The following is a 57,671-nucleotide window of genomic DNA, read 5'->3' on the forward strand; positions in this document are numbered from 1 at the left end:
CGTCAGGGGCGTCGAACATATGCAAAAAATATATGCTAAATAAGTTATGTGTAAGGGTATGGCCTTTGCCCCGGAAGTTCTCGGCGATTCTGGCTTGAATTTCCGGATTGGCAATATGTCGACAATTCCAAGTCAGCAAATAGTCGGAGAAATGAACCGTGGCTATCGAGATATGTAATGCGTCCTCACTCGCCTTTGCGGGAACGATACCGGCTATTACGAGATCCTTGGCAAGTTCGATGCTGTAGGATGTGATGTCAAGCAACTTTATGCCACGCAAAGCGGCAAGGCGTTTGGTTGCAGCTTCAGGATCGCCAGCGGCACATTCTGTAAGGACAAGTTCAGAGGCGAACAGATCAAACTCATCCCGCCTATCCCAGAATTGATATGTACTTTGCTGATGGCCAGCCTCAATCACATTCTTGCTCGGACGAGCTGCCAGGTAACTGATGACCGAGGTTTCAAGGTATACCTTGCGCTTCATTGGAATACTTGTAATTTTTCTCTTAACAGTACATTAAAAACGCGATGCCTGGGAATGTTGGGTAGCGATAGATCTGCAACCCAATCTACGCTGCTTTATGCAGCCGGTCGCCTGGAGCGTAGAGTTGGCCTGTCTTTGACGACTTCTGTGATATCAGGTGGCTACTTCTTGTATGGTTTGCCATTGATTATCTAAGGGAATGTATCTTTGTTTCATTTCGAACTTGTATTGTTTCCCGCCGGATAGTGCTGAGTATCTTATGAGGACATCTCTTCTGAGAAGGCCTATATTTTCTCTGTTCATCAAGTTCATAAAGGTCGCTTCGTCCATGCCAAATTGCCATTCGGATTGACTGTCGGGGAAGCGAACCTGGCGCTCTTCTTTGCTATGAAATAGTCGATCATTGCTATGAAATATACTAATCTCTATCGCTGCGATCGTTGCTGGTGAATTGCTGATGCGAAAGGCTACTCGATATGGAATGGGTTGAATAATCTTGGCCTCCTTGTCGATATATCCGTAACTAGCTGCCCAGACAAAAGGCCTACGCGAGTAGATGGCCGACTTACGAGTATGGTAGGCGGTGAATACTGAGAGCAATAGTGAAGTGACTGCTATAAATATTGGTACACACGTCGCCCAATAGCTTGGAGTTGGCCAGTTTTCGACAATGACATTTAGTGCTTGCATAGAAGATAGACGTCTAAGTTCGGGTTGGTCTGGAGTGACGGCTTAACGTTCGACATGAGCGGTCTTTGGAACGTCCGCTCGATGGAGGGGGTTCAGGTGACTGCCGCATAGATGACCAGGACAAGTGGCACGCTGATGAGTACCAGTGCAGTGCCGAGGCAGCCGCTTGGCGCCCGAACTCTCGAGGGCGACGGGCTCGAGTGACTTGCGCCACTTTGCGAATGCGATTCCGCGGCGTAAGTGCAACCCCTGACCTCGCGTAATGAGCGTTCTTCGACGGCGACAGGGCGTTGCTCGCGAGGACGGTCGGATACCCACTTGCCGTGGCAAGCATTGCAAAACAAACGCGTTGTGCCGCGCTCAAATGCGCCGACCGTTCGCTTGGTGTGCGGAAAGCGCTGCGAGCAGCCCGCGCATACGAACTGAAGATCCCTTGGTGCTCGCAACCGAGCCGATGGCAGCCGCTGATTGCTACGACCGCGGCGCCGAGCCAACGCCAGCACGCCGACGAGAAGCAACGCCGCGACAAGCGCGATAGCTGCGATTGAAACGTTTTCGAGAACCACAAGTCACCTAACTTTGTTATCGGAAGACAGTTTTGCGCCCGAACTCCGACGCCCGCTCCCTAACTCGGCGTTGTCCAAAACGCTTAAAGGCGCCCGTAGTCTGGTTTTCGGACCGCCATGCTGTTTTTTGCATACAGTACTCTAAAGGTCCGTCAAAAGCGGCACGGCGACGGCCCCGCCTCTGATGTTCGCGAAGGCGCTCGGCAAGAGCGCCAGGACATCCACTACCGGCCGCAAGCTTACCGACAGAGGTGGCGCATGTCCATTGGTTGCGATCTTTCGCCTCGCAGGATGTGCTGACTAGAAGCCCATCGCTCGCGACCGATGCGCTTCCCTTCGGTCAGCACATCCTACGGCCATACGGCCCGGCAAGACACGGCCATATCATTGATCATCCGACTACCAGCCGCCGCGCAGGCGCCCGTGTCGGGCCAGGCCGGCAAGGGGCCTTCACGTCCCTGAATCCGCGACTCGCCCGGCCAGAGACCTCGCCGGCGTGATAGAATCACGGGCTTGACCACGACGCCGACATTCTCCCGAAGTCGCGTCACCAGCGGATAGAAGATGGAAGCTTTCGCCAAAGAAACACTGCCCGTCAGCCTCGAAGACGAGATGCGACGTTCGTATCTCGATTATGCGATGAGCGTCATTGTCGGCCGCGCCCTGCCGGATGCTCGCGACGGTCTGAAGCCGGTACATCGCCGCGTCCTCTTCGCCATGCACGAATTGTCGAACGACTGGAACAAGCCGTACAAGAAGTCGGCGCGTATCGTCGGTGATGTCATCGGTAAGTACCACCCGCACGGCGATACGGCGGTGTACGACACCATCGTGCGCATGGCGCAGCATTTTTCGCTGCGCTACATGCTGGTCGATGGGCAGGGCAACTTCGGTTCGGTCGACGGCGACAACGCGGCGGCGATGCGTTACACCGAAGTGCGCATGGCGCGCATTGGCCACGAATTGCTGGCCGACATCGACAAGGAAACGGTCGATTTCGGGCCCAACTACGACGGCTCGGAGCAGGAACCGCTGGTCATGCCGGCGCGCATTCCAAACCTCTTGATCAACGGCTCGGCCGGTATCGCGGTCGGCATGGCGACCAACATCCCGCCGCACAACCTCGGTGAAATCATCGATGCCTGCCTGGCGCTGCTGAACAACGCCGAGGTGACCATCGACGAGTTGATCGACCTGGTGCCGGGCCCCGACTTTCCGACGGCGGGAATCATCTACGGCGTCGCAGGGGTGCGCGAGGGTTACCGCACCGGCCGCGGGCGGGTGATCATGCGCGGGCGGACGCATTTCGAGGACATGGACAAGGGCAACAACCGTCAGGCGATCATCATCGACGAGCTGCCCTACCAGGTGAACAAGCGGACGCTGCTCGAAAAGATCGGCGAGCTGGTCAACGAGAAGAAGATCGAGGGCATTTCCGATCTGCGCGACGAATCCGACAAGTCGGGAATGCGCGTGGTGATCGAACTGAAGCGCGGCGAAGTCGCCGAAGTGGTGCTCAACTGCCTGTACAAGCAGACGCAGCTCCAGGATACTTTCGGCATGAACATGGTGGCGCTGGTCGATGGTCAGCCGCGCCTCCTGAACCTGAAGCAGATGCTCGAGTGCTTTCTCTGGCACCGGCGCGAAGTGCTCACCCGACGGACGGTTTTCGAACTGCGCAAGGCGCGCGAGCGGGCGCACATCCAGGAAGGACTGGCGGTGGCACTCGACAACGTCGATGAGATCATCGCGCTGATCAAGGCGTCGCCGACGCCGGCCGATGCGCGCCGGGGGTTGATGGCGCGGCGATGGGCGTCATCGACGGTGGGCGAGATGCTGCGCCGTGCGGCGCTCGATGCGACGCGTCCGGAAGGGCTGGCCCTCGAATACGGTTTGTCGGCGAACGGCTATCTGCTTTCGGAAGTGCAGGCGCAGGCGATTCTCGAACTGCGCCTGCAGCGCTTGACCGGCCTCGAGCGCGACAAGATCGTCGCCGACTACGGCGAACTGCTGGCCAGGATCGCCGACCTGATGGATATCCTGGCACGTCCAGAGCGGATCACCGAGATGATCGTCGAGGAATTGACCGCCATCCGGGCGCAGTTCGGCGACAAGCGGCGTTCGGAAATCGTCATCAGCACCCAGGACCTTAGCATAGAGGACTTCATCACGCCGGTCGACATGGTCGTCACGCTGTCGCACACCGGCTACATCAAGTCGCAGCCGCTGGCCGATTATCGCGCGCAGCGGCGCGGCGGGCGCGGCAAACAGGCGGCGGCGATGAAGACCGACGATTTCGTCGATCGCCTGTTCGTCGCCAACACGCATGATTTCATCCTCTGCTTCACCAACCGTGGCCGCGTGTACTGGCTCAAGGTCTACGAAGTACCGCAGGGGACGCGCACCAGTCGCGGCAAGCCGATCGTCAATGTCTTCCCGTTCGAGGAGGGCGAGAAGATCGGCGCCATCCTGCCGATCAAGGAATTTGCCGACGATCGCTACATCTTCATGTGCACGGCGCAGGGAATCGTCAAGAAGACACCGCTGTCGGATTTCTCGAACCCGCGCAAGGCGGGCATCATCGCCGTCGCGCTCGACGACGATGACGTCCTGATCGGTGCCGAGATCACCAACGGGATGCAGGACGTGGTCCTCGTCTCCGACGCCGGCAAGGCGGTGTGGTTCGACGAGGAGGATGTTCGCCCGATGGGACGCACGGCACGCGGGGTGCGCGGGATGCGGCTGGCGGACGGGCAGCAGGTGCTGTCGTTGCTGGTTGCCGACAACGATCAGCAGACCGTCCTGGTGGCCACCGAGAAGGGTTTTGGCAAGCGCACGACGCTGGCCGATTTCCGCCATACCGGTCGCGGCACGCAGGGCGTCATCGCCATCGCGGCCAGCGAGCGCAACGGCAAGGTCGTTGCCGCGCGACTGGTGCGCGACGAAGACGAGATCATGCTGATCACCACCGGCGGCGTGCTGATCCGCACGCGCGTGCGCGAGATTCGCGGCATGGGCCGCGCTACCCAGGGCGTCACGCTGATCGCGCTCGACACCGGCGAAAAGCTCGCCGGTCTGGAGAAGATCGTCGAGACCGAAGACGACGTTGATCTTGCCGAGGCGCTGGACGACCATGACGCACTTGTCGAAGCACCGAGTGAGCCAGCCGCCGGGGACCAGGACGCTGATCCGGAGCAGGGGTGAAGCGGGTGTATTTCATCGCGACGATCGCTGCCCGATGGCAGACAGGGTTGATGGCGTGAGCGATGATCTGCAACGCGAGCTGGGCGTCGTCCGGCAGCAGATCGACCTCCTCGACGGGCAACTGCTCGGTCTGCTGAACCAGCGCGCCAGGTATGCGCAGCAGGTCGGCGAGATCAAGGCGCGCCATGGTGAGGCCGGTTTCATTTACCGCCCCGAGCGCGAAGCGCAGGTGCTGCAGCGAGTCCAGGAAATGAACTCCGGTCCGCTGAGCAACGAAACGCTGACCTGGTTCTTCCGCGAAGTGATGTCGGCGTGTCTGTCGCTCGAACAGCCGCTGGGCATCGCTTTCCTCGGGCCGCTCGGCACTTTCTCGGAGAGCGCGGCGACCAGGCACTTCGGCCACGCTGCCCGCCTGATGCCACAGCTCTCGATCGACGATGTCTTCCGCGAAGTCGAGGCTGCGCATGGCGACTACGCGGTGGTGCCGATCGAGAACTCGACCGAGGGCGCGATCGGACGGACGCTCGACCTCTTGCTGACCACGCCGCTGAAGATCTGTGGCGAGGTCGTGTTGCGCATCCATCAGCATCTGCTGTCGAACGAGCGCTCACTGACCGAGGTCAAGAAGGTCTATTCGCACGCCCAGTCGCTGGCGCAATGCCACGAGTGGTTGAATCGCTCGCTGGCCGAGGCGCAGCGCATTCCGGTCGGCAGCAATGCGCAGGCAGCGCAACTGGCGGCCGCTGAGGCGGGCGCGGCGGCGATCGCCGGGCAGGCGGCTGCTGACCGCTATCAGTTGCCACAGTTGGCCAGCAACATCGAGGACGAGCCGAACAACACGACCCGTTTCGTCGTCCTCGGCCGCCACGATGCCGGTCCTTCGGGACGCGACAAGACCTCGTTGATCATGTCGGCGGCCAACCAGACCGGCGCCTTGAGCCAGTTGCTGTCGCCTTTTTCCGATGCCGGCGTTTCGCTGAGCCGACTCGAGTCGCGTCCGGCGCGACACACGCTATGGGAGTATGTCTTCTTCGTCGATCTCGAAGGCCACCGCGACGACGCGCCGGTACGCTCAGCGCTGGCCGAACTCGCCAGGCGTGCTCCCTATCTGAAGCTTCTCGGTTCCTACCCGATGGCCGCCTACTAGATCCACTTTTTGCGAGCACCGCCGATGGCACTCCACGAGCAGTCATTACCGTACGTCCGGGCCATTTCGCCGTACCAGCCGGGCAAGCCGATGACCCAACTGGCACGCGAGATGGGTATTGCCGTCGAGCAGATCGTCAAGCTGGCCTCCAACGAGAATCCGCTCGGCATGAGCCCGAAAGCGCGCGCGGCGGCCGAACAGGCGATGGCCACGCTGGCGCGCTATCCGGATGATTTCGTTCTCAAGCAGGCGCTCGCCGAACGGACCGGGATCGGCATCGAGCGCATGGTCCTCGGCAACGGCTCGAACGATGTCCTGGATCTGATCGCGCGCGTCTTTCTCGCACCCGGACGCTCGGCGATCTTTGCCCAGTACGCTTTCGCCGTCTATCCGCTGGCGACGCTGTCGACCGGCGCTGAAGCGATTGCCGTCGCGGCCAGCGATTACGGTCATCACCTCGCCGCGATGCGGGCGGCGATCAGGCCAGATACGCGGCTGATCTGGATTGCCAACCCGAACAACCCGACAGGAACCTTCGTCCCGTATCCTGATCTGCGAGACTTTCTCGCGTCCGTTCCTCCGGAGGTGGTCGTCGTGCTCGACGAAGCCTACAACGAATACCTGTCGCCCAGCGAGCGGGTGGACACGACGGACTGGCTGGCGGATCTGCCGAATTTGGTCATCACGCGCACCTTCTCGAAGATCTACGGTCTGGCAGGCCTGCGCGTCGGCTATGCGCTGACTTCGGCCGAGCTCGCCGACCTGATGAATCGCGTTCGCCAGCCTTTCAACTGCAACAACATCGCGCTGGCGGCGGCGGCCGCGGCGCTCGACGACGACGAGTTCGTCGCTCGCAGCTATGCGCTGAACCGGACCGGAATGGAGCAGATCGTCGGCGGCCTGAAGCGCCTCGGCTGCCGGCGCCTGCCGTCGCATGGCAACTTCGTGACCTTCCGGGTAGCCGACGCGGCGCTGGTCAATCAGAGGCTGCTCAAACAGGGAGTCATCGTTCGTCCGCTCGCCGCTTACGCGATGCCGGAGTGGCTGCGCGTGACGATCGGCACGGAAGGCGAAAACGCTCGTTTTCTCGCTGCGTTGGCGGGGTCGCTGTGAGCAGTCACTGTGTGGACACCCCGGCGGTGAACGACACGCCTGTTCACCAGCACACTCCGCGGTTTGGCAAGGTCGTCGTCTTTGGCGTCGGTCTGATCGGCGGTTCGTTCGCGCTGGCGCTGAAGGCGGCCGGCGAGGTCGGCGAGGTCGTCGGTTTCGGGCGACGGCTGGGTTCTCTGACGCAGGCGCTCGAACTGGGCATCCTGGACCGCGCTGGTTTCAACGTCGGCCAGGAGGTGTCGAACGCCGACCTGGTTCTGATCGCCACGCCGGTCGGCAAGACCGCCGAGATCATGGCCCGCATTGCCCCCTGCCTGGGCGCGCAGACCGTCGTCACTGACGCCGGCAGCACCAAGGGCGACGTCGTGGCGGCGGCGCGCGCCCACTTCGGCGACCGCCTCGGACAGTTCGTTCCGGCACATCCGATTGCTGGCGCCGAAAACAGCGGCGCGCTGGCTGCGCGCGCCGACCTCTATCGCCAGAAGCAGGTGGTGCTGACGCCGCTGCCCGAAAACACGCTGGCCAACATCGCCCGCGTGCGTGCGGCGTGGGAGTGCTGCGGAGCTCTGATCAAGGAGTTGGCTCCGGCCGAGCACGACCGCATCTTCGCCGCGGTCAGCCATCTGCCGCATCTCCTGTCGTTTGCCCTGGTCCATGAGTTGGCCCGACGCGAAGACCAGGCGCTGTTTTTCAGTTTTGCCGCCAGTGGCTTTCGCGACTTCACGCGCATTGCCGCCAGTCATCCGGTGATGTGGCGCGATATCTGCTTGGCCAATCAGGCGGCGCTGATCGATGAACTCGACCGCTATCGGGAGCAGCTCGACGAACTGCGCGCAGTACTGCAACGCGGCGACGGTGCCCGCCTCGAAGCGACTTTCGAAGCGGCGCGAGCGGCGCGTCGCGCCTGGGCCGAGAGCCGGGCGCCCGAATGAGCGCCGACTACCTCGATCTGCCGCAACTGCTCGCCGCCCGCGGTACGGTACGCTTGCCCGGCTCGAAGAGCATCTCCAACCGGGTCCTGCTGCTGGCGGCGCTGGCCGCCGGGGAGACCGAAGTGCGCGACCTACTGCTCTCCGACGACACGGCGCACATGCTCGCAGCGCTGCGCACGCTGGGCGTTGGCGTCGAGCAGGTGGCGGACAAGGCTTTTCGCGTCGTCGGCGTGGCTGGGGTTTTCCCGCTGCGCGAAGCCGATCTTTTTCTCGGCAATGCGGGCACCGCTTTTCGTCCGCTGACCGCGGTGCTGGCGCTGACCGGCGGCGATTACCGGCTGTCGGGTGTGGCGCGCATGCATGAACGGCCGATTGCCGACCTGGTCGATGGCCTGCGTCAGTTGGGTGCCGACATCAGTTATCTGGGGCAGGAGGGTTTTCCACCGCTGGCCATCCGGCCGCCGATGCCTGGCGTGGTGGAGGGCGATGGCCTCGGCGAAAACAAAGTGGTCAGGGCCATCAGAGTGATCACGCTTCGCGGCGACGTGTCGAGCCAGTTTCTGACCGGTATCCTGATGGCGCTGCCTCTGCTTGGCAGCGAAACGACGGTGGAAGTCGTCGGTGAGCTGATCTCCAGGCCCTACGTCGAGCTCACGCTGGCCACCATGGCGCTTTTCGGCGTGCAGGTCGTTCGCGAGGGCTGGCGGCGCTTCACGGTGCCTGCCGACAGCGCCTATCGTTCGCCGGGCGTGGTGTACGTCGAAGGCGATGCCTCGTCGGCATCTTACTTCCTGGCCCTCGGCGCCATCGGCGGCGGCCCGCTTCGCGTCGAGGGGGTTGGCCGAGACTCGATTCAGGGTGACGTCCGTTTTGCCGATGCGCTGGCGCAGATGGGGGCGAAAATCACTTCCGGCGCCAACTGGATCGAGGCGTCGGCTCCGGGCGGCACAAGACTGCAAGGCCTGCAGATCGACTGCAACCACATTCCGGATGCGGCGATGACGCTGGCTACCACTGCCCTGTTTGCCGAAGGGCCAACGGTCTTGCGCAATATCGCCAGTTGGCGAGTCAAGGAAACCGACCGCATTGCGGCGATGGCCACCGAGTTGCGCAAGCTGGGAGCGATCGTCGACGAGGGTGACGATTTCATCGCTGTTGCTCCGCCCGCCAGCGGTGCCAGTCTGCATCCGGCAGCGATCGACACCTACGACGACCACCGCATGGCCATGTGTTTCTCGCTGGCCGCGCTGGCCACGCCCTTGCGGATCAACGACCCGCAGACCGTGGCCAAGACCTTCCCCGACTATTTCGAACGTTTTGCCGAGGTCACCGAGCCGGTGCCGGTGGTGGCCATCGACGGCACCTCGGCTTCGGGCAAGGGGACGATCGCCTCGCGCGTCGCCGCGGCACTCGGCTGGCACTACCTGGACTCCGGTGCCCTGTATCGACTGACCGCACTGGCCGCTCGTCGCGCCGGCGTCGGCTGGGACGATGAAGCACGCGTCGCGGCGATCGCCGGCGATCTGGCGGTCGACTTCGCTGGCTCGGCGATCACGCTGTCCGGCGAGGAAGTGGGTGATGCCATCCGCAGCGAGGAGATTTCTGCCGGGGCTTCCAGGGTGGCCGCGCTGCCGGCCGTGCGCGACGCACTCCTGTTCCGGCAACGGGCATTTCGCCGCCCGCCGGGACTGGTGGCCGACGGGCGCGACATGGCCTCGGTAGTCTTTCCCGATTCGGCGAGCAAGGTCTTTCTCACCGCCAGTGTCGAGGTGCGCGCGAAGAGACGCCATAAGCAGTTGATCGACAAAGGGAACGCTGCTAGTATTGCAGCCCTCTCGCTGGATCTGCGCGAACGTGATGAACGTGATAGCCAACGTAGCGTCGCGCCGCTGCAGCAGAGTGCGGATGCCCACTTGCTCGACACGACGAACCTGACCATTGAAACGGCGGTGGCACAGGTGCTGGACTGGGTGCACAAGGTTCCGCAGAAAGGGTAAAACGGCGCCGCCGTTTGCCACAGGGGTCACCTTTTCAACGCGTCGTCGGCCTGGCACTGCCCGCTTGTCGGGTCTGCCGGTTCGGTGTCCTTCAGCGTCCTTGCCTCGCGGCGAGTTCGCCGAAGTCGCCAGAACGGGTGATCGTTTTTTAACGCACCCCGCAGCTTTGCGGATAGGTAACTCAACTCATATGTCAGCCAATCCCACCATGTTAGAAAGCTTTGCCGAACTCTTCGAAGAGAGCCTCGGGCGCCAGGAAATGCGTCCCGGAGAGGTGATCACCGCGGAAGTCGTGCGCATTGACCAGAACTTCGTTGTCGTCAATGCCGGCCTCAAGTCGGAAAGCTATATTGAACTCGAAGAGTTCCGCAATGATCAGGGCGAACTCGAAGTCGCGGTCGGTGATTTCGTCCAGGTCGCCATCGAGCAGCTCGAGAACGGTTTCGGTGAAACCCGTTTGTCGCGTGACCGTGCCAAGCGCGTCGCTGCGTGGAATGCGCTCGAACAGGCGCTGAACGACGGTACCCTGGTCATCGGCACGATCACCGGCAAGGTCAAGGGCGGGCTGACGGTGATGACCAACAGCGTCCGCGCTTTCCTGCCCGGCTCGCTGGTCGACATGCGTCCGGTCAAGGACACCACGCCATACGAAGGCAAGACCTACGAATTCAAGGTCATCAAGCTCGACCGCAAGCGCAACAACGTGGTGGTTTCTCGCCGCGCCGTTCTCGAAGCGAGCGTTGGCGAAGAGCGCGATGCACTGCTCGCCGCCCTCAAGGAAGGCAGCATCGTCAAAGGCGTGGTCAAGAACATCACCGATTACGGCGCTTTCGTCGATCTGGGTGGTATCGATGGCTTGCTGCATATCACCGACCTGGCCTGGCGTCGTGTTCGCCACCCGTCCGAAGTTCTCGCCGTTGGCGACGAAGTCCAGGCCAAGATCCTCAAGTTCGACCAGGAAAAGAACCGTGTTTCGCTCGGCCTCAAGCAACTCGGCGAAGATCCATGGGTCGGCATCTCGCGTCGCTACCCGCCGACCACCCGCCTCTTCGGCAAGGTCACCAACCTGACCGATTACGGTGCTTTTGTCGAGATCGAGCAGGGCATCGAAGGTCTGGTGCATGTCTCGGAGATGGACTGGACGAACAAGAACGTTCACCCGTCCAAGGTCGTGCAACTGGGCGACGAAGTGGAGGTGATGATCCTCGAAATCGACGAAGATCGCCGGCGTATTTCGCTGGGCATGAAGCAGTGCGCAGCCAATCCGTGGGACGACTTTTCGATGAACTACAAGAAGGGTGACCGAGTACGCGGCGCGATCAAGTCGATCACCGACTTCGGCGTGTTCATTGGCCTGCCCGGCGGTATTGACGGTCTGGTCCATCTTTCGGATCTCTCGTGGTCTTTGCCCGGCGAGGAAGCGATCCGCAACTTCAAGAAGGGCGACGAAGTCGACGCGGTCGTGCTGGCCATCGATACCGACAAGGAGCGGATCTCGCTGGGTATCAAACAGCTCGACGGCGATCCCTACACCAGTTACATCGCCACCCACGACAAGAACAGCCTGGTGCGGGGAACGGTCAGGTCGGTTGATGCCCGTGGTGCAGTGGTGATCCTCGATGGTGACATCGAAGCCTATCTGCGCGCCTCTGAAGTGTCGCGTGACCGGATCGACGACCTGACCAAGGTGTACAAGGAAGGCGACAAGGTCGAGGCGATGATCATCAACGTCGATCGCAAAACGCGTTCGATCAGCCTGTCGATCAAAGCCAGAGAGCAGGCCGAGCAGCAAGAGGCGATGCAGAAGTTTTCTGCCGACAGTAGCGCCAGTTCCGGCACCACCAATCTTGGTGCTCTGCTGAAAGCCAAGCTGAACAACCCACAGTAAGGGTAGAGGATGACCAAGTCGGATCTGATCGCCCAATTGGCCGAGCGCTTTCCTCAACTGGTGGCAAAGGATGCTGACTTGTCGGTCAAAATGATTCTCGAAGCGCTAGCCGAAGCCCTGGGCAAGGGCGACCGCATCGAGATTCGGGGCTTTGGGAGCTTTTCTCTGAATTACCGGCCGCCGCGCATCGGCCGCAATCCCAAGTCCGGCGAGAAAGTCGACGTTCCCCAAAAATGGGTGCCGCATTTCAAGGCCGGCAAGGAATTGCGCGAACGTGTCGACGGCGCAGTTGAATCGATCTGAGTGGTCAGTCAGTGACGTATTGCGGGCGGCCATGGGCCGCCCGTTTTCTGTCAGGGTGTTCGCTGCGTGCACTACGGTAGGGGCCTCGCAGCCATCGTCCTTTTCGCGTTTGCCATCCGGAACACCGACCTGTTGGCGCGCAAAAAGGAGAAGCAGCATTGCTGTCGGCCATTGAACAAACAAGGTTGAGAGTATCGAAAGACACCGAAGCGAAAAAGAAATCGCAACTTGGTCAGTTTTTTACGCCCGCAAGAACAGCTCAGTTCATGGCCAGCTTGTTTGTCGCAGGGGGTAGCCGTGAGTGTCGTTTGCTTGACGCTGGTGCAGGTATTGGCTCGCTTGCAAGTGCCTTCCTTGAAGAGACTGAATGATTGAATTCGAGTACTGGCAGCTCCTGCTTTTCCCGCTCTTCTTCGGGCTGGGCTGGGCAGCGGCGCGCGTCGATATCCGGCATCTGGTGAAGGAATCGCGCGCTCTGCCGCGTTCGTATTTCCAGGGGCTCAACTTCCTGCTCAACGAGCAGCCGGATCGTGCCATCGAAGCCTTTGTCGAAGCGGTCAGGGTTGACCCAGAAACCATCGAGCTGCATTTTGCCCTGGGCAGTCTGTTTCGCCGCCGCGGGGAAACCGAACGCGCCGTCCGCATGCACCAGAACCTCGTCGAGCGCGACGATCTCAAGCAGGACCTGAAGCTGCAGGCATTGGCGGAACTGGGGCAGGATTACCTCAAAGCGGGGTTACTCGACCGGGCCGAGGCCATTTTTGACAAGCTGCGCGACTCGGAGCTCGCGGAAGACGCCAAGCGAAACCTGCTCGAGATCTATCAGTTGGAAAAGGATTGGGAAAAGGCGATCGCGATCGCCTCGGAGCTGCCGGATTTCGCATCGCACAAGGAAATCGCCGAATACTATTGCGAACTGGCCGCCGCCGAGATGATTCGCTCGCGTCGGGATCTGGCGCTGAGCTACCTGCAGACCGCCTTTGAGAGTAACCGGAAGTGCGTCCGCGCCAGCCTTCTGCAAGGCGACATCCAGTTCCAGCAGGATCAGGTGGTCGCCGCGATCGAATCGTGGCAGCGGATCGAACAGCAGGAGCCGCCCTACCTGGCGCTGGTCGCCCAACGCCTGCTCGACGCTTTCCGCAAGCTGGATCGGCGGCAGGAAGGTCTGCAGTTGTTGCGCGGCTATCTTGAACGTTACCCTTCGCTGGACCTGCTCGACGTGGTCTTTCAACTGGTGCTCGAAGCTGATGGGCCGGAGGCCGCGTACCGGCTGGTTCGTGACGAACTGAAGCGCAACCCGACTCTGCTCGGTTTCGACAAGTTGCTCGAGGCAAGACTGCTGCTCGCGTCAGCAGAAATTCGCCCCGATCTGGATCTGGCAAAAGGGATCGTTCAGGGCTACACGCGGCGTCTGGCGCGCTATCGGTGCGATAATTGCGGTTTCAAGGCGCGCCAGTTCTATTGGCGCTGCCCGGCTTGCGGCGGTTGGGAAACCTATTCGCCCAAACGCACCGAAGAATTCGACCTCACACCTTAGGAGTTGCATGTTCCCATTCAGCGTGTTTGGCAGCGGCTGCACCCGCCGCCTGCGCACATTCTGCGGCGCCGATGCAGATCGGTGATCTGTCGGCAGCGAGGCTGCTGGTCGTCGGCGATGTGATGCTGGATCGTTACTGGTTCGGTGACGTGGCACGCATCTCGCCCGAGGCCCCGGTGCCGGTGGTCAAGGTCCAGCGTAGCGAAGAGCGCCCCGGTGGGGCCGCCAACGTGGCGCGCAACGTCGCCGCGCTCGGTGCCGAGGTCGGCCTGCTGTCGGTCGTCGGCGACGACGAAGCCGGCCGGAGCCTGCAGCACCTCCTCGAGGCGAGCGGGATCGACGTCAGCCTGCATATCGACCCAGCGATCAGCACCACCGTCAAACTGCGCGTGATCGGCCGGCAGCAACAACTGCTGCGCATCGATTTCGAAACTTCGCCATCGCACGAAGTACTGCGCGCCAAATTGCTCGAATTCGAATCGCGCCTGCCTGCCTGCGATGCCGTGATCCTCTCCGATTACGGCAAGGGTGGCCTGGCGCATATCGGCGAGTTGATCCGCCTGGCGTGCGATGCCGGCAAGAAGGTTCTCGTCGATCCCAAGGGCGACGACTTCTCGAAGTATGCCGGGGCGACCGTCGTGACACCGAATCGCGCCGAGTTGCGCGCCGTGGTCGGTCGCTGGCACGACGAGGAAGAACTGGCGCGCAAGGCCGAGGCGCTGCGTGTCAGCCTCGGACTGCAGGCCTTGCTGGTGACCCGGAGTGAGGAGGGGATGTCGCTCTTCCACGCCGACGGCAGGCTCCATGAGAAGGCCGTGGCGAGAGAGGTCTTCGATGTTTCCGGCGCCGGCGACACGGTCATCGCCACTCTGGCGGTGATGCTGGCCGGCGGTGCCGCCTGGGCTGAAGCGGTGCACGCGGCGAACGTCGCCGCCGGGCTGGTGGTTGGCAAGCTGGGTACGGCGGTCGTCGGCGGCGCCGAGCTCGATGCCGCACTGAAATGAGGTAGATATGTACACGATCGTTACCGGCGCGGCCGGTTTCATTGGCTCCAATCTGGTGCGCGCGCTCAACGCGCGCGGTGTGCGCAAGATCATCGCGGTCGACAACCTGACCAGAGCGGACAAGTTCAGGAACCTCGTCGATTGCGATATTGCAGATTACATCGACAAGCAGGACTTTCTCGATCTCCTGCTTGGCGGCGACTTCGATGGGGATATCGATGCCATCCTGCACCAGGGGGCCTGTTCCGACACCACGGAGAGCGATGGGCGCTACATGATGGAGAACAATTATCGCTATTCCCTGGCCATCCTCGACTGGTGCCTCGATCAGGAAGTGCCTCTGCTTTACGCGTCGAGTGCCGCGACCTACGGTGGCGGCGGCGTTTTCAGGGAAGAGCGCGAGTATGAGGCGCCGTTGAACGTTTACGGATATTCGAAGTTCCTGTTCGACCAGGTCGTCCGTCGGCGCCTGGCCGATATCGGTTCGTTCAACTCGCAGGTTGTCGGCTTTCGCTACTTCAATGTTTATGGGCCGCGCGAGTCGCACAAGGGGCGCATGGCGTCGGTCGCCTTTCATCACTATCAGCAGTTTTGCAGTGCGGGCAAGGTCAAGCTGTTCGCAGCCTGCGATGCTTACGCCGCCGGCGAGCAGCGGCGCGATTTTGTCCATGTCGACGACGTGGTGCAAGTCAACCTCCACTTTCTCGATCATCCTGAAAGCTGGGGCATCTTCAACGTCGGTACGGGCCGCGCGCAGACCTTCAACGATCTGGCGGCGGCCAATGTCAATGCCTGCCGTGCGCTGAGCGGGCAAGCGGCGCTACCGCTCGCCGAGCTGGTGGCGCAGCGCTTGATCGAGTACATCCCGTTTCCAGAGGATCTCAAGGGCAAGTACCAGAGTTTCACCGAGGGCGACCTGTCGAAGCTGCGCAAGGCGGGCTATACCGCACCTTTCGTCGGCGTCGAAGAGGGCGTAGCGAAGTACGTTCTGTGGCTGAACAGCCATGGATAAGACGCTTGAAGACTACGTTGGCGACACGCCGCTGGTGCGTCTGAAACGGCTGCCGGGTGCGGCCAGCGAAGCGCGCGGCAACCGGATTCTGGCCAAGCTCGAGGGCAACAACCCCGCCGGTTCGGTGAAGGACAGACCGGCGCTGTCGATGATCGCGCGCGCCGAGGAGCGTGGCGACATCAAGCCCGGTGACACGCTGATCGAGGCCACCTCCGGCAACACCGGAATCGCGCTGGCGATGGCTGCGGCCTTGCGCGGTTACCGGATGATTCTGGTCATGCCGGAGAATCAGAGTGTCGAGCGTCGGCAGACGATGCAGGCTTTTGGCGCCGAACTGGTGTTGACGCCCAGGGATGGCAGCATGGAACTGGCGCGCGATGTGGCCGAGGGCATGCGCAACGACGGGCGCGGCATCATCCTCGATCAGTTCGCCAACCCCGACAACCCGCTGGCGCACTACGAAGGAACCGGACCGGAATTGTGGCGCCAGACCGAGGGGAAAATCACCCATTTCGTCAGCAGTATGGGTACCACCGGAACGATCATGGGCGTTTCACGTTACCTCAAGGAACAGAACCCGGCGATCTGCATCGTCGGTTGCCAGCCCGAAGACGGCTCGCAGATTCCCGGTATCCGCAAATGGCCGGAAGCCTACCTGCCCAGGATCTTCGACCGTTCGCGGGTCGATCGTATCGAATCGGTTTCGCAGGGAGAGGCTGAGGACATGACTCGCCGCCTGGCTCGTGAAGAAGGCATTTTTGCCGGCATTTCCTCCGGCGGCTCGCTGGCGGTCGCGCTGCGGCTGGCCAGTGCGGTGGACAATGCGACCATCGTCAGCATCGTCTGCGATCGCGGCGATCGCTATCTGTCGACCGGGGTCTTTCCGGCTTGAGCGAATGATGAAGCCGGTTCTCGTCTTCGATATCGAAACCATTCCCGATGTCGCCGGTTTGCGTCGTCTGCACGATCTCGATCCGGAACTGTCCGATGCCGAAGTCGCTGAACTGGCTTTTCAGCAGCGGCGGGCCTCGAACGGCAACGATTTTCTGCCGCACCACCTGCAGCGCGTGGCAGTCATCTCGTGCCTGCTCAGGGTGGGCCAGGATCTGCGCGTCTGGTCACTGGCCGAGCCCGACCAGGGTGAAGCTGAAATCATCCAGCGCTTCTTCGATGGCGTGGAGAAGTTTACGCCGCAGATCGTCTCCTGGAACGGCGGCGGCTTCGATCTGCCGGTACTGCACTATCGCGGGCTGATTCATGGCATCGTCGCCCAGCGCTACTGGGATCTCGGTGACGGCGACTACGCCGACAGTCGCGACTTCAAGTGGAACAACTACATCAGCCGCTATCACACGCGTCACCTTGACTTGATGGACCTGCTGGCCATGTATCAGCCGCGCGCCAGCGTGCAGCTCGACCAGCTTGCCAAGCTGATTGGCTTTCCCGGCAAACTCGGCATGGATGGCGGCAAGGTGTGGCAGGCCTGGCTGGCCGGCAAGGCGACCGACATACGCGACTATTGCGAGACCGATGTCGTGAACACCTACCTCGTCTCGGTTCGTTTTCGTCTGCTGCGTGGCGAGCTTTCGCGGGTCGAATACGCGGCCGAAATGGCGTTCGTGCGCGCTGAACTGGAAAAAATCGGCAAGCCGCACTGGCAGGAGTTTCTCGCGGCCTGGCAAATGGGAGGAATGGCATGAGGCTCGAGCGCTGGATTCTAGGGATCACGATAGGTATCACGACCGCGCTGGCACTGTGCCTGCCAGTGCACACGCAGGCCGCCGGCACACTCGAAAAGATCCAGGCGTCGAAGACGATTCTGCTCGGCTATCGCGAGACGTCGATTCCCTTCTCGTACACCGGCGACGACAATCAGCCCTGGGGTTATTCGGTGGACCTGTGTACCAAGGTGGCGGCGGCGATTGTCAAGCAGTTGGGTCTGCAGGAACTCCAGTTGCAGTGGGTGCCGGTGACGCCCGAAACGCGCATTGCCAAACTGAACTCCGGGGCGATCGATCTTGAGTGTGGCTCGACCACGAGTACGCTTTCGCGAATGGAAGAAGTCGATTTCAGCCTCCTGATCTTCATCGACGGGGGTAGTTACCTGACGCGCAGAGCAGCCGGGATCAAGCGCTTCGAGGATCTGGCCGGCAAACGAATTGCCGTCGCCGCTGGCACCACCAGTGAGCGGACGATGGTCGATGCCCTGATGCAGCACAAGGTGGTTGCCGACTTGGTCAAGGTTAGCGACCACCAGCAGGGGATGGCCGCGATGGCCAAGGGGAAAGTCGACGCCTATGCCTCGGATCGGTCGCTGTTGATCGGGCTTGCTCTCGACTCAGGCAACCAGAACGACTGGGTGCTCGGGCCGGAAACCTTTTCCTATGAGCCCTATGCCCTGATGATGCGCCGCAACGATGCGGACTTTCGCCTGGCCGTGAATCGTGAACTGGCTCGCCTCAGCCGTAGCCGCGAGATCCATGCCATTCATGACCGCTGGTTTGGCTTGCTCGGCAAACCGGGGCCTCGCCTGGAAAGTCTCTACTTCCTGAATGGCTTGCCGGAGTAGCGGCTGTTGGTTCTAACTCCTGGCTTTTTCGTCCGCTTCGCTGCTCGTTGCGACCAGGTCCCGATAGGCGTGCCAGGTGGCGTGGCCGATCAGCGGCATGGTCACTATCAGGCCAATGAAAAGCGTGGCAAAGCCGAGGGCGGTGAGCAGGACGATACAGGCGGCCCAGGCGAGCATCGGACCAGGGTTGTAGCCGAAGGTGACCAGGCTGGCAATGGTGGCGGTGACCGCATCGGTCCTGCGGTCGAGCATCAAGGGCAGGGCGACCACACTGATCGCGAAAAGGAAGAGCGCGAAGAAGATGACGACGATAAAGTAGGCGACGGCGAAGTCCGCCTGCTCGAAGGTCAGGACGGTCCGCACGACGTCCGCGAAGGTCGGTAGTCCGCCATCAAAAAAGAGCGCAAAAACAATCAGGGACGCGCGTGCCCAGAGCAGCAGGACGACCACCATCAGGGCCGCAAAGACGCCCACATTGGCCAGATTGGGGCGCCAGGCGGCGATGCTGAGGCGCAGCTCTGGCGATTCTCCGCGTTCGATTCGCCGACTCAGGTCGTAGAGGCCCAGCGCCAGGAAGGGCCCGAACAGCAGCAGGGCGATCGTCAGGCCGGCAAAGAGGACGTAGGCGTTGGCAAAAACCGCCTGGATCAGCCAGCCGGCGCCAGCGAAACAGGCGCCATAGAACAGGCTGGCCCGGCCACCCCGGCGAAAGTCCTGCCAGCCGGCATTGAGCCAGCCCGGGATGGCGCCGGCAGTGATCTGGCGGATGACCGGGAAGCGGCTGGCAGGGTTTTCGCTGTCTGCCGTCTCATTTTCGCTCATGGATGCGGCCCTTGCAATGGAAGTCGTGCTGTGAGAATCGTAACATGTTGCTCGGGCGCGTCCACAATCCCCTTTGCTGTGGCGTACAATCCTGGCGGGTAGCGCCTTGGCGGCGCCTCGTTCTTCACGCAAAGGGGGTCAGAAATGGATGGTTTTCTTCTGTTGCTGGGGCGGGTCGCCGGCATTGGTGGCCTGGGGCTCTGTCTTGTCGCTTTGGTCGCTCGTCTGCTCGGGATCTTCTACCTGGGCACTCTCCAGGTGGGAACCCTCCTGCAGGGCGGTATCGGCGCGATCGTCATTGCTTGTTTCTTCCTCTTGCTGGTGCTGGTCGCTCAAGGCAGGGCAGAGCGTTCGCTGCGCTAGCCGCAGTGGTCTGCTGATTAACGTGGGCTGACGCCTCGGTCAGTGCTCCGCTACAAAGGGGAGTGGGTTGTCCTGCGAGCGTGCCGCTGAATATCGGCGCCAGATCGGTGGTAGTTGTGGTTTCGTTCCAGTTTCGTTGGCTAACCAAGGGGTGTATGCTGCGACCCATGAGCACCGTGACTTTCGACACCTTGGAAGCCCTTCGCCGGCTTCGCGAAGCTGGCTTCGACGAGAAGCAGGCAGAGACCGTGGTGCGCGTGCTATCGGACGCCCAAGACAGTCTGGTGACGCGCGAGCATTTCGACGCGAAAATCGAGATACTCCGGATCGAGAACGCGCATACCCGATGGATGCTTGGCGCCGTCCTGGCCGTAGCTGTTGCCAACTTCGCCAAGCAGTTCTTCTGATCGATCTTCATCCGGCTTCGGCTGTCGACGGGCCGCTGCCTGCTTCGGGTCGCTGAATCGGAGATAGCTGTATACTCTCGGATTATCCATCTGAACAGTTTGTCATGCAAACCCCTAAAAGTATAGGTATGGTGTCGTTAGGATGCCCGAAGGCGCTGGTCGACTCCGAACAGATCCTTACCAGGCTGCGCGCCGAGGGCTATCTGATCTCACCTTCCTATGAAGGTGCCGATCTGGTGGTCATCAACACCTGTGGTTTCATCGATGCCGCTGTCGAGGAGTCGCTAGACGCCATCGGCGAGGCATTGGCCGACAACGGCAGGGTGATCGTCACCGGTTGCCTGGGGGCGAGGGAAGATCTGATCCGCAAGGCGCATCCGCGGGTTCTGGCGGTGACCGGTCCGCATGCTGCTGACGAGGTGCTGCAGCACGTGCATGCGCATCTGCCGCAGCCGCACGACCCGTTCAGCAGTCTGGTTCCGCCACAGGGGATCAAGCTGACGCCACAGCATTTTGCCTACCTCAAGATTTCCGAGGGCTGCAACCACAGTTGCACCTTCTGTATCATCCCCTCGATGCGCGGCCCGCTGGTCAGTCGACCGATCGGTGACGTGATCCAGGAGGCGAGGACGCTGGCCGACGCAGGCGTGCGCGAACTGCTCGTCATCTCGCAGGACACCAGCGCTTACGGCGTAGACCTGAAGTACCGGACCGGCTTTGTCGGTGGTCGTCCCCTGCGCACCCGGCTGCGCGAACTGTGCGCGGCGCTCGGCGACCTGGGAATCTGGGTGCGCCTGCACTACGTCTATCCCTATCCGAGTGTCGACGCGCTGGTACCTATGATGGCCGAGGGCAGGATACTGCCGTATCTCGATGTCCCTTTCCAGCACGCCAGCGCACGCATTCTGACGGCCATGAAGCGCCCGGCCAGTGCCGAGAACAATCTGGAGCGCGTCCGCGCCTGGCGGGCGGTCTGCCCCGAGATCACCATCCGCAGCACCTTCATCACCGGCTTCCCCGGTGAAACCGAAGCGGAGTTCGAGGAGCTGCTGGCTTTTCTCAAGGAGGCTCGTCTCGACCGTGTCGGCTGTTTCGCCTATTCGGCGGTCGAGGGTGCGGCAGCCAATGCTCTACCCGGTGCGCTACCGGAAGAGGTTCGCGAGGAGCGTCGACGGCGTCTGATGGAATTGCAGGAGGACATTTCTGCCGAGTTGCTGGCCGCCAAGATCGGGCGTGAGATCGTCGTCCTGGTCGATGAGGTGGACGACGAGGGAACGATCGCTCGTTCGGCGGCCGACGCGCCCGAAATCGATGGGCTGGTGTTCATCAATGACCACTTCGACGCAGAGCCCGGCGATTTTCTGCGCGTGCGGGTCGTTGATTCCGACGAGCACGATCTTTACGCCGAGGTCGCTGTCAGCGCCGCCTGAGCGGCTGCCCCGGTACCCTTGCCGCTCAATGAAAATCCCGGCTCGCGGTCGGTAGCCGGCCGAGCAGCGCCGAGAGGTCAACCAGGCGTTTGGCGACCAGATGGACGACCTCGCCTTCACGCTGGATCTGGCCAAAGACGCCGAGCAGGCGGGCGCCGAGCAGTTCGCGCCGCTGCCGGTCGACCAGTCGGGAGTGTACGACGATGTTGGCCAGCCCGGTTTCATCTTCGAGGGTGACAAAAACGATACCGCTGGCCGTTCCCGGCCGCTGGCGGCAGGTGACGATCCCGGCGGCGCGCGCGAGCTGGCGGTCGGCAGCGTTCTGCAATTGGCTGGCGGAAACGAAGCGTTGTGCGGCGAGTCGGTCGCGCAGCAGGGCCAGCGGATGGCGGCCGAGGGTGAGGCCGGTACTGGCGTAGTCGGCGATCAGGTTCTCACCTTCGGATGCTACGGCGAGATCGGCAAAGGCTTCAGGCGGCGGCGTGCTGCTCAGGAGATCGAGCTGTACGGCGACCCCGGCAACGGCCCAGGCGGCTTGCCGACGATCACCGGCGAGACTGCTCAGGGCGCCGGCGGCGGCGAGCCGATCGAGATCCTTGCGCGCCAGCGGCGCTCGTGCTGCGAACTCGGCAAGGTTGACGAAAGGCCTCTGCTGGCGGGCGGCGACGAGATGAGCTGCAGCCGCCTGCGACAGGCCTCTGATGCTGGCCAGGCCCAGGCGGACGGCCGGCGCGCCGGCCGTCATCGCCGGCGTCGCGTTTTCGAGCAGCGCTTCCCAGCCGCTGGCGGTGACCGTCGCCGGCAGCACTTCCACCCCATGCCGACGGGCATCCTGTACCAGTTGCGAGGGAGAGTAAAAGCCTAGCGGCTGGCTGTTGAGCAACGCGCAGAGAAAAGCGGCCGGGTGGTGGCGCTTGAGCCAGGCCGAGACGTAGACCAGCAAGGCGAACGAGGCGGCGTGTGACTCCGGGAAACCGTATTCGCCGAAGCCTTGAATCTGCGCGAAGATGCGCTGGGCAAAAACTTCATCGTGGCCGCGCTGGCGCATGCCGGTGATCAGCTTCTGCTCGAAGGGCTCCAGTCCGCCCTTGCGCCGCCAGGCAGCCATCGCGCGACGCAATTGATCGGCCTCGCCGGGGGTGAAACCGGCGGCGACGACAGCCAGTTGCATCACCTGTTCCTGGAAAATCGGCACGCCGCAGGTACGCTCAAGAACGGCGGCGATCTCCGGGCGCATCGGCCCGATAGCTTCTTCGCCGTGCCGGCGACGCAGGTAGGGGTGCACCATGTCGCCCTGGATCGGTCCTGGCCTGACGAGCGCCACTTCGATCACCAGATCGTAGAAGTTGCACGGTCTGAGGCGCGGCAGCATGGCCATCTGCGCACGGGATTCGATCTGGAAGACGCCGACCGTATCGGCGGCGCAGATCATCTCGTAGACTGCCGGGTCCTCAGGTGGGACGTCCGCCAGTCGGTAGCCGACCAGATCGAGCGCCCGATGGATCGCCGAGAGCATGCCGAGGGCCAGCACATCGATCTTCAGCAGGCCGAGGGTGTCGAGGTCGTCCTTGTCCCACTGGATCACGGTACGTTCCGGCATGGCGGCGTTTTCTATCGGCACCAGGCGCGCCAGTGGGCCGCGCGAGATGACGAAGCCGCCGACGTGCTGCGACAGATGACGCGGAAAGCCGCGCAGGGAGTCGGCCAGCGCCAGCCATTTGGCCACCCGTGGCGCCGCCGGGTCGAGACCGACCGAGCGCAGGCGATCGGGTAGTTGATCGCGTTTGTCCCACCAGGCGAGAGAAGCGCTCAGGGCGTCGATCTGCGCGCTGCCAAGACCCAGCGCTCGGCCGACGTCGCGCAGGGCGCCACGAGTCCGGTAGGTGATCACGGTGGCCGTCAGCGCGGCTCGCTCACGCCCGTAGCGCGTATAGATGTACTGGATCACCTCCTCGCGGCGCTGGTGCTCGAAATCGACGTCGATATCCGGCGGCTCACCGCGTTCACGGGAGATGAAGCGCTCGAAAAGGAGCTGCGACCGTGCCGGGTCGACTTCGGTGATGCCGAGGCAATAACACACCGCGGAGTTGGCTGCCGAACCGCGTCCCTGGCAGAGGATGTGGCGACTGCGGGCGAAATTGACGATGTCGTAGACGGTCAGAAAGTACGCTTCGTAGGCCAATTCTCCGATCAGTGCGAGCTCGTGCTCGACGCGCTCCGACACACCAGGGGGTATGGCTTCGGGATAGCGCCGGCGCAGTCCACGGTACACCTCGGCGCGCAGGAAAGCAGACGGCGTCTGGCCCTCGGGAACCGCTTCGTCGGGATATTCGTAGCGCAGTTCGTCGAGCGAGAAATGGCAGCGAGCGGCGATCACTTGCGTTTCGGCGAGCAATTCGGGCGGGTAGATCCTTGCCAGTCGCAGGCGCGTGCGCAGGTGGCGTTCGCCGTTGGCAAAGAGCGCCTGGCCGGCAGCGAACAGCGTCGTATTCAGACGGATCGCGGTCAGCGTATCCTGCAGTGGGCGGCGGGAGCGCAGGTGCATGTGCACGTCGCCGGCGGCCACTGCCCGCAGGCCGCTCGCTCTGGCGAGATCCTGCAGCATCACCAGTCGCGTGGCGTCATCGGACCCGGCATGCAGTTCGACGGCCAGCCAGGAACGTCCTGGAAAGCGACTCGCCAGCCAGCGACCGTCTGCCGCGCTGGCGCCGGGGTCCGGGATCCACAGCGCCAGGCAGTCTGGCAGCGCGCCACTGCCGAAGGCTTGCTGGCCGGGGTGCTCGAAGTCGTTGCCATACAGACGGTACTCGCCCTTGACCGAGCGCCGCCGCGCGAGCGTGATCAGGGCCGACAGGTTGCCGTAACCGGCGAGGTTCTGAGCCAGGAGGACTAACTTGTAGCTGCCTCCTGGCTCAGTGGCGAGACGAAACTCGGCGCCGACGATGAGTGGCAGGCCACGCTCGCTGGCGGCCTTGTGCGCACGCACGATACCCGCCAGCGAGGCTTGATCGGTGATCGCCAGCGCACTGTAGCCCAGCGCCTGTGCGCGCTCGACGAGTTCCTCCGGATGCGATGCACCGCGCAGGAAGGAAAAGTTTGAGCAGCAGTGCAGTTCGGCGTAGGGTGGGAGAGCTTCGGCCATGGAGAAATACTGTATGTATTTACAGTATAACTTCCTGTCGGGCTTCCGGGGTCGCTGAATATGCCGAGCGAAGGGCTGCGCATCGATGGCTATCGATGCGCTTCCTGCTTCAACACCCTACCGGCTGATCGTCAGCGCCTTGCGGGCCAGGTGCGGAATCAGCAAAGAAGGCGGCATGCGCAACCAATGGCTGCGCACGTAGAGCTGCCAGCGGGCCAGTGCCGTGAGACGGTCCGAGGTGGTGGCATGCGCCGGCCGCAAGGCGCGCAGGAAGAGCGAATCCATGAAGGCCAGAAACGCTCCCGGCTGGCGACCACCCGGAGCATTGACTGCCGCCTGCACGACGGATTCGGGCAGCGGCGTCCCCAGCATCAAGTTTGCATAACGCAGGGCATAGAACAGGGGCCGCGACAATTCCAGTTCCACAGCGCGCGGAACGAGCACCTGCCAGAAAGCATCGGCCGTCCCGAAGTGGCGCAGGAGACTGTCGATGTCGACCAGATCGCGCAGCCCATGCGCCAGTTCCCCTTCCTGAAAAAGGTGCGTGGCGCTGTGCAGGAGCATATCCTCTGGCGCCAGGACCATGATCCTGCCGTCGAGTTTGTCGAGTTCATCGAGTTCATTGACTGCGACCGGGAGTGCCGCCGCCAACAGTTTTTCGGAGCTCGGATGCCAGCGTGCCGATAGCGGCAGAATGGCGTGGTGCACATCGATCACCGTGCCTCGCCGAAAATGCCGCATGGGCGGCAATTCATGCATCCAGGTACGATAATAGCGCTGGTCGTAGGCACTCTTGGCTTCGGAAACCCAGCCCTTCATCATCAGAGCCGACTCGACCGCGACCAGGTGTTGGCGTGGAACGAGGATGTCCACGTCGGAAACCATCCGCCCTTCGGCGGCCGGCAGTTCGGCAACGGCGTAAGCGGCACCCTTGAGCAGGACGACCGGCAGTCCGGTCGGTGCCAGTGCGTCGGCGATCTGCTCGACTTCCCAATACACTTCCCGCCGCTGGCGCAAGGCCAGCTTGGCCGCCGCTTCGAGATGGCGGCGGGGCCGGGCGGGAATCTGCTCCAGCAAGGCATGCGCGGTGCACACGGAGGCGATACGTGCCAGCAGGTCGGCGTTGCGCCCCTGTCGGATGAGCAAATCCCATTGCGCTGCATCGAGCTGCGTCAGCCTCGTCGGGGCCAACAAGGCATCGACCAGCAAATCGATCGCCGGCAAGTTCATGGCGGCAAAGGCAGGCGGTCAAAGACCTCGATTGCTTCCGCCAGCCGGCTATAGGTGAAGTCATAACAGTCGCTACGGGCGACCAGATCCGAAAGCGCTTCGAAGCCAGGCCGGCCATGCACATTCTGGTTGAAAGAGTTCTCTGCCAGTTGCATGAAGCCTTCGCTCTTGGCGCGTGCTACCAGACGGGCAGGTGACTCGGGTAGATAGCGGGGGAAGATCAGCCAGCCAGGCAAGGCCGGTTCGGCAGCACGGGCCAGGCTGTCGGACGGAACGCGCATATGCGCGACCGTACCCTTCATGGTGTCACGCGCCAGCGGTCCAAAGATGGCGTGCGGCGCCAGTTGACGGATTATTTCGATGGACTGGTTCTTGAGGCTCACCGGGCGTGGCGCAGGCAGAATCAGTCCCGTGCGCGGATCGAGCAGGGCCATCTCGTCCGACAGCAGGCGCCAGCCGTTGAGGAGCAATGCCGCACACAGGGTGCTCTTGCCCGATCCCGGAGGCGCGGGCATGATGAGCACGCGTCCGTGGCGCTCGAGCACTGCCGCATGAATGCTGATCAGCGTGTGACAGTAGCCGGTGACGCACCAGTTCAGCCCCCATTCGAGAAAGGCAAAAGCCTCGCCCACCGCCAGCGGCGTAAATGGCCGCAGCCCATCCATCTCGAAAACACAGAGGGCCTTCGGAAAGCGCCGACCGTAGACTACGGCGACATGAAAATCGGCGAAAGTCCCGTCGCTCGGCAGCAACTCGTACTCGGCGTAAAGGGTGGCGAGTCCTTCGCCGACGATCGGAATCGGGCTTCTGATACGCGCGGTGAAAGGGGGTATCCGTAAACAAACGCCTTCGCTGCCAAGGTGCCGCCTGAGAACATCCCTCGGGACGCTGGCCAGAGTCGGTGCGGTCAATCCGGCAAACGTTCGATAAGGCTCAGCGACTGGAAACTGGCGAGAGCATTCGCCACCAGTTCGATGTCCTCAGCAGCGGGGATTTCACCGAAAATCCGCTGGGCGAGCGTGCACGACGTCCACTCCGGGGTATCCAGAAACAGGGCCATCATGCCACCTGCGGCAGGGGTAAGGCGCTGCAACTGGCCGTTGGCTTCGTCAAAGAGAACCGAACCGTCGGGCCAATTGCGTAGGGCGAAATCCGCTCTGCGGCGGCAAACCCAGCGTTCGTCACGCCGGGAAGTGTTCAGGCTCATCAGCCGTAAATGTATTTGAAGTAGGCCAGTGTTTCCGTCAGGTCCCAGTTGGCGCCGGTGAATGGCGACCATGTGCCGCCTCCGGCGAGGCTCATCCAGAGCGTGCGGCACTGGGCTTGCGTCAGCAGAACGGTTTGCGGATTGTCACCGTATTGAACCGCCGTCAGGAAGGTGGCGACGGTGTTTCTCGCCAACTCATTAAAGCTTCCGCCACTCAGTTCAAGTATCTGCTGCAGTGTCTTGCCCGAAAAAGTGCCGCCCGGATTGCCCGAGAAACCTGCCGATACGGACCCGCTCGCGCCTCGCGGGACGCCAAGAAAATAAGAGGTAGCCTTGTTGCCGTAGGGAGCGGGAAACGGTTGGTTTTTCCAGTAGCCGTGCGAAAAACACGTGAAAGTCTCGACCGCATGGCTGACCGTCGTATTGGCCTGAAGGGACGCAAAGGCCGAAGCTTTGATGCAGATATCCGCTGCCAGCACCGATCGGCTCTTCAGTGCCATGAGCACGGGTGCCGCCGCCAGGCCGGCACGCATCAACCGACGCCGGCCATCGGACGTGCCGGCGGTCATGGTCGAGGTTTGCACCCCTGTCGCGAGGCTCTTGGCGTCCATTGGCAATCGCTCCTGCTGCCCTGCCGCTTGGCGCTGCTGGCTTGGTTCCGACTGAGTTGTTGACATGTGCGCTCCTTGAGATCGATCTTTGGCGGAATGAACAAATAATAGCACTCGCGGTGCGGGATGCTTGCGTAATACGTCACGCTCTTGTCACACCACCAGAGGGAACATCCCCAACATCGCAGAATCACCTTTTCCGCAATCTATCAGCAAATTCTATGCCAGGAGTAAGGAGAAAAAAACTAAATAGCAAAAGCAATGAGTTATGCCTTATCGCCAGGTCGTGGAGCGCGACATGCTGACGCGAGTGTAAAAAAAACCGACACTTTTGTGCCTGGCTTTGATCGCTTCGTTGGCCCGTCCACAGTCTTCCGGCACGATTCCCATCCTTTCGCCGATTTGCGAACAGTGTCACAGCTTCAAACGTTCCAGCAATTCGGTTTCCAGCCTGATGCGGCTGGCTGCCTCACCGAGGTCGCCGCCGCTGATCAGGAAGGTGTCCTCGACGCGTTCGCCGAGCGTCGAAATCTTCGCTGTATGCAGATTAGCACCATGTGCAGCCAATGTCATGGCGATCGTGTAGAGCAAGCCCGGGCGATCGGCAGCGTTCACCGAAAGCACGTAGTGCGAGCCTTTTTCGTCGGGCTCGATGGTGACCACCGGCTGAATTGGAAAGTGCTTTACCTGCCGCGAGATACGTCCACTGCCTGGCGCCTCGGGTGGATTCTGCTGACGGAGGCGGGCTGTCAGCTCATGTTCAACATAGCTGATCATGGCGCGTTCACTGCCGCGATCACTGATGTCGAGGAGCATGAAACTGTCCAGTGCGTAGCCGTGACGCGTGGTATGGACCTTGGCATCGACGATGGTGTAGCCCGCACGAGCGAAAAAACCAACCAGACGCGCGAACAGGTCGCGCTGGTCGCGCGTATAGATCATGACTTCGAGTCCATCGCCCTGCGGGTTGACGCGCGCCCTGACTACTGGCTCCTCGATGCCGGTCCGATAATGCAGCGAACGGGTGTGCCAGGCGACTTCTTCTGCCGAGTGGCGCAGGAAGTAAACCGTATCCAACTGTTTCCAGAGCCGATGGTGAACCGCGTCGGGAAGCGCGAAATAGCGCAGCAGGCGCAGCGCCTCCTGCTGACGTTCCTCAATGAGTCCTTGTCGCACGGGTACCTGGCCGCCGGCCAGCAGGGTTCGGCAGGTGGTCCTGAACAACTGTACGAGGAGTTGCCCTTTCCAGCTGTTCCAGACTTTTGGGCTGGTGCCGCGGATGTCAGCGACGGTGAACAGATAGAGTGCCCTCAGATGACGTTCGTCCCTGACCTGTGCGGCAAATGCCCCAATGACGTCAGGGTCGGCGATGTCCTGTTTCTGTGCGACGGAGGACATCAGGAGATGCTGCCGGACAAGCCAGACGATCAACTCGCTATCATCCTCGTCGATGCCGTGGTCAACGCAGAACGCCGCGGCATCGACGGCGCCCAGTTCGGAGTGGTCACCACCCCGTCCCTTGGCAATGTCGTGGAAAAGGGCGGCAACGTAGAGGACCCAGCAGCGAGGAAAGTCGCTGATCAGTTCGCTGCACAGCGGGTACTCGTGCGTGAACTCGTCGGCGAGAAAACGGCGCAGGTTGCGCAGGACCTGCAGCATGTGCTGGTCCACGGTGTAGACGTGGAACAGGTCGTGTTGCATCTGGCCGACGATCTTGCCGAAGTTTGGCAGGTAGCGACCCAGGATGCCGAACTGGTTCATCCGCCGGCATTCATGCAGTACCCCGCGCGGCTGCTGGAGTATGGCCAGAAAACGCAGACGATTGGCAGAGTCACGGCGGAAATCCTTGTCGATCAGCGTACGCGCGTGCCACATCGCGCGCAGGGTGCGCGCGCTCATTCCCTGCAGTTCGGGATGTTGCTGCATCAACAGAAACGCTTCGAGAATGACGCCCGGTTCTTTGCTGAAGGCCTCTTCGTCGACCACATCGAGCAGGTCTTGCGTATTCTGGAAATGTTCATTGAGTGGCTGCGGTGGCTGATCGGGCAGTGGCGCTATGGCCGCGCCGAGGTTCAGCAGCAGGATCGTGTTGATCTGCGTCACCTCTTTCGCCGCTCGGTAATAGTGTTGCATCAACAGTTCACTGGCGCGGCGGGTCGGTGTCGCCCGGTAGCCCCACTGTTCGGCGAGCGCACTCTGATAGTCGAAGAGGAGGCGATCCTCGCGCCGGCCGACGTGAAGGTGCAGGCGGGTTCGCAACTCCTGCAGGAAACGGACGCTGCGCTGCAACTGCGCTTGTTCTTCCTGGGTCAGGAAGCCCTGTCGCGCCAGATCTTCCCAGGTCTTGCCGTAGCCTGCCGCACGGGCAATCCAGACGATGGTCTGCAGGTCGCGCAGCCCTCCTGGAGCTTCCTTGCAGTTGGGTTCCAGAGGGTAGGGCGAGCCCTGGTGGCGCAGGTAGCGCTCGTCTTGTTCGCTCTTCTTGGCTTCGAAATAGATGTGCGGATCGAGGACTTCTTCGAGTGCCGCCGACAGTTCCTTGAACAGTTCCTCGCTGCCGGCAAGCCAGCGGGCTTCGAGCAGCGCGGTCTGAATCGTGAGATCGCCGGCGGCAGCCTGCGAACACTCGTCGACGGTGCGCACGCTGGGTGCGATCTCCAGGCCGAGGTCGTAGAAAACCGTCACTACCCGCTCAAGCTGCGTGGTCAGGGCGCTGTCGGGTGGTGCGGGTAGCAGGACGAGGAGATCGACGTCCGAGGCGGGATAGAGTTCGCCGCGTCCGTAGCCGCCGACGGCGACCAGGGCCAGAGTAGCCGGCAAATCGAGTTCCTGCCATAGATCGCTGAGCACCGCGTCGATCAAGAGGCAACGCTCGCGCAACAGGTTTGGCGCGTTACCTTCGGCAAGATAACGCTCGCGGACCGTCGCCTGGCCTGCCTTCAAGCGTAATCGGTAGCCGGCCACCAGCGATTGGCAATCGACGGCCAGGGTATCGAGGGTCACCTAACTGATCCAGGCGGGTTGTCGACCGGTACCCTCGGAGAGGGTAAGGACTTCGTAGCCGGTCTCGGTGACCAGGATGGTGTGCTCCCACTGCGCGGACAGACTATGATCCTTGGTGACGATGGTCCAGCCGTCGGCCATGGTCCGGATCGCTGCCTTGCCGGCATTGATCATCGGCTCGATGGTAAAAACCATGCCGCTCTGCAGTCGGACGCCGGTGTGCGGTCGGCCATAGTGAAGGACCTGTGGCTCTTCGTGGAATTTGGCGCCGATACCGTGTCCGCAGAATTCGCGGACTACCGAATAGCCGGATTTCTCTGCGTGCTGCTGAATCGCATGGCCAATGTCGCCGAGGTGCGCGCCGGCCCTGACCTGCACGATGCCCAGCCAGAGGCATTCAAAGGTCACTTCGCAAAGCCGCCGCGCCTGAACAGAGGTCTCGCCGACCTGAAACATGCGGCTGCTGTCGCCATGGTAGCCATCGGCGATCACGGTGACATCGAGATTGACGATGTCGCCGTTCTTCAGTTGTCGATCACCGGGCACGCCATGGCAGACCTGGTGGTTGACCGAGGAGCAGATCGATTTCGGATACGGCCTGTAGCCCGGTGGTGCGTAGTTCAAGGGCGCCGGAATGCAACCCTGAACATTCACGATGTAGTCGTGGCAGAGTTGATCGAGCTCGCCGGTGGTGATTCCTGATTTCACGTAGGGAGCGATGTAGTCGAGCACCTCGGCCGTAAGGCGGCCTGCGACGCGCATTCTCTCGATTTCTTGGGTGGACTTGGTGGTAATGCTCATGGTTTGAGGCCTGCGCCAGGGTGAAGATGAGCAAGGATAAAGGAAGCGAACCGCTTAGGCAATTTGACCCGCGGTGTGTGCGGCGTGTACCATCCCCGCCTCGAACAGTCGCCAATGAGGCCAACGAATGGCGTCCAGATTGGAATTCGGCTGGTCTTTGATGGTACTATCGCCCACTTTTCCTGGCCTGGGTCAGCGAAAAGAAACGAGCGTGCCCTTGGGGTGCGCAGGGCGCGCCGGCGAGGCACGCCCCATTACGCACATTCGCCTGTTCAAGGGTGCTGGCCAGTATGGCCGGCTGTAGGTGGGCGGATGGTGGTCCAACCCTGATATTGAGAGCAAAAACATATGTCCACAACGATGCGTCAGATGCTTGAGGCCGGTGTCCATTTCGGTCATCAGACACGATTCTGGAATCCCAAGATGGCGCCCTATATTTTCGGCGCCCGCAACAAGATTCACATTGTAAACCTTGAACAGACGCTGGCTAGATACAACGAGGCGATGACCTTCGTGCGCAAGCTGTCGGCCAACAAGGGCAACATCCTGTTTGTGTCCACCAAGCGCCAGGCGCGCGAGATCATGGCCGAGGAAGCGACACGCTGCGCTTCGCCGTATGTCGAACAGCGTTGGCTGGGCGGCATGCTGACGAACTTCAAGACCATCAAGCAGTCGATCAAGCGCCTCAAGGACCTGGAAGCGATGTCCGAAGATGGTTCTCTTGCACGACTCGGCAAGAAAGAGGCGCTGATGATGACGCGCGAGCTTGAGAAGATGCACAAGTCGATCGGTGGCATCAAGGAAATGGCCGCATTGCCGGACGCGCTCTTCGTGATTGACGTGGGTTACCACAAGATTGCGATCACCGAAGCCAACAAGCTGGGTATTCCGGTGGTGGCCGTGGTCGATACCAACCATTCCCCGAACGGCGTCGACTACGTCATTCCGGGCAACGATGACTCGTCACGTGCGATTCGCCTGTACGCCCGCGGTGTGGCTGATGCCGTGCTTGAAGGCCGCAGTCAGTTTGTCGAGGAGATCCTCGATGCCGTTTCAGGCGACGAGTTTATTGAAGAAGCCGACGACGAATGACCGACGACGTTTCTGGCCATCGGTGACGGCGGTAGCCTTCGGCGAGCGGGTTTGAGTGGAGTGGAGTTGAGTTGTCTTGAACGTGTTGAGTGAGGCTCGGCCCGCACTGCGGGTCGGGTTCGCAAGTGGAGAATGAAATGGCGGAAATTACCGCAAGTATGGTCAAAGAGTTGCGCGAAAGAACCGACGCGCCGATGATGGAATGTAAGAGAGCGCTGACCGAGTCAGGCGGCGACATCAGCAAGGCCGAAGAAATCCTGCGCGTCAAGCTCGGTTCCAAAGCCAGCAAGGCAGCGAGTCGCATCACCGCCGAGGGTGTCGTGGCGATTCACCTGTCTGAAGACGGCAAGGTCGGGGCCATTATCGAGGTCAACTGTGAAACCGATTTCGTCGCCAAAAACGATGATTTTCTGACGCTGGCCCGTGAGTGCGCAGCGCTCGTCGCTGTGCATGACCCTGCCGACGTCGCAGCCCTGGCGGCTTTGCCGATGGGCGAGGGCACTGTAGAGTCGAGTCGCATGGCTCTGGTCGGCAGAATCGGCGAGAATTTGTCGATTCGTCGCTTCGCCCGCAAGGCCAGCGAAGGAAAGCTCGCTTCCTATATCCATGGCGGTGCCAAGATCGGCGTTCTGGTCGAGCGCATCGGTGGTGACGATCAAGTAGGCAAAGACCTGGCCATGCACATCGCCGCGGCCAAGCCGAAAGCGCTCGATTCAACCGGCGTCGCCGCCGACCTGATCGAGACCGAGCGTCGTATTGCGATCGAAAAAGCGAGGGAAGCGGGAAAACCGGAAGCCATGATCGAAAAGATCGCTGACGGCACGGTACAGAAATTCCTCAACGAAGTCACCCTGATGGGTCAGGTCTTTGTCAAGGCCGAAGACGGCAAACAAACCATTGCCCAGTTGCTCAAGGCCAAAGGCGCTTCAGTTGCCGGCTTCACGCTGTTCGTGGTTGGCGAAGGCCTGGCCAAGCGGTCCAGCGACTTTGCCGCCGAAGTGGCTGCCCAGGCAGCCGCTGCTGCCCAGAAGTAGGCCAGGGAGCCCGACACCGATGGCCAATAACTCTCCGAGATACAAACGTATCCTGCTCAAGCTCTCCGGTGAAGCCCTCATGGGGGGGGATGCGTACGGCATAAATCGGCAAACGATCACCGGCATCGTTGCCGAGATCAAGGCAGTGGTCGATTTGGGTGTGCAGGTCGGGGTGGTCATCGGTGGCGGCAACATCTTTCGTGGTGTGGTCCATGCTGCGACGGGAATGGACCGTGCTCAGGCGGACTACATGGGCATGCTGGCCACAGTAATGAATGGTCTGGCGCTGCACGATGCGATGCGCGTAGCGGGAATGGTTTCACGTGTGCAGTCGGCGCTAAGTATCGAACAGGTCGTCGAGCCGTATATTCGCGGCAAGGCGATCCGCTACCTGGAACAGGGGCGGACCGTCATCTTCGCGGGGGGGACCGGCAACCCCTTCTTTACCACCGATACGGCAGCCGCTTTGCGCGGTGCCGAGATCGGCGCCGAAATCGTGCTCAAAGCGACCAAGGTGGATGGTATTTATTCGGCCGACCCCAGGAAGGATCCGCTGGCCGTGCGTTATGACCGGATCAGCTTTGACGAGGCGATCGGGCAAAACCTGGGGGTCATGGACGCCACTGCTTTCGCGCTCTGTCGCGATCAGAAGTTGCCGATCAATGTCTTCTCGATTTTCAAGCCGGGGGCGTTGAAGCGGGTTACGATGGGTGAGAACGAAGGCACGCTGGTGTCTTGCTGACGGAGATGGCGATGGTCCTGGCAGATGTGAAGAAGGCTACTGAGAGAAAAATGGAAAAGTCACTTGAGGCGCTCAAGGCAGACTTGGCCAAGGTGCGAACCGGCCGTGCCCACACCGGCTTGCTCGACCACGTGCAGGTCGAGTATTACGGATCTCTGGTGCCGGTCAACACGGTGGCCAACGTCACCCTGATCGATGCCCGTACGCTCGGTGTCCAACCCTGGGAAAAGGGCATGGCAGCGAAGGTCGAAAAGGCGATTCGTGACTGTGATCTGGGTCTCAATCCGGCCTCGCAGGGAGAGTTGATCCGTGTGCCCATGCCGCCGTTGACCGAGGCCAGGCGGCGGGATCTGATCAAGGTGGTCAAGGGTGAGGCCGAGGGCGCGAAGGTTGCGGTGCGCAACTTGCGGCGCGACGCCAACGCGACGCTCAAAGAGATGCTCAAGAACAAGGAGTGCTCGGAGGATGACGAGCACCGTGCTCAGGATGAGGTCCAGAAGCTCACCGACCGCTACGTGGTCGAGATCGACAAGCTGCTCAGTCACAAGGAAACCGAATTGATGGCCATCTAGCGGCTGCCGGGTGACCAGTCAGAATGGCACACTTCGTCAGTTCCACTCGCGATATACCGGCAACCTCTGCGCTGCCGCGTCATGTGGCGATCATCATGGACGGCAACGGACGCTGGGCCAGGAAGCGCATGCTGCCGCGCTTTGCCGGGCACCATCGCGGGGTGGAAACGGTGCGTGCCACGGTCAGGGGGTGCCTCGAGCGCGGCATCGAGTATCTGACCCTCTTCGCTTTCAGTTCCGAGAACTGGCGCCGCCCGGAAGAGGAGGTTTCCGTGCTCATGCAGCTCTTCGTGCGCGCACTGAAGGAGGAGGTCACCAAGATGCATCGCAACGGCGTACGCTTGCGAGTGGTCGGTGACCTGTCACGTTTCGATCCGGAGTTGCGGGCGCTGATCGACGCTTCGGAGCAACGGACGGCGACCAACAAACGTTTGATTCTGACCATTGCCGCGAATTACGGCGGACGCTGGGACATCCTCCAGGCGGTCAACCGCGCTTTGCTCGGTCAGCCGAAGAAAAGCCGGGAATTGACCGAAGGCGATCTGGCTTCGCATCTGGCGATGAGTTATGCGCCCGAACCCGATCTGTTCATCCGTACGGGTGGGGAGCAACGGATCAGCAACTTTCTTCTCTGGCAACTCGCGTATTCCGAGATCTACTTCACCGATGTCCTCTGGCCTGAGTTTGATGCGGCGGCTTTTTCTGCCGCGCTGCTTTCCTATCAGCAGCGCGAACGTCGCTTCGGGAGAACCAGTGAACAATTGCTGGCCAGTTCGCCACCTGTAGGTCCCCCGACCGGCACGCCGATAGATGCTTAAGACGCGGGTCATCACCGCGGTCTGTTTGTTTGCCGCTGTATCTTTCGCGCTCTTCTACCTGCCACCGGTGGGTTGGTTGATGTTCGTTACCGGAGTAGCCGCCATTGCCGCCTGGGAGTGGGGCGCGCTGATGCGCCTTGGCGGGTCGGCACGAATCTTTCTTGGCGTCATGCTGGTCATCTTGTGTGCGCTATTCGCCGCTGTCGAACCGGCCGCGGTCGGCCTCGGAGAGGGCTTCAGCGAGTCGGCCTGGCGTGTCGGCGCGCTTCTCTACCTGCCAGCGGCGGTTTTCTGGCTGTTGGTCGTGCCGATCTGGCTGCAACGGCGCTGGGTCCTGTCTCACGCTGGAGTCGGCCTGGCCACCGGCGCCGTGCTCATCCTGCCCGCCTGGCTGGCCCTGGTGCAACTGCGGCAAGTGGGCGCGCTGGCCTTGCTGGCGATCATGGGCGTCGTCTGGGTGGCCGACATTGGCGCCTATTTTGCCGGACGAAGTCTGGGCAAACACAAGCTGGCGCCGAATATCAGCCCCGGCAAGACATGGGAAGGTGCCATTGGCGGCGGCGTCGCGGTACTCGCCTACGGCGTGTCGTTGGCAGCGAAACTGCCGGCGATACTGGCCGGCAACCTTGGTCTGTTGCTGCTGACCCTGGTCCTGCTGACGGCGATCAGCATCCTTGGCGATCTCTTCGAGTCGATGCTCAAGCGCCAGGCGGGGCTTAAGGATAGTAGCAAGGTGTTGCCCGGTCACGGCGGCGTACTGGACCGTATCGACAGCCTCACCTCAACGCTCCCGCTGGTGGCCCTGCTTTGGCTCGTGACGCTGCGCTGATGGCCTCGGTGAGCCATCTCACGATCCTTGGGTCAACGGGGTCCATTGGGGTGAATACTCTGGATGTGGTTCGCCGCCACCGGCAGCGCTATCGGATCGTCGCTCTTTGCGCGCACCGTCAGGTGGCCCGCCTCTTCGACCAGTGCCTCGAGTTCGAGCCGCGCTATGCAGTCGTTGGCGACGCGTCTCTGGCAGCCGATCTCGCAGCCCGACTGTTGGCTGCCGGCTGCCGGACCGAAGTCGCGCACGGTCCCGAGGCGCTAGTGCGCATGGTGGAACTGCCGGAAGTGGATTCGGTGATGGCCGCAATCGTCGGTGGTGCCGGCTTGCCACCTGCCCTGGCCGCCGCGCTGGCTGGCAAGAAGATCCTGCTGGCGAACAAGGAAGCCCTGGTCATGGCCGGTGCGCTTTTCATGCGTGCCGTGAGCGAGAGTGGCGCCACCCTGCTGCCCATCGACAGCGAGCACAACGCCATTTTTCAGTCCCTGCCAAGCGACTATGCAGGCGATCCGGCGGACAGCGGCGTCCTCGGGCTCTTTCTCACGGCGTCTGGTGGCCCGTTTCGAACGATGGCGCTCGCCGATCTAGAGGCAGTGACACCCGAGCAGGCCTGCGCCCATCCCAACTGGGTCATGGGACGAAAGATATCGGTCGATTCCGCGACGATGATGAACAAGGGGTTGGAGGTTATCGAGGCGCACTGGCTGTTCAACGTTGCCGCCGACAGAATCCAGGTAGTGATCCATCCCGAGAGTGTGATCCACTCGCTGGTTCAATATGCCGATGGCTCGGTGATCGCGCAACTGGGCAACCCGGACATGCGCACGCCGATCGCCCACGCACTGGCCTACCCGCAGCGCATTGCGGCAGGCGTTGAGCCACTCGATCTTTACAGCGTCGCAGCACTGCATTTCGAGCGGCCCGACCTTGAGCGTTTTCCGTGCCTGGCTCTGGCTTTTCGCGCGCTCAGCGATGGCGGGTGCGCCCCGACGACGCTGAATGCGGCCAACGAAGTGGCCGTGCAGGCGTTTCTTGATCGCCGCATCGCCTTCACGGCGATTCCCGAGGTCATTGCACGCGTCCTGGATCAAGTGCCTCCGGGCCGGACTCCCTGTTCGCTGGCGGAAGTCCTGACCGCCGATCAGCAGGCGCGCGAAGCTGCCGAGCAGCTCACGGCCCAATGGGTGCGACGATGAGTGGCTTCCTCTACTACCTGGTCGCGTTCGCCCTGGCGCTGGGGATTCTTGTCGTGGTACACGAGTTCGGACACTATCTCGCGGCCTGCTGGGCAGGGGTCAAGGTCTTGCGCTTTTCCGTCGGCTTCGGGCGTCCGCTATGGGCCAAGCGCCTGGGCCCGGATGGTACCGAGTGGGCCATCGGTGCGTTCCCGCTCGGCGGTTATGTCAAGATGCTTGACGAGCGTGAGGGCGAAGTTCCAGCCGAGGATGCGCATCGCAGTTTCAATCGGCAGCCGGTGCTACGACGGATGGCCATCGTCGCCGCGGGTCCGCTGGCCAATTTTCTGTTGGCGGTCCTCCTGTATTGGGCTCTGTTCTGGCACGGCACGGACGAATTCAAGCCTGTTCTCGGTACGCCGACTGCGGCGAGTCCGGCCGCCGCCGCTGGATTCGAGAATGGCGAGATGGTGCTCAAGGTTGCCGGGGAAGCCGTGCAGACCTGGCAGGAGATGCGCTGGGTCTTGCTGCAACGGGCTGCCGACGAGGACGAGGTTGCGCTCGAAGTGCTCAACCCGCGCCACGAGATAGCGATCCGCCGCCTTGATGTGTCGTCGGTTCGACAGTCGGGTTGGCAAGGCGATGCGCTGGACCGGCTCGGGCTGGGGCTCTTCCGTCCCCGCTTGCGTCCCGTGCTCGGCAGGGTCAACGCGAACAGCGCTGCAGCCCTTGCCGGTCTGCGTGCCGGAGACGAGATTGTCGCTATCGACGACCAGGCGATCGACCATTGGGCGGAGGTGGTGGCGACCATTCGCAAGTCCCCGGGGAAAGCGCTGGTCCTGGACGTCGTGCGCGCCAGCGAGCGACTCTCGATAGAGGTAACGCCGCTCGCTGTCGACGAGCAGGGACGAGAGATTGGTCGAATCGGTGCAGCGGTCAGCGACAGTGGTCAGGCGCGGGCCGAAATGATGATTCGCGTCAGCTACGGCCCCGTTTCGGCACTGGGCAAGGCGGTCGCCGAGACTTGGGACAAGTCGGCGTTCACGCTGTTGATGATTGGCAAGATGATCACTGGCGAGGTTTCTTGGCGAAACATCAGCGGGCCGGTGACCATCGCCGACTACGCCGGACAGTCGGCGAGACTGGGAATCAACTACTACCTCAAGTTTCTTGCTCTGGTCAGCATCAGCCTGGGTGTCCTTAATCTGCTGCCGATCCCGATTCTGGATGGCGGGCATTTGTTGTACTATCTCGTCGAAATCATCAAGCGTGGGCCGGTTTCCGAGAAAACCATGGAGATCGGCCAGCAAATCGGCCTGGCGCTCCTGCTCATGCTTATGGCGTTTGCCTTTTACAACGACATCAATCGATTATTTTCCGGCTGAGTTCATGAAGAAAAACCTGCTCGCAGGTCTGGTGGCGATGCTCTTTGTCTCCGGCGCGACCGCCATGGAGCCGTTCACGGTCAAGGATATCCGCGTCGAAGGAATCCAACGGGTCGAGGCCGGGACCGTTTTCAGCTACCTGCCCGTCAAAGTCGGCGATACGATGAATGACGAAAAGGCCGCACAGGCGATCAAGACCTTGTTCGCAACTGGTTTTTTCAAGGATGTCCGGATTGAAATTGCCGGTGACGTGCTCATCGTCGTGCTCGAAGAGCGCCCGGCGATTGCGCAGATCGACTTTGTCGGGCTGAAGGAGTTTGAGAAGGATCAGTTGCTCAAGGGCCTGAAGGAGGTGGGTATCTCCATCTCGCGCACCTTTGACCGGGCCACTCTTGAGAAGGCAGAGCAGGAGCTGAAGCGCCAGTATCTGTCGCGCGGCAGGTACGCGGTGACCATCACGACGACGATCACGCCGCTGGATCGCAACCGGGTGGCGATCAACTTCAATATTGACGAGGGCGAGGCAGCCAAGATCAGGCAGATCAACATCGTTGGCGCACAGGCTTTCAAGGAAAAGGACCTGGTTGCCGTGATGCAACTCAGGACGCCCAACTGGATCAGTTGGTATACCAAGAGTGATCAGTATTCGAAACAGAAGCTTTCCGCCGACCTTGAAACGCTGCGCTCGTATTACCTCGATCGCGGCTATCTGGAATTCAGCGTCGAGTCGACCCAGGTATCGATCAGTGCGGACAAGAAGGACATCTATATCACGGTCAGCATCAACGAGGGCGAGCGCTATCAGGTCTCCTCGGTGAAACTGGCGGGTGACCTGATGCTCTCCGAAGAAGAGTTCAGGAAGGCGGTCAAGATCAAGGCCGGTGATGTTTTCTCTCGTGAAAAACTCAATGAGAGCACCAAGGCAATCAGCGACAAACTCGGCGCGCAAGGCTACGCCTTTGCCAACGTGAACGCGGCTCCGGAAGTCGACAAGGAAAAGCGGCAGGTCGCCTTCACCATCTTCGTCGATCCGGGCAAGCGAGCCTATGTTCGGCGGATCAACATCACCGGTAACACAAAAACCCGTGACGAAGTGATCCGTCAGGAAATGCGGCAGATGGAAGGGGCCTGGTATGACGCCGACCGCGTCACGGCATCACGTGAGAGGATAGACCGGACAGGTTACTTTGCCGAGGTCAACGTGGAAACGCCGCCTGTACCGGGGAGCATCGATCTGGTTGATGTGAACGTCAATGTGACTGAAAAATCGACCGGCAACATCTCGATCGGAGCCGGTTACTCGAGTTCGGAAAAACTGATCCTCTCCGGTTCGATCTCGCAATCGAACATTTTTGGCAGCGGCAAGTTCCTCTCCCTGCAGGTGAACACCGGCAAGTTGAACCGCACGCTGGGAATCAACTACACCAATCCGTATTTCACGGTTGACGGCATCAGTCAGGGCTTCGACCTCTACGACCGGAAGCTCAACCCGACCTCGCTCGGCTATGCCTTCCAGTCGCACTCGGTCGGTGGCGGGATCCGCTTTGGCTATCCGATCGACGAAAAGGAAACGCTCAGTTTTGGCCTGGCGGTCGATCAGACGACGATCGACATCACCCCGGTCACGGTCTCGACGCCACCCCAGTACATCAAGTTCCAGCTCGAGCACGGCGACTCGAACATCACGCTGCCGGCAACCGTCTCGTGGACCAAGGATACCAGGAACAGCGCGATCTATACGACCAGCGGCGGCATTCACCGTGCCGGGGTCGAGCTCGCGGTTCCCGGTGTGGACCTGACTTTCTATCGGCTCACCTACCAGTACCAACAGTACTTTCCGCTTACCAGAGACCTGGTGCTGATGGTCAACGCCGAACTCGGCTATGCGAATGGTTTGCAGGGGCAGTCCCTGCCGTTCTACAAGAACTTCTACGCCGGCGGTGCCAACTCGGTGCGGGGTTACGACACCGCCAGTCTTGGCCCGGTCGACCCCTTGTATCCCGATACGCGGCTCGGTGGGACGCGCAAGGCAGTGTTCAATGCCGAGATCCTGATGCCATTTCCCGGGCTGGACAAGGCGTTTCGCTTCGGCCCGTTCTTCGACGCCGGCAACGTGTTTACGGACAACAATTCGACCCCTTCCTATACCTACGCCAAGGAAGGGTTGCGCTATTCGGCTGGTCTGACCGCGGCCTGGATTTCGCCGCTAGGGCCTTTGAAATTCAGTTATGGACAGCCGATCAACGAGCAAAGTAATGATAAGATCCAGAAGTTCCAGTTCCAGCTTGGAACAACCTTTTGATCTGGGAGAATTAGTTTGAAGACGAAAATTGCCATGCTGCTGGTGGCGTTGATGGCCTCTTTGCCGCTGTCCTATGCGTCGGCGGTGGAACCACTGAAGATCGGTTACGTCAATACCCAGCGTCTTTTTCGTGACGCACCGGCGGCGGTCAGGGCGGCGAAGAAGATCGAGCAGGAATTCTCCAAGCGCGACCAGGACCTGCAGCGTCTGGCCAAACAGGTTCAGGGCCTGCAGGAATCGCTAGAGAAGAATGGTCTGACGATGAACGAGCCGGAACGCCGGGCCAAAGAGAAGGACCTTGGCGAGATGTCGAGGGAGTTTCAACGCAAGCAACGCGAGTTCCGCGAGGATCTGAATCTGCGCCAGAATGAAGAAAACGCCGCGATCATAGAAAAAGCCAACAAGGCGATCAAGCAACTCGCTGAAAGCGAGAAGTACGACCTGATCGTCCAGGATGTGGTTTGGGTCAGCCCGAAGCTCGACATCACCGACAAGGTCGTCAAGGCGCTGTCCGATTCCAAGGACGTAAAATAATCCCGGCCCGCTCGACAGAGTGTACGTTTCAGCAGGCCTGCGTCTGGACGAGATCGTCACTCGTCTAGGCGGCGAGCTACAAGGCGACGGGTCGGTCGTCGTCACGCAGGTGGGCTCCCTGCTCTCGGCGGGCAAGGGCCAGATCGCTTTTCTTGCCAACCCGAAATACCGCTCGCAACTGCAGACCACTCTGGCCACGGCGGTCATCGTGCCGCCACAGTTTGCCGCAGAAACGGCGTTGCCGCGAATCGTCGATGCCAACTCCTACGCCTACTACGCACGCGTCGTTGCCCTGCTCAATCCGCCTGTAAAGCGCCGCCCTGGAGTTCATGCCGGGGCAGTGGTCCATTCTGAGCTACCACTGTCGGCGAGCATTGGCGACAACGTCGTGATCGGCGAAGGCGCCCGGTTTGGTGAGCGTGTCACCGTCTATCCTGGTTGCGTTATCGGTGACCAAGTGTCGATCGGAGACGACTCCGTGCTTTACCCGAATGTCGTTGTCCATGACCGGTGCGTGATCGGCAAGCGGGCGATCATCCAGGCGGGCGCGGTGATCGGCGGCGACGGCTTCGGCTTTGCCAAGGACGGCGAACGCTGGGTGAAAATTCCGCAGATTGGTCGTGTGCTCATCGGCGACGATGTCGAGATCGGCGCCAATACTTCGATTGATCGCGGCGCGCTGGACGATACGCTGATCGGCAACGGCGTCAAACTCGACAACCAGATTCAGATTGCCCACAACTGCAGCATTGGCGATCATAGTGCGCTGGCTGGCTGTGTCGGTATTGCCGGCAGTACGAAAATAGGCCGGCGCTGCACCATCGGTGGCGCCGGCATGATCAGCGGCCATCTCGAACTGGCAGACGACGTGCATATTTCGGGTGGCACTCTGGTCGGCAAGAGTTTGCCCAAGCCTGGCCAGTATACCGGCGTCTTTCCGCTCGATGCGCACAAGGAGTGGTTGCACAATGCGGCACAAGTCAGGCGTCTGGCGAAGCTTGCCGAACGCGTAGCCGAACTCGAAAAGAAACTCGAACTCATGGAGAAAACATCTTGACCGCAATGGATATCCACGAAATCCTGGAGCATTTGCCCCATCGCTACCCCTTTCTGCTGGTCGATCGGGTGGTCGATTGCGAGCCCGGGAAAGCAATCCATGCGTACAAGAACGTGACCATCAACGAGCCCTTTTTCGGCGGCCATTTTCCGAATCACCCGGTGATGCCGGGGGTGTTGATCATGGAAGCGCTGGCCCAGGCTTGCGGTATCCTGGCATTCAGGACGCTCGGCGAGAAACCCGACGCGGCGTCGATTTTCTATTTCGTCGGCATAGACAAGGCGCGCTTCAAGAAGACGGTGACAGCGGGTGACCAGTTGCACCTGCATGTCCGGATACTGCGCCAGTTTCGCAATATCTGGAAGTTCGAGACCGTTGCCTCGGTTGATGGCCAGACCGTGGCCGAGGCCGAGATGATGTGCGCCAAGAGCAGCATCGGCTGACTTTCGGGGTGCTGCGGCCATGATCCATCAAAGTGCAATCATCCATCCCGGCGCGCAACTCGGCACGGGCGTTCAAGTCGGCGCTTATTCGATCATCGGCGAGTACGTGGAGATTGGCGACAATACGACGATCGGCCCGCATGTGGTGATTTCGGGACGGACTCGCATCGGCCGTGATAACCACATTTTTCAGTTCTGTTCGCTAGGCGAAGCGCCTCAGGACAAGAAATACGGCGGCGAACCGACGCTCCTGGAGATTGGCGACCGCAATACGATTCGCGAGTTCTGCACCTTCAACATCGGCACCGCGCAGGATGCGGGGATTACCCGTGTCGGCGACGATAACTGGATCATGGCCTATGTTCACGTCGCGCATGACTGCCAGGTGGGCAACCGGACGATATTCGCCAACAACGCGCAGTTGGCGGGCCATGTGCACGTCGATGACTGGGCAATCCTTGGCGGCTTCACCGGCGTACACCAGTTCTGCCGCATCGGAACTCACACCATGACCGCTGCCGGAACGGTGCTGGTCCAGGATATTCCCCCTTACGTGATGGCCGCCGGAAACACCGCCAGTCCCTATGGAATCAATGCCGAAGGACTGAAGCGCCGCGGCTTTTCGGCGGAAGCGTTGTTGGCGCTGAAACGCGCCTACCGGACGCTCTACAAATCCGGCCTGATGCTCGAGGAGGCGCGAGCCAAACTTGAGCAGGAGGTCGCTGCCCATCCGGAGATACAACCGCTGATCGATTTCCTTGCGGCATCGAAGCGCGGCATCATCCGATGACCGTAGCCGCGGTCCGCATCGCCATGGTCGCCGGTGAGGCGTCGGGCGACATTCTGGCCAGCCAGTTGATACAGGCACTCAGGGCAAAGCTGCCGACGGCGGTTTTTTTTGGTGTCGGTGGGCCGAGAATGCTGGGCAACGGCTTCGAAGCCTGGTATCCGCTAGAGACGCTGGCGGTTCGCGGTTACGCCGAGGTTTTTGGTCGCTTTCGCGAAATTATCGCGATCCGCCGGGGCCTCAAGCGTCGCTTGCTGGCCGATCCCCCCGATGTGTTCATCGGCGTCGATGCCCCTGACTTCAATCTGGCGCTCGAAAAAGCCCTCAAACGGCACGGCATCCCGACCATTCATTACGTCAGTCCGTCGATCTGGGCCTGGCGAGGGGGGCGCATCCACAAGATCGGTGCCGCCGTTTCGCGGGTGCTCGCCCTGTTTCCCTTCGAGCCGGCGCTATATGAGAGGCATGGAATTCCGGTCAGCTATGTTGGCCACCCGCTCGCCGACATGCTGCCGCTCGCAGACGGGCGCGATGAAAGCAGGGCGCTGCTCGGCTTGTGCGCACAGAAACCAGTCTTTGCCCTCCTGCCGGGCAGCCGTCAGGGCGAGGTGCAGTACATGGCCGATACCTTCATCGAAACGGCGCGCCGAATCCATCGCGAGATCCCGGATGCCGTTTTTATCGCTCCAATGGCGACACGCGAGACGCGCCTGTTGTTCGAGGCGGCGCTGCACCGGTGTCAGGCCCGGCAATTACCGATTCGCTTGCTGTTTGGCCATGCCCATCAGGCAATGATGGTTGCTGACGTGGTCCTGGTCGCCAGTGGCACCGCGACGCTCGAGGCAGCGCTGCTCAAGCGGCCGATGGTCATGGTCTACAAGATGGCGCCATTTTCGTACTGGCTGATGCAACGCATCGGTGGCTATCTTCCCTACCATAGCCTGCCAAATATTCTCGCCGGTCGCTTTATCGTCCCGGAATTCATCCAGGACGAGGCGACGCCAGAGAACATCGCGCAGGCAGTGCTCAATCTGTACGCCGATACTGTGGTGCGCGAACGCCTCAAGGCAGTCTTCCGGGAGATGCACCTCAAGCTACGGCAGAATGCAGCCGAGAAAGCCGCCGCTGCGGTTCTCGGCTGCATCTCGGTGGCCGTGCGCGGTAATGCCCTTGCAGCCGCCTGAGGGTCTGGTCTGCGGCGTCGACGAGGCGGGCCGCGGTCCCCTGGCCGGACCAGTGGTGGCGGCCGCGGTGATCCTTGATCCGGCGCGGCCGATCGCCGGCCTGAACGATTCCAAGAAGCTGTCGGCCAGGCGACGAGAGGCGCTGGCCGAGGAGATCCGTGCCACAGCGCTGGCCTGGGGCGTGGCGGAAGCAAGCGTCGAGGAGATCGAGCGGATGAACATCCTGCAGGCCAGCCTGCTGGCCATGCAGCGCGCCGTGGCGGTACTGACTGGCCGGCACGGTCTTGCACCGGTGCATGCGCTGGTCGATGGCAACCAGTGCCCGCGATTGCCGTGCACCGTTGAAACCATCGTCGGCGGCGACGGTAAGGTGGCGAGCATCGCAGCGGCATCGATTCTCGCCAAGACGACGCGCGACGAGGGAATGCGCCAACTGCATGCCGCGTACCCGCAGTACGGTTTTGACCGACACATGGGTTATCCGACCGCGCTCCACCTGAAGGCGCTGGCCGATCACGGTGCGTGTCCGTATCATCGCCGCAGCTTCGCCCCGGTCGCCCGGTTGATGTTCAGGTGAGACGGATCGTCTCGCGCGAGAATGCGCACTACAAGGCGCTGAAACGCTTGTGTGGCAGTGGCCGTGAACGGCGCCGGAGTGGTCGCGTGGTGCTCGACGGAATGCATCTGATCGAGGCCTACGGTCGGCATTGCGCGATCCCGGAGGAAGTGCTGGTCAGCGACAGCGGCGCCTGTCGCTGCGAAATAGCCGCCTACCTGGACGGCGGCAGCGCCGCCACGACGATCACCCTTCTGGCCGATTCGCTGTTCGACGATCTCGCGGTGGTCGACACGCCAAGCGGCATCATGGCCATCGTTGCCCGCCCATCACCGGCGCCAGGGTTCGATTTCGACGACGATACGGTCGTCCTCGATGGCGTTCAGGACCCTGGCAATGTCGGTTCCATCCTGCGCAGCGCCGCGGCCGCCGGGTTTCGCCAGGCCCTCTTGTCGGCCGATTGTGCGGATGGTTGGTCGCCGAAGACGCTGCGCGCGGCGATGGGCGCGCATTTTCAGCTCGCTATTCATGAAGGCAGCGATTTGCCCGCATTCCTTGCCGCTTATCGCGGTCAGTCGATCGCAACCTTGGTCGATGCCGCCACCGATCTCTACACCGCCAGGCTCGAGGGCTCGGCCGCCTGGGTCTTCGGCAGCGAAGGGCAGGGCGTCAGGCCCCTTGTGGCTGCCGCGACGGGTCTGCATTTGCGCATCCCGATGGCCGAGGACTGCGAATCGCTGAATGTCGCGGCCGCTGCCGCGATCTGTCTTTTCGAGACCTTCAGGCGCCGCCAGTCGCGGGTGAACTTGCCGGCGGCAGCTTCGAACTAGAGCGCCAGCGCGCGCGGGCAAGGTGTTCAGCGACGCGAGAGCAGGCTATCATTGCTGCTTGTCCCTGTTCCCCCTGAATGGAGATGCGATGCGGCTGCTTCTGAACTTGCTCTGTGTGCTTCTTCTGCTCCTGCTCGCACCGTGCAGCGTGCTTGCCGTCGACGCCGATCCCCACGCGGCCGATCGTCAGGCGCTGATCAAGCTGTTCCGGGAGATCGAGGCGAGCATCAATGCCCAGGATGTCGACCGGATGGTCGCTCAGATGCATCCGCAGGCGACCGTCACCTGGCTCAACGGCGAGGTTTCGCGTGGGCACGAAGAGATCAAGGCTTACTATCACCGGATGCTCAAGGGCGATCAGCGCATTCTCGACCGCTACCTGACCGGCGCCAGGCTCGGCGCTCCGGCGCATTTCTTCGGCAACGGCGACGTGGCGGTGGCCGACGGCACGATGGAGGACGAGTTCTTTCCGGTCGCCCGAGGGCCCTTCCGACTGAGTTCCAACTGGACCTCGACATCGGCGAAGATCGACGGGCGATGGCAGGTAGTCTCCATGCACCTGTCGTCGAACGTGTTTACCAATCCGCTGATTGCCGAAGCGAAAGCGGCCATCTGGTATGCCGGCGGCGGCGGTGCAGTGCTCGGCCTGCTGGTCGGCTGGTTGCTCGCCAGGCGGCGGCGGACGTAGGTAGCTGCACCGTCTCGTCTCAGTTGGCCCAGCCGTAGCGCAGCAGGTAATAGAAGGCGGGCGCGGGGAGGAACAGCGAGTCGATTCGGTCGAGGATTCCGCCATGGCCAGGAATCAGGCTGCCCCAGTCCTTGATTCCGCGGCGGCGTTTGACGGCCGACATCGCCAGACCGCTGGCGAAGCCGAGCAGCGTGATCAAGAGCGAGATCAGCGTTCCTTCGACGATCGTGAACGGGGTCAGCGAAGACAGTCCGGCGCCGAGCACGGTGGCCGTCACGATCCCGCCCACCGTTCCCTCGACGGTCTTCGACGGTGACAGTCCTGGCGTGATCAGGTGCCGACCGGCCAGTCGGCCCCACAGATACTGCAGCACATCGCTGGCCTGGACGACGAGCAGAAGATAGATCAACAGGTAGCCATTGCGTTCCGGATGGCCGTCGATTTGCAGCGTGAGCAGGGCCGGGATGTGCGAGATGCTGAACACGCAGATCAGGAGCCCGGCCTGCAGCGTGTGCATGCGGCTCTGCAACCCGGGGATGCGTGCCGACAGCAAGCCGCCCAGGATCGGCAGAACGACCCACACCAGACAGGGAATCAAGGCGGTGAAGAGCAGGTAGCTGCCTTTCCAGACCAGGAGGTACTGCAAGGGCACGATGAGCAGGACCGTGCCCGGAATGATGGCCCGCGGGTAACTGCCGGGCACGTCGGGCATGTTGGGTATGCCGGCGGCGACAAACTCACGCAGAGCTGCCAGCGACACCAGGGCAAACAACAGGGTCACGCCGCTTCGCCCGCAGAGAAGAGCGAATCCAACGACGATGGCGATTACCCACCAGGAATTGATGCGGCTGATCGCATTGTCGATGGTCGCATGCGTCGCACGTCTGGCAACCGTGATCTTCAGCAGGCAGCCAAGCAGCGAGGCGATGACCAGCACCGAGGCGATGCCGGCTACCAGTAGCCAGGCCTCTTCGTCGAGCGCCGGCCAGTGATCATGGGTCATTCGGCAGTCGTTATGATGACCGTTTGCGCTTGATAGACGAGCTGCCAATGGCGGAGGAGGTCGACCTGCGCGGCACCGAGGACGACCGCCGGGCGTGCCCTTTGCACCTGCGCCACGGCGTCTTCCGCTGAGGAAGCCAAACCCGTGCGCAGCAGCCAGGCGGCGACCGCCAGCGCGCTGCGGGCCAAACCGAGCGCGCAGCAGACCAGAACCGCTCCTCTTTGGTGAGCCTCGTCGATGGCTGCCGAGGCCTCTTCGATCTGCTCGACGGTCGGCAGGACCAGATCGAGCCGCGGCACGACCCGATGCGACAAGCCGGGCGTGGGACAGGGTAGCTCGGCGCACAGGTCGACGATTGCCACGACGTGTTGTCGCTGCCAATCGCTCTGGCTGGGTAGCCGCCCGAGCAGGATTCCCGCTGCCACGGGATCGGCCGCAGCGAGCCGCTTCGTCCACCAGCGCGAATTCAACCACGCGCCGAGCAGATATGGCCCAAGCAGGCAGCACACGGCGCCCGGCATCGATCCGTCAGCGCGCTTCCCGAAGGATGCGGCGTCGAGAAACAGGTAGATCAGCGCCACGATGAACAGCGAGCCCGCCGCCCAGAGCAGGTACAGCCAGGCGCCACCGGCGTTCGCCACCAAGAGACCGAGGGTCATCGCGGCGCCGGCATAGCAGGCAGCGAGCCGCCGGCGCAAGGGATCGCGACTCAGAGCCGCGCGCCGCAGCGGCGAGCCGGCGTCGGTGGGCAACAGCCAGACCACGAAACAGCCCAGCCACAGGCCGGTCGGGATGTCGAAGAAGTGGTGCTGCCAGGTGGTCATCACCGATACGCCGATCAACAGTGCCGCTGCATAAACCAGCGCGTGCCAGGCCCTTGGCACAACGCGCAGATACGGTTCGAGCAGGACGACGAGTAGCGCGATGTGCAGCGATGGTGCCTGGTTGAAGGGCTGGTCGAAGCTCATCAAAAGGTCGAAAAGCCCGCCGAAGGCACCTCCCACATCGCCGCGCACGAAAGTGCAGCGCAGCGGGAAGAGCAGGAAGCAACTGACGGCCAGCAACTGGGTCACGAGCAGTCGCCGGGCATGCGTATCGAGTTCACGCCGCGTGGCACAGAGCAGCAGCGACAAGCCATAGAGCACGTCCATCAGCCAGTAGGGGACGATCGTCCACGGCAGCAGCGGGACGTGCTGCTCCCAGTCGAAGACGATGTAAGCGACTGCGGAGCGCTGGGCGCTTACCCAGGTCGCAAAGCCGTAACTGAGAAAGAAGAATGGACCGAGGACCAGCAGCCAGGCGAGTGCCCGTCGCCAGGGGCGGCCTGCGGCAGTTCCACCCGGTGCATGAGATGCGCCGGGCGCGTCAGGCGCACCAGGCGCACGATAGGCGTGGCGCAAACTCAGTCCCGGCGCGCCAGAGAGACGGTGAACATCCCCCACTCGTCGACCCACTGTTCGATCTTCGTAAAACCGGCGGCGCGCACCAGTTCGTCCATTTCGGCTTGCGTTCGGCGGCGCATTACCCAGGCCTGCTGGTTGCGGTGGCTGGTTAGCGTACGGGCGATCATCTCGATTTGCGGATGCCAGGGCTGTCCCGTATAGACCAGGTAGCCGTCCGTGTCGACGGCGCGGGCCACGCCGCGCAGCGAGCGCGCCACGAGTTCGTTGTCGGAGAACAACTCGTAGAGGCCGGAGACGATCGCCAGGTTCGGTCTCGGCGAGAGACTCGCCAGCGCGCCTTCGTCGAAAGCGTCGCCCAATTCGAAGCGCGCGATGTCGGTCAAGCGTCGGTCGGCGATCAGAGCCCGTCCCTGGCGGACATTCAACTCGCTGTAGTCGCGCAACAGAATCGATTGCGGCTGTTCGGGCAAGCGCTCGACGCTGTCCAGCACATAGCGTCCATGGCCAGCGGCGATATCAGCGATGCGCACCGCCTGGCCCGCCACCCTCAGTTCCTGTGCTGCGGCAACGATGGCCTGTATCAGATGCTCGCGGCGCACGCGAATCCCACGCCAGCCGAGCGCATCAAGGTAGCCGCGGTCGATCAGCTTGCCGACGAGCAGCGCGCCGCTAGCCTGGTTGCGATACACGTAGTCGAGGCTGCTGCCGGAATCGAAACCCGTCGCCAGTCCGATGCGGATCCCCGCGGAGAGCCGGCCGAGGCTACGCATGCTCAGGCGGGTCAGGGCAAAGTTCATCTTGCGCAGGGAGAGCGCGGGCAGTGGTTCGCCGAGACGGATCTCCTCGTCACGCGTGTAACCGCTGCGATGCGCGTTCAGCAGCGAGTCGACTGCCGGAGGGGTGCTGAAAGTTCGCTCGATGAAGTCACGAATCTTGTCGATGGCGAGCTGCCGATCGCGTTCGCCTAGCGTGTCGTGGAGGAAACCGGCGAGCAGATGACGTTCCTTGACCGGCGATCCCAAGCGGTCGAAAAACGCATCCTGCGGCCCGCGGTGGACGACCCAGTCCTTTTCCGAAATCAGCAGTTGCAGGGGCAGACGGATCGCCTGCGCATCCGCGAGCAAACGGTCGGCCGCATCGTAGAGGCCGAGCAGGACGCGCGCCGAGATGGCTTTGGTGACCAGCGGGTCCTCGCCATACGAACGGATCCGATCAGGATCGTGCGTCAGGAACTTTGGTTTTACATACGAGGTGATGAAAAAGTTGCCGAAGAGTCGGCTGATCAGCGCCAGTCCGCTTCGCGCCAGCGGAACATAGAGCTTGACCTTGAAAGCCGGCGCGGTCAGCACCAGGCAGCGGATCCGCGGGGCATAGTCGTGGGCCCAGGTCGCCGCCAGGACAGCGCCGACGCTCTGGCCGATGACGGCAAGGTGAGTGCTCGCGATGCCATGAGTATGGCTGATGTGACGGATGAAGCTGTCGACGTCCTTGACCAGAGCGCCAAAACTGGGACTATCACCGCGAGCTCCCGGAGAGCGACCGTGTCCGCGCGCATCCCAGGCGAACATCGCGAAGCCATCGAGCCCAAGCTCGTCGACGACATGCTGGAGTCGTCCCGAATGCTCATGCCCCCGGTGAAAGAGCACCACCGCACGGTCGGCCGCTGCTGCGCCAGCCGGCGGCCAGTAACGATAAAACAGGGTGCTGCCGTCGTGGGTCGTGAATTCTCTTTCCTGTGCGATTCGCATAGCCGCTTTCTCCACCTGCCTGTCCTAGGGACGTATGCTTATGCCATCATCGGCAACGCCGCGCCTGACCCGGTTGGCGATCGTGACGAGCAGCAACAGAGCGACGACTGACAGCAGCCAGGATAACCACGAAGTCCACGAAGTCCACGAACTCCACGAACTCCACGAACCGGGAGCGATGCCTGCCCCAACGAGAAGCCCGGCGACGCCGAAAACCAGGGCGCGATCACTCTTGCCCAGCGGCCCATCGTTGCGGCGGCTGCTCGCGGTGGTGAGGCCAAGGACGCCTGCCGTCTCCGCGAGATTCGCCAGGAAGATGACGAGCATGGTCAGCGGAACGTTACCTTCCGGGAGGTATGCAAAAGGCAGGTACAGCGCCGCATCCGACACCGGATCGGCAAGTTCATTGAGGTAAGCGCCGAGTGTCGAACGTTGCCCGAAATCGCGGGCGAGCATCCCGTCAATCGCATTCAGCGCCATGCGCAGCAGAAACCACACCGGCAGCAGAAGAAACCATGTCACTTGGCCAGCGTCGGCGGCCAGGGCGAGTCCCGTGCCAAGCACGACCGACCCCGCACAGGCGCCCAGCGTCACCTGATTGGCCGTCACCCCCAGCCCATGGACTACTCGCACCGCCGGGCGCAACAAGGCCTGAAAACGAGGCTTCAAGGTGTAGAGGCTCATGGTCGGAGTCGGCAAAAGGTGGCGAATGATAGCACTGGCCGCGCTGTGAAGTGCGCCGGGGCGGGGCGCTCGCAAGTGACTCCTCGTTCGTTGGATGCGCGTTTGGTGTTCTCGCTACCTTCTGCTAAAATCGCCGGCTTATCGGAGAGATGGATGAGTGGTTTAAGTCGCACGCCTGGAAAGCGTGTGTAGGAGCAATCCTACCGCGGGTTCGAATCCCGCTCTCTCCGCCATAAATGGCCCGCAAAGCTAGTGGTAGCAAAGGTTTCATGTTTATGCGCATGGGAATACCATCATTCGCCCCATCATTTTCCGTGCGCTTGCATGGCATGTTGTGAGACAACGATCATTGGCCGGTAGAATTCGGTGACCGTCACGGAAAGCCCGGCAGCGTTACTTGGTCGGCGATCTGGCCACCGTCAGTCGCAACAGCTTGTCTTCCTTGTCGACGAAGCGGTCGTTGTAGATGAAGTCGCGGTTGCCGGTATTGTAGGGCGGGTCGATGTAGATGCACTTGACGCGGCCGGCGTGGGTCATGCGCAGGGTGCGCAGGGCGTCGAAGTTGTCGCCCTCGATGATCAGATTGCGCTGCGGCCCTTCGCCGCACGATAGCTCGGCATCCCAATCGAGCGCGGCGAAATCGTTGTTGACCGACAGGTCGTGGTCAATCTCGTCGCGCTCCCACACCAGCCCGAAGCGCGGCCGACGGTCGCGCTCGCGGAGCAGGCGCAGGAGTTGATCGCGGGTATAGTCGTCGTAGTTGTCGGCCATCGGGGAGGAACGATCAGGGGGTTGCGGAGCAACTCAGGTGACCGGAGGAGCCTCCACGACTCCGACCTCGATCAGCTTGCGCTCGTAGCTATCGCGATCCAGCGGGCAGTCGATGAGCCGGTCAAAGTCTTGCCGGGTGAGCTTGCATTGGCGGGACATCATGCCCAGCAAGCTGTCGTCGAGTTCCTTGACGCCGTGGGTGGTCTTGGTGAACACCTTGGTTTTCTTGCCCGCCTTGGTGTAGTAGTTGAAATAATGGTGATCACCTTCTTTGCGTTGAAAGCCTTTTTTCTCCAGGCTTTTTTCCACATCGTTTGGCTTACGCGCCATGGGCCACCTCGCTGAACGCGGCAAGCAACGCTTGTTTCACCTTGATCGCCTCGCCGTCGAGCGTATCGTCGGCGGCCAGCGCGTATTCCTGCCACAGCATGCCGATCTGCTCATTGAGTTCGGCGACGAGCACCTCGCGTGTGCGCGCAAAGGCGTCGATACCCAATTCGCTATTCGACACGCAAACGAGTTGCTGCGTCTCGTCGGTCGCCGGTTCGAGGGTAATGCTCCGTGTTGCTTTGAGCATTAGATCGCCGACTTTGACCGTATCTACTGCCAGCGGCGACAAGTCCAATTCTCGGATGTCGTTGACGTCGATGATTTTTTTCGGTGCGCCTGCATCATCCAAAACGACTCGGCCCGTGACCTGAATCAGTCCGCGCCGGTTTTCGATCAACAATTCGTCAACTGCATCGTCGTAGACGCACTCCATCTCGCGCTTGGTCGGGGGGTAAATGATCGTGACGATCCGATTGGTGAAATTGATATTGGTGAGCTGACCAGTTACGACCTGCGAAGCTTCTCGTTCCTCGATCGGTACAATCGCCTCGCGAATGACCGCCTCGCTTTCAATATTCAGTTCCCCGAACTCGACATCCGTTGCATCCCACAGCTTGAGGCTCCACTTGTCATCAGCGCGGGGGGTCATACCTCTTATCGCTTCCAGTACGCGGTGACGTAGCGCTTGGTCTGGCAAGGCGGCGCTGATTCGCCCCGTATCGCGCAGGGTAATCCCCTCGATCATCTTGCGGAAAGCATCAAGGGCCGCCGCGATATGCTCGGCCAGCAGGTCTTTGCCGCCTAATTCGACCGGAACGGCGTAGCAACCTGGCTCCGGTAGGCGGCATACCAACTGGAAACGGCTCCGGGTAGCAGCAGAAATCCTTGCACGCTCGCGGATCGTTCGCCCCTCGACGTACGTTCCGATAAGCTCGAACGCGCGCTGAGAACCACTGAGAATCTGCGCCAACACGGCGGCCGGAACAGCATCACCATTCTGGATACCGCCCTCGATATGCAGGCTAAACGAGACTTTTCCATCAGGGTTGGTCATGGGTCAGTTGTCCCGAGAAGCAGAAGCCCGCTGAAGCAACGGATCGCGTATGGAGAAATTATAGGGGCAAGGTGACATTGGCGATACCATCACGCCCGAACAGTGCCTTGCGCGACCTACCAGTTGTGGCAGCTTCACCACTGGCAGCCGCCCTTCCAGCACCGGCCGATACTGCGCCCGCAGGTTGCCCGATCCTGCGAAACAGATTGGGTGTGGATCTTTTCGGCCACGGAGGACTCTAAAAGAATCCAATATGTAGCAGATCAATGGCTTGGCAGATTACCCCGAAGGCGCCACGTAACTTTTCGGGCCGGCATTACTCAGGCCTAAACCGAGCTTTTGACGCTCTTAGCAGGCGGAAATTGACCATTTTTTGGCTTCAAAGGCGTGGCCGAAAAGAGCCGCACCCAAACAGATTCAGCCCTTGGGTTTCAGCACGTCACCCAAACCGGCAAACCGCCTTACTCCGCTTCGGGGTTCGCCACTGGGCCCCACTTTATCTCCTGACTTCGGAAATTTAGTACGTTTTTTAAGCTATTGTTTTGGCGGGAGTTTTACAGTTGTCTTGGCGTGTTTTGCGATGGCGTGTGTTTTGGTCTGGTGAGTTTCGCCATCGCGAAATGTCTCGTTGGTGGTGACAGGTCAGAGGACCGTCAGCCGTGATTCTTTCCAAACCCATCGGCCCAAGATTGCCGTGATCTTCAGCTTGACGGTCGGGAATTCAGCGCGGGCCAGTGGGTGTAATATGCGGTCTGACAGTTGCAGATCACAAGTCGGCACCTGTTCTATTTCCTCATAGCAGGCGGTCAGGCTCTGACTTGCCCGGGCAGAAATGCCTGGCTGCATTGCAGCCGCGCGATCCGCTCAGATAACGAATAAGAATTGACGAGATGACCGCCAACGCCTTCCATAACATTGCACAGGTAGAAACCAGCCTGTGGGAGGCCGCCGACCAGCTCCGCGCCAACTCAAACCTCACCGCCACCGAATACTCCATGCCGGTGCTCGGCGTCATCTTTCTGCGCCACGCCACCAATCGCTATCAGTTCGCGCTGCAAGCCATTGAAGCGGACCAGGCCGCAGGCACCATGCCCCAGCGCCCACTGGTCAAGGCCGACTTCATCAAGCGCCGTGCCCTCATGCTGCCAAAGGCCGCGCGTTATGACGCCCTGCTCAACCTGCCCGCCGGTGCCGATCTGGGCGGCGCACTGGTGGCCGCCATGAACGCCATCGAGGCGGACTTTCCTCCGTTGACCGGCAGCCTGCCCAAAGACTATGACCGTTTTGACAACAAGCTGCTCGAAAATCTGCTGCGTTGCTTCGACTCCCAGGCCCTGCGCAGCGCGACGGGCGACGTGTTTGGCCGCATCTACGAATACTTCCTGATGAAATTTGCCATGCAGGGAGCGCAGGACAACGGCGAGTTCTTTACGCCGCCGTCGCTGGTGCAAACCCTGGTCAACGTGATCGAACCCGATCACGGCGTGGTCACTGACCTGGCCTGTGGCTCGGGCGGCATGTTTGTGCAAAGCAGCCACTTCATCGAGCAGGAAGGCTTTGAGACGATGAAGCGCGTCACCTTCTATGGCCAGGAAAAAACCCCGACGACCATCCGCCTGGCCAAGATGAACCTGGCCGTGCACGGCCTGGAAGGCGACATTCAGGAAGCCAACACCTTCTACCAGGACGAACACCGCCTGCCAGACGGCCGCCCGCTGTGGGGCAATGTCGACTTCATGATGGCCAACCCGCCGTTCAACGTGGACAAGGTCGATGCCGAATCGATCAAGACCGACCGTCGCCTGCCCTTTGGCCTGCCCGGCGTCAACAAGGACAAGCAGGTCTCCAACGGCAACTACCTGTGGATTTCGTACTTTCACAGCTACCTGTCGCCCACCGGCCGCGCCGGCTTCGTCATGTCGTCGCAGGCCAGCAGCGCCGGCCATGGCGAAAAGGAAGTGCGGCGCAAGCTGGTGGAAACCGGCGACGTGGACGTGATGATTGCCATCCGCTCCAACTTCTTCTACACCCGAACCGTTCCCTGCGAGCTGTGGCACTTTGACCGCGCCAAGCCGAAAGCGCGCAAGGATCAGGTGCTGATGCTCGACGCGCGCAATGTGTACCGCAAGGTCACGCGCAAGATTTACGATTTCTCACCAGAGCAGCAGGCCAACCTGTCGGCCATTGTCTGGCTGTACCGTGGCCAGCAAGAGCGCTTTCTGGGGCTGGTGCAAAGCTACATCACCCGCCTCGGTACCGAGGCCGCCGCCGTCGATGAAGCGCTCACCGTGTTTGACGCCGCGCTGACGGCCAGCAGTACGCCGCTGGCCGCATTCGTGGACAGCGTCAAGGCCATCGAAGCCCTGCAGCAAGACAAGCGACAAGTCCTTGTTGATGCCATGGGCGAGTGGAGCAGCGCCGCTACTGCCTATGTCGCCGACCGTTCCGCCCTGGTGACCAAACTGGCGGCGTTTTGCCATAGCGTTGCCAAACCTCCGCAGACCAATAGCGCCCAGCACGCCGCCCGCCAGGCCTTCGGCCCGCTGGCCGAGTCCGCGCGAGGTCTGGTCAAGCAGATCGACCTGCTCTACAAGCTGGCCGCGCGCGCCGCGCACCTGGCGCAAGAACTCGCCGTGCAGGAGGATGCCGCCGAGTTTTTCGACCGCCGCGCCGTCGGCAAGCTCACCAGGCAGCTCGACGAAGAACGCAAGTCCGCTGTCGAACAGCTCAAGGACTGCGCCTACCTGCACCGCCAGATCGTCTGGCTGCACGAGCGCTTCCCCGATGCGACGATGCAGGACGTGCCTGGCCTGTGCAAAGTCGTCACCCACGCCGAGATCGAAGCCGCCGACTGGAGTCTGACCCCCGGCCGCTTTGTCGGCGTGGCTCCTGCCGAGGTGGATGAGGATTTCGACTTCGAGAAAACATTGCGCGATATCCACCTGGAACTGGCCGATCTCAACCGCGAGTCGGTGGAATTGGCAGCGAAGATTCAGACCAACTTTGAGGAGTTGGGGGTATGAGTTGGGGCTGGCCGAGCGTCAAGATCGATTCGATCAGAGCTAACACGCGGTATTCCCTTGTTGGTGGACCTTTTGGCTCAAACCTCACCACTCGTGACTATGCCGATGATGGGGTGCCCGTCATTCGGGGTGCCAATCTTCCAGAAAAGGGCGGGTTTGAGGATG

General features: G+C 61.6%; 52 protein-coding genes, 1 tRNA gene and 1 pseudogene (1 of these 54 running past the window's edge). 37 read left to right on the forward strand and 17 right to left on the reverse strand.

Annotated elements, in window-relative coordinates; genetic code table 11:
* The coding region (locus ACCAA_RS06490) for a type II toxin-antitoxin system VapC family toxin (protein ID WP_245754469.1) at positions 1–484 on the reverse strand (484 nt) is incomplete at its 3' end.
* Between the two features lie 153 nt (positions 485–637).
* The gene (locus ACCAA_RS06495) at positions 638–1,174 is read right to left on the reverse strand and encodes a hypothetical protein (protein WP_186406421.1); all 537 of its coding nucleotides are present in this window, start codon (positions 1,172–1,174) and stop codon (positions 638–640) included.
* Positions 1,175–2,304: 1,130 nt separating this feature from the next.
* On the opposite strand from ACCAA_RS06495, the gene gyrA reads away from it, so the two are divergent.
* From gyrA to ACCAA_RS06565, 14 genes are all read left to right on the forward strand, one after another.
* A complete protein-coding gene (gene gyrA / locus ACCAA_RS06500) occupies positions 2,305–4,944 on the forward strand; it encodes a DNA gyrase subunit A (RefSeq protein ID WP_186406422.1) in 2,640 nt (879 codons plus the stop codon).
* 34 nt (positions 4,945–4,978) lie between these two features.
* Entirely contained in the window at positions 4,979–6,091 is a 1,113-nt protein-coding gene (gene pheA / locus ACCAA_RS06505) for a prephenate dehydratase (RefSeq protein WP_245754470.1), read from the forward strand.
* Positions 6,092–6,115: 24 nt separating this feature from the next.
* The gene (gene hisC, locus ACCAA_RS06510; protein WP_186406423.1) at positions 6,116–7,204 is read left to right on the forward strand and encodes a histidinol-phosphate transaminase; all 1,089 of its coding nucleotides are present in this window, start codon (positions 6,116–6,118) and stop codon (positions 7,202–7,204) included.
* 26 nt (positions 7,205–7,230) lie between these two features.
* Positions 7,231–8,136 (forward strand): prephenate dehydrogenase, encoded by a 906-nt coding sequence (locus tag ACCAA_RS06515; RefSeq protein WP_186406424.1) that lies wholly within the window; start codon positions 7,231–7,233, stop codon positions 8,134–8,136.
* Positions 8,133–10,133 carry a bifunctional 3-phosphoshikimate 1-carboxyvinyltransferase/cytidylate kinase gene (locus ACCAA_RS06520; protein ID WP_186406425.1) on the forward strand — a complete coding sequence of 667 codons (2,001 nt, stop codon included), beginning with the start codon at positions 8,133–8,135 and terminating at the stop codon, positions 10,131–10,133. Before ACCAA_RS06515 ends, ACCAA_RS06520 begins: the two co-directional genes overlap by 4 nt.
* 190 nt (positions 10,134–10,323) lie before the next feature.
* Entirely contained in the window at positions 10,324–12,021 is a 1,698-nt protein-coding gene (gene rpsA / locus ACCAA_RS06525; RefSeq protein ID WP_186406426.1) for a 30S ribosomal protein S1, read from the forward strand.
* 9 nt (positions 12,022–12,030) lie between these two features.
* Entirely contained in the window at positions 12,031–12,324 is a 294-nt protein-coding gene (locus tag ACCAA_RS06530; protein ID WP_186406427.1) for an integration host factor subunit beta, read from the forward strand.
* Between the two features lie 158 nt (positions 12,325–12,482).
* Complete coding sequence (locus ACCAA_RS06535; protein WP_186406428.1) at positions 12,483–12,695, forward strand: hypothetical protein; 213 nt, start codon at positions 12,483–12,485, stop codon at positions 12,693–12,695.
* A complete protein-coding gene (gene lapB / locus ACCAA_RS06540) occupies positions 12,692–13,861 on the forward strand; it encodes a lipopolysaccharide assembly protein LapB (RefSeq protein WP_186406429.1) in 1,170 nt (389 codons plus the stop codon). Before ACCAA_RS06535 ends, lapB begins: the two co-directional genes overlap by 4 nt.
* Positions 13,862–13,932: 71 nt before the next feature.
* Positions 13,933–14,865, forward strand: a complete 933-nt coding sequence (gene rfaE1 / locus ACCAA_RS06545) for a D-glycero-beta-D-manno-heptose-7-phosphate kinase (protein WP_186406430.1) — start codon at positions 13,933–13,935, stop codon at positions 14,863–14,865.
* 7 nt (positions 14,866–14,872) lie between these two features.
* Positions 14,873–15,877: an ADP-glyceromanno-heptose 6-epimerase gene (rfaD, locus tag ACCAA_RS06550; protein WP_186406431.1), complete on the forward strand. Its 1,005-nt coding sequence runs from the start codon at positions 14,873–14,875 to the stop codon at positions 15,875–15,877.
* Positions 15,870–16,769 carry a cysteine synthase CysM gene (gene cysM / locus ACCAA_RS06555; protein ID WP_186406432.1) on the forward strand — a complete coding sequence of 300 codons (900 nt, stop codon included), beginning with the start codon at positions 15,870–15,872 and terminating at the stop codon, positions 16,767–16,769. Before rfaD ends, cysM begins: the two co-directional genes overlap by 8 nt.
* Positions 16,770–16,776: 7 nt before the next feature.
* Positions 16,777–17,577 carry a 3'-5' exonuclease gene (locus ACCAA_RS06560; RefSeq protein ID WP_186406535.1) on the forward strand — a complete coding sequence of 267 codons (801 nt, stop codon included), beginning with the start codon at positions 16,777–16,779 and terminating at the stop codon, positions 17,575–17,577.
* On the forward strand, positions 17,574–18,446 hold the full coding sequence (locus ACCAA_RS06565) for an amino acid ABC transporter substrate-binding protein (protein ID WP_186406433.1): 873 nt from the start codon (positions 17,574–17,576) through the stop codon (positions 18,444–18,446). The genes ACCAA_RS06560 and ACCAA_RS06565 overlap by 4 nt, the downstream gene beginning before the upstream one ends.
* 12 nt (positions 18,447–18,458) lie before the next feature.
* Here ACCAA_RS06565 and ACCAA_RS06570 read toward each other — a convergent pair whose 3' ends face one another.
* Positions 18,459–19,268 (reverse strand): DUF2189 domain-containing protein, encoded by an 810-nt coding sequence (locus ACCAA_RS06570; protein WP_186406434.1) that lies wholly within the window; start codon positions 19,266–19,268, stop codon positions 18,459–18,461.
* A 144-nt stretch (positions 19,269–19,412) separates the two neighbouring features.
* Between ACCAA_RS06570 and ACCAA_RS06575 the strand changes: the two genes are divergently transcribed.
* From ACCAA_RS06575 to rimO, 3 genes are all read left to right on the forward strand, one after another.
* Complete coding sequence (locus tag ACCAA_RS06575; protein WP_186406435.1) at positions 19,413–19,631, forward strand: hypothetical protein; 219 nt, start codon at positions 19,413–19,415, stop codon at positions 19,629–19,631.
* Positions 19,632–19,798: 167 nt separating this feature from the next.
* Positions 19,799–20,038 (forward strand): CCDC90 family protein, encoded by a 240-nt coding sequence (locus ACCAA_RS06580; protein WP_245754471.1) that lies wholly within the window; start codon positions 19,799–19,801, stop codon positions 20,036–20,038.
* Positions 20,039–20,142: 104 nt separating this feature from the next.
* Positions 20,143–21,468, forward strand: coding sequence for a 30S ribosomal protein S12 methylthiotransferase RimO (gene rimO, locus ACCAA_RS06585; RefSeq protein ID WP_186406436.1), 1,326 nt, complete (start codon positions 20,143–20,145; stop codon positions 21,466–21,468).
* Between the two features lie 25 nt (positions 21,469–21,493).
* Here rimO and ACCAA_RS06590 read toward each other — a convergent pair whose 3' ends face one another.
* The 7 genes from ACCAA_RS06590 to map all read right to left on the reverse strand — a co-directional run bounded on the left by ACCAA_RS06590 (position 21,494) and on the right by map (position 31,462).
* Complete coding sequence (locus ACCAA_RS06590; protein ID WP_186406437.1) at positions 21,494–24,610, reverse strand: error-prone DNA polymerase; 3,117 nt, start codon at positions 24,608–24,610, stop codon at positions 21,494–21,496.
* A gap of 117 nt (positions 24,611–24,727) precedes the next feature.
* On the reverse strand, positions 24,728–25,840 hold the full coding sequence (locus ACCAA_RS06595) for a nucleotidyltransferase domain-containing protein (protein ID WP_186406438.1): 1,113 nt from the start codon (positions 25,838–25,840) through the stop codon (positions 24,728–24,730).
* Entirely contained in the window at positions 25,837–26,751 is a 915-nt protein-coding gene (locus ACCAA_RS06600; RefSeq protein ID WP_245754472.1) for an HprK-related kinase A, read from the reverse strand. Before ACCAA_RS06600 ends, ACCAA_RS06595 begins: the two co-directional genes overlap by 4 nt.
* Positions 26,748–27,047 (reverse strand): hypothetical protein, encoded by a 300-nt coding sequence (locus ACCAA_RS06605; RefSeq protein ID WP_186406439.1) that lies wholly within the window; start codon positions 27,045–27,047, stop codon positions 26,748–26,750. Before ACCAA_RS06605 ends, ACCAA_RS06600 begins: the two co-directional genes overlap by 4 nt.
* The gene (locus tag ACCAA_RS06610; protein ID WP_186406440.1) at positions 27,047–27,658 is read right to left on the reverse strand and encodes a hypothetical protein; all 612 of its coding nucleotides are present in this window, start codon (positions 27,656–27,658) and stop codon (positions 27,047–27,049) included. Before ACCAA_RS06610 ends, ACCAA_RS06605 begins: the two co-directional genes overlap by 1 nt.
* A gap of 414 nt (positions 27,659–28,072) precedes the next feature.
* Positions 28,073–30,661, reverse strand: a complete 2,589-nt coding sequence (locus tag ACCAA_RS06615; protein WP_245754473.1) for a [protein-PII] uridylyltransferase — start codon at positions 30,659–30,661, stop codon at positions 28,073–28,075.
* Positions 30,662–31,462, reverse strand: coding sequence for a type I methionyl aminopeptidase (gene map / locus ACCAA_RS06620; RefSeq protein ID WP_186406441.1), 801 nt, complete (start codon positions 31,460–31,462; stop codon positions 30,662–30,664).
* 348 nt (positions 31,463–31,810) lie between these two features.
* On the opposite strand from map, the gene rpsB reads away from it, so the two are divergent.
* From rpsB to ACCAA_RS06705, 17 genes are all read left to right on the forward strand, one after another.
* Complete coding sequence (gene rpsB, locus ACCAA_RS06625) at positions 31,811–32,554, forward strand: 30S ribosomal protein S2 (RefSeq protein WP_186406442.1); 744 nt, start codon at positions 31,811–31,813, stop codon at positions 32,552–32,554.
* A 137-nt stretch (positions 32,555–32,691) separates the two neighbouring features.
* Positions 32,692–33,588: a translation elongation factor Ts gene (gene tsf / locus ACCAA_RS06630; protein ID WP_186406443.1), complete on the forward strand. Its 897-nt coding sequence runs from the start codon at positions 32,692–32,694 to the stop codon at positions 33,586–33,588.
* Between the two features lie 19 nt (positions 33,589–33,607).
* Positions 33,608–34,330 carry a UMP kinase gene (pyrH, locus tag ACCAA_RS06635; protein ID WP_186406444.1) on the forward strand — a complete coding sequence of 241 codons (723 nt, stop codon included), beginning with the start codon at positions 33,608–33,610 and terminating at the stop codon, positions 34,328–34,330.
* Positions 34,331–34,341: 11 nt separating this feature from the next.
* Positions 34,342–34,902 carry a ribosome recycling factor gene (gene frr / locus ACCAA_RS06640; RefSeq protein ID WP_186406445.1) on the forward strand — a complete coding sequence of 187 codons (561 nt, stop codon included), beginning with the start codon at positions 34,342–34,344 and terminating at the stop codon, positions 34,900–34,902.
* Positions 34,903–34,925: 23 nt separating this feature from the next.
* The gene (uppS, locus tag ACCAA_RS06645) at positions 34,926–35,720 is read left to right on the forward strand and encodes a polyprenyl diphosphate synthase (RefSeq protein WP_186406446.1); all 795 of its coding nucleotides are present in this window, start codon (positions 34,926–34,928) and stop codon (positions 35,718–35,720) included.
* On the forward strand, positions 35,713–36,549 hold the full coding sequence (locus tag ACCAA_RS06650) for a phosphatidate cytidylyltransferase (RefSeq protein ID WP_186406447.1): 837 nt from the start codon (positions 35,713–35,715) through the stop codon (positions 36,547–36,549). Before uppS ends, ACCAA_RS06650 begins: the two co-directional genes overlap by 8 nt.
* Positions 36,549–37,745 (forward strand): 1-deoxy-D-xylulose-5-phosphate reductoisomerase, encoded by a 1,197-nt coding sequence (gene ispC, locus ACCAA_RS06655; protein WP_186406539.1) that lies wholly within the window; start codon positions 36,549–36,551, stop codon positions 37,743–37,745. The genes ACCAA_RS06650 and ispC overlap by 1 nt, the downstream gene beginning before the upstream one ends.
* Positions 37,730–39,109, forward strand: a complete 1,380-nt coding sequence (gene rseP, locus ACCAA_RS06660) for an RIP metalloprotease RseP (protein WP_245754474.1) — start codon at positions 37,730–37,732, stop codon at positions 39,107–39,109. The genes ispC and rseP overlap by 16 nt, the downstream gene beginning before the upstream one ends.
* 4 nt (positions 39,110–39,113) lie before the next feature.
* Positions 39,114–41,411, forward strand: a complete 2,298-nt coding sequence (gene bamA / locus ACCAA_RS06665; protein WP_186406448.1) for an outer membrane protein assembly factor BamA — start codon at positions 39,114–39,116, stop codon at positions 41,409–41,411.
* Between the two features lie 33 nt (positions 41,412–41,444).
* Positions 41,445–41,945, forward strand: a complete 501-nt coding sequence (locus tag ACCAA_RS06670) for an OmpH/Skp family outer membrane protein (RefSeq protein WP_425394462.1) — start codon at positions 41,445–41,447, stop codon at positions 41,943–41,945.
* Positions 41,946–41,964: 19 nt separating this feature from the next.
* Positions 41,965–43,002 (forward strand): UDP-3-O-(3-hydroxymyristoyl)glucosamine N-acyltransferase, encoded by a 1,038-nt coding sequence (gene lpxD / locus ACCAA_RS06675; RefSeq protein WP_245754475.1) that lies wholly within the window; start codon positions 41,965–41,967, stop codon positions 43,000–43,002.
* A gap of 5 nt (positions 43,003–43,007) precedes the next feature.
* On the forward strand, positions 43,008–43,445 hold the full coding sequence (gene fabZ / locus ACCAA_RS06680) for a 3-hydroxyacyl-ACP dehydratase FabZ (RefSeq protein WP_186406543.1): 438 nt from the start codon (positions 43,008–43,010) through the stop codon (positions 43,443–43,445).
* A gap of 19 nt (positions 43,446–43,464) precedes the next feature.
* Positions 43,465–44,235 carry an acyl-ACP--UDP-N-acetylglucosamine O-acyltransferase gene (lpxA, locus tag ACCAA_RS06685; protein ID WP_186406449.1) on the forward strand — a complete coding sequence of 257 codons (771 nt, stop codon included), beginning with the start codon at positions 43,465–43,467 and terminating at the stop codon, positions 44,233–44,235.
* On the forward strand, positions 44,232–45,416 hold the full coding sequence (gene lpxB / locus ACCAA_RS06690) for a lipid-A-disaccharide synthase (RefSeq protein WP_186406450.1): 1,185 nt from the start codon (positions 44,232–44,234) through the stop codon (positions 45,414–45,416). The genes lpxA and lpxB overlap by 4 nt, the downstream gene beginning before the upstream one ends.
* On the forward strand, positions 45,397–45,993 hold the full coding sequence (gene rnhB, locus ACCAA_RS06695; RefSeq protein ID WP_186406451.1) for a ribonuclease HII: 597 nt from the start codon (positions 45,397–45,399) through the stop codon (positions 45,991–45,993). Before lpxB ends, rnhB begins: the two co-directional genes overlap by 20 nt.
* Positions 45,990–46,802 (forward strand): TrmH family RNA methyltransferase, encoded by an 813-nt coding sequence (locus ACCAA_RS06700; RefSeq protein ID WP_186406452.1) that lies wholly within the window; start codon positions 45,990–45,992, stop codon positions 46,800–46,802. The genes rnhB and ACCAA_RS06700 overlap by 4 nt, the downstream gene beginning before the upstream one ends.
* Before the next feature lie 88 nt (positions 46,803–46,890).
* On the forward strand, positions 46,891–47,490 hold the full coding sequence (locus ACCAA_RS06705) for a nuclear transport factor 2 family protein (protein WP_186406453.1): 600 nt from the start codon (positions 46,891–46,893) through the stop codon (positions 47,488–47,490).
* A gap of 19 nt (positions 47,491–47,509) precedes the next feature.
* Here the strand turns inward: ACCAA_RS06705 and ACCAA_RS06710 are convergent, their stop codons facing one another.
* Genes ACCAA_RS06710 through ACCAA_RS06725 form a run of 4 tightly spaced genes read right to left on the reverse strand, consistent with a single transcriptional unit; the run spans position 47,510 to position 52,328 of the window.
* On the reverse strand, positions 47,510–48,493 hold the full coding sequence (locus tag ACCAA_RS06710) for a phosphatidate cytidylyltransferase (RefSeq protein ID WP_186406454.1): 984 nt from the start codon (positions 48,491–48,493) through the stop codon (positions 47,510–47,512).
* On the reverse strand, positions 48,490–49,893 hold the full coding sequence (locus ACCAA_RS06715; protein WP_186406455.1) for a phosphatase PAP2/dual specificity phosphatase family protein: 1,404 nt from the start codon (positions 49,891–49,893) through the stop codon (positions 48,490–48,492). Before ACCAA_RS06715 ends, ACCAA_RS06710 begins: the two co-directional genes overlap by 4 nt.
* A gap of 2 nt (positions 49,894–49,895) precedes the next feature.
* A complete protein-coding gene (locus ACCAA_RS06720; protein WP_186406456.1) occupies positions 49,896–51,644 on the reverse strand; it encodes a bifunctional alpha/beta hydrolase/class I SAM-dependent methyltransferase in 1,749 nt (582 codons plus the stop codon).
* Between the two features lie 24 nt (positions 51,645–51,668).
* A complete protein-coding gene (locus tag ACCAA_RS06725; protein WP_186406457.1) occupies positions 51,669–52,328 on the reverse strand; it encodes a CDP-alcohol phosphatidyltransferase family protein in 660 nt (219 codons plus the stop codon).
* Between the two features lie 143 nt (positions 52,329–52,471).
* Between ACCAA_RS06725 and ACCAA_RS06730 the strand changes: the two genes are divergently transcribed.
* A tRNA-Ser gene (locus ACCAA_RS06730) sits at positions 52,472–52,561 on the forward strand.
* Between the two features lie 208 nt (positions 52,562–52,769).
* Here ACCAA_RS06730 and ACCAA_RS06735 read toward each other — a convergent pair.
* From ACCAA_RS06735 to ACCAA_RS06745, 3 genes and pseudogenes are all read right to left on the reverse strand, one after another.
* Positions 52,770–53,099, reverse strand: a pseudogene (locus ACCAA_RS06735) (site-specific DNA-methyltransferase); the annotation flags it as partial.
* A gap of 33 nt (positions 53,100–53,132) precedes the next feature.
* On the reverse strand, positions 53,133–53,429 hold the full coding sequence (locus ACCAA_RS06740) for a type II toxin-antitoxin system HicA family toxin (protein WP_186406459.1): 297 nt from the start codon (positions 53,427–53,429) through the stop codon (positions 53,133–53,135).
* Positions 53,419–54,483 (reverse strand): hypothetical protein, encoded by a 1,065-nt coding sequence (locus ACCAA_RS06745; protein WP_186406460.1) that lies wholly within the window; start codon positions 54,481–54,483, stop codon positions 53,419–53,421. Before ACCAA_RS06745 ends, ACCAA_RS06740 begins: the two co-directional genes overlap by 11 nt.
* A gap of 890 nt (positions 54,484–55,373) precedes the next feature.
* Here ACCAA_RS06745 and ACCAA_RS06750 point away from each other — a divergent pair.
* The gene (locus tag ACCAA_RS06750; protein WP_186406461.1) at positions 55,374–57,506 is read left to right on the forward strand and encodes a class I SAM-dependent DNA methyltransferase; all 2,133 of its coding nucleotides are present in this window, start codon (positions 55,374–55,376) and stop codon (positions 57,504–57,506) included.
* Positions 57,503–57,671, forward strand: the beginning of a protein-coding gene (locus ACCAA_RS06755; RefSeq protein ID WP_186406462.1) for a restriction endonuclease subunit S. It continues 998 nt past the right edge of the window; the window shows 169 of its 1,167 coding nt (coding positions 1–169); it begins with the start codon at positions 57,503–57,505; its stop codon lies beyond the right edge, outside the window. The genes ACCAA_RS06750 and ACCAA_RS06755 overlap by 4 nt, the downstream gene beginning before the upstream one ends.

It is taken from the genome of Candidatus Accumulibacter aalborgensis (assembly GCF_900089955.1).
Lineage (GTDB): Bacteria > Pseudomonadota > Gammaproteobacteria > Burkholderiales > Rhodocyclaceae > Accumulibacter > Accumulibacter aalborgensis.

Coding starts and splice junctions, on each gene's coding strand:
- ACCAA_RS06495 (WP_186406421.1), bottom strand. CDS start 1,174: ATGCAAGCACTAAATGTCATTGTCGAAAACTGGCCAACTCCAAGCTAT.
- gyrA (WP_186406422.1), top strand. CDS start 2,305: ATGGAAGCTTTCGCCAAAGAAACACTGCCCGTCAGCCTCGAAGACGAG.
- pheA (WP_245754470.1), top strand. CDS start 4,979: ATGGCAGACAGGGTTGATGGCGTGAGCGATGATCTGCAACGCGAGCTG.
- hisC (WP_186406423.1), top strand. CDS start 6,116: ATGGCACTCCACGAGCAGTCATTACCGTACGTCCGGGCCATTTCGCCG.
- ACCAA_RS06520 (WP_186406425.1), top strand. CDS start 8,133: ATGAGCGCCGACTACCTCGATCTGCCGCAACTGCTCGCCGCCCGCGGT.
- rpsA (WP_186406426.1), top strand. CDS start 10,324: ATGTCAGCCAATCCCACCATGTTAGAAAGCTTTGCCGAACTCTTCGAA.
- ACCAA_RS06530 (WP_186406427.1), top strand. CDS start 12,031: ATGACCAAGTCGGATCTGATCGCCCAATTGGCCGAGCGCTTTCCTCAA.
- lapB (WP_186406429.1), top strand. CDS start 12,692: ATGATTGAATTCGAGTACTGGCAGCTCCTGCTTTTCCCGCTCTTCTTC.
- rfaE1 (WP_186406430.1), top strand. CDS start 13,933: ATGCAGATCGGTGATCTGTCGGCAGCGAGGCTGCTGGTCGTCGGCGAT.
- rfaD (WP_186406431.1), top strand. CDS start 14,873: ATGTACACGATCGTTACCGGCGCGGCCGGTTTCATTGGCTCCAATCTG.
- cysM (WP_186406432.1), top strand. CDS start 15,870: ATGGATAAGACGCTTGAAGACTACGTTGGCGACACGCCGCTGGTGCGT.
- ACCAA_RS06560 (WP_186406535.1), top strand. CDS start 16,777: ATGAAGCCGGTTCTCGTCTTCGATATCGAAACCATTCCCGATGTCGCC.
- ACCAA_RS06565 (WP_186406433.1), top strand. CDS start 17,574: ATGAGGCTCGAGCGCTGGATTCTAGGGATCACGATAGGTATCACGACC.
- ACCAA_RS06570 (WP_186406434.1), bottom strand. CDS start 19,268: ATGAGCGAAAATGAGACGGCAGACAGCGAAAACCCTGCCAGCCGCTTC.
- ACCAA_RS06575 (WP_186406435.1), top strand. CDS start 19,413: ATGGATGGTTTTCTTCTGTTGCTGGGGCGGGTCGCCGGCATTGGTGGC.
- ACCAA_RS06580 (WP_245754471.1), top strand. CDS start 19,799: ATGAGCACCGTGACTTTCGACACCTTGGAAGCCCTTCGCCGGCTTCGC.
- rimO (WP_186406436.1), top strand. CDS start 20,143: ATGCAAACCCCTAAAAGTATAGGTATGGTGTCGTTAGGATGCCCGAAG.
- ACCAA_RS06590 (WP_186406437.1), bottom strand. CDS start 24,610: ATGGCCGAAGCTCTCCCACCCTACGCCGAACTGCACTGCTGCTCAAAC.
- ACCAA_RS06595 (WP_186406438.1), bottom strand. CDS start 25,840: ATGAACTTGCCGGCGATCGATTTGCTGGTCGATGCCTTGTTGGCCCCG.
- ACCAA_RS06605 (WP_186406439.1), bottom strand. CDS start 27,047: ATGAGCCTGAACACTTCCCGGCGTGACGAACGCTGGGTTTGCCGCCGC.
- ACCAA_RS06610 (WP_186406440.1), bottom strand. CDS start 27,658: ATGGACGCCAAGAGCCTCGCGACAGGGGTGCAAACCTCGACCATGACC.
- map (WP_186406441.1), bottom strand. CDS start 31,462: ATGAGCATTACCACCAAGTCCACCCAAGAAATCGAGAGAATGCGCGTC.
- rpsB (WP_186406442.1), top strand. CDS start 31,811: ATGTCCACAACGATGCGTCAGATGCTTGAGGCCGGTGTCCATTTCGGT.
- tsf (WP_186406443.1), top strand. CDS start 32,692: ATGGCGGAAATTACCGCAAGTATGGTCAAAGAGTTGCGCGAAAGAACC.
- pyrH (WP_186406444.1), top strand. CDS start 33,608: ATGGCCAATAACTCTCCGAGATACAAACGTATCCTGCTCAAGCTCTCC.
- frr (WP_186406445.1), top strand. CDS start 34,342: ATGGTCCTGGCAGATGTGAAGAAGGCTACTGAGAGAAAAATGGAAAAG.
- uppS (WP_186406446.1), top strand. CDS start 34,926: ATGGCACACTTCGTCAGTTCCACTCGCGATATACCGGCAACCTCTGCG.
- ACCAA_RS06650 (WP_186406447.1), top strand. CDS start 35,713: ATGCTTAAGACGCGGGTCATCACCGCGGTCTGTTTGTTTGCCGCTGTA.
- ispC (WP_186406539.1), top strand. CDS start 36,549: ATGGCCTCGGTGAGCCATCTCACGATCCTTGGGTCAACGGGGTCCATT.
- rseP (WP_245754474.1), top strand. CDS start 37,730: ATGGGTGCGACGATGAGTGGCTTCCTCTACTACCTGGTCGCGTTCGCC.
- bamA (WP_186406448.1), top strand. CDS start 39,114: ATGAAGAAAAACCTGCTCGCAGGTCTGGTGGCGATGCTCTTTGTCTCC.
- ACCAA_RS06670 (WP_425394462.1), top strand. CDS start 41,445: ATGCTGCTGGTGGCGTTGATGGCCTCTTTGCCGCTGTCCTATGCGTCG.
- fabZ (WP_186406543.1), top strand. CDS start 43,008: ATGGATATCCACGAAATCCTGGAGCATTTGCCCCATCGCTACCCCTTT.
- lpxA (WP_186406449.1), top strand. CDS start 43,465: ATGATCCATCAAAGTGCAATCATCCATCCCGGCGCGCAACTCGGCACG.
- lpxB (WP_186406450.1), top strand. CDS start 44,232: ATGACCGTAGCCGCGGTCCGCATCGCCATGGTCGCCGGTGAGGCGTCG.
- rnhB (WP_186406451.1), top strand. CDS start 45,397: ATGCCCTTGCAGCCGCCTGAGGGTCTGGTCTGCGGCGTCGACGAGGCG.
- ACCAA_RS06705 (WP_186406453.1), top strand. CDS start 46,891: ATGCGGCTGCTTCTGAACTTGCTCTGTGTGCTTCTTCTGCTCCTGCTC.
- ACCAA_RS06710 (WP_186406454.1), bottom strand. CDS start 48,493: ATGACCCATGATCACTGGCCGGCGCTCGACGAAGAGGCCTGGCTACTG.
- ACCAA_RS06720 (WP_186406456.1), bottom strand. CDS start 51,644: ATGCGAATCGCACAGGAAAGAGAATTCACGACCCACGACGGCAGCACC.
- ACCAA_RS06725 (WP_186406457.1), bottom strand. CDS start 52,328: ATGAGCCTCTACACCTTGAAGCCTCGTTTTCAGGCCTTGTTGCGCCCG.
- ACCAA_RS06740 (WP_186406459.1), bottom strand. CDS start 53,429: ATGGCGCGTAAGCCAAACGATGTGGAAAAAAGCCTGGAGAAAAAAGGC.
- ACCAA_RS06745 (WP_186406460.1), bottom strand. CDS start 54,483: ATGACCAACCCTGATGGAAAAGTCTCGTTTAGCCTGCATATCGAGGGC.
- ACCAA_RS06750 (WP_186406461.1), top strand. CDS start 55,374: ATGACCGCCAACGCCTTCCATAACATTGCACAGGTAGAAACCAGCCTG.